This window comes from Persicobacter sp. CCB-QB2 (assembly GCF_001274635.1).
GTDB classification, from domain to species: Bacteria; Bacteroidota; Bacteroidia; order Cytophagales; family Cyclobacteriaceae; genus Persicobacter; species Persicobacter diffluens.
Map to the genome: position 1 here is coordinate 634,387 of NZ_LBGV01000001.1, position 57,671 is coordinate 692,057.

General features: G+C 42.6%; 45 protein-coding genes and 1 pseudogene (1 of these 46 running past the window's edge). 30 read left to right on the top strand and 16 right to left on the bottom strand.

Going from position 1 to position 57,671, the window contains the following annotated elements; all coding sequences use genetic code 11:
• Positions 1–62: 62 nt before the first annotated feature.
• The 6 genes from NG22_RS02980 (at position 63) to NG22_RS03005 (ending at position 8,926) form a co-directional block, all read left to right on the top strand.
• Entirely contained in the window at positions 63–1,679 is a 1,617-nt protein-coding gene (locus tag NG22_RS02980; protein ID WP_072159020.1) for an alpha-amylase family glycosyl hydrolase, read from the top strand.
• A 127-nt stretch (positions 1,680–1,806) separates the two neighbouring features.
• Complete coding sequence (locus tag NG22_RS02985; protein WP_253275644.1) at positions 1,807–3,096, top strand: MFS transporter; 1,290 nt, start codon at positions 1,807–1,809, stop codon at positions 3,094–3,096.
• A gap of 335 nt (positions 3,097–3,431) precedes the next feature.
• Entirely contained in the window at positions 3,432–4,079 is a 648-nt protein-coding gene (pgmB, locus tag NG22_RS02990) for a beta-phosphoglucomutase (RefSeq protein ID WP_053404342.1), read from the top strand.
• 119 nt (positions 4,080–4,198) lie between these two features.
• Positions 4,199–6,505 carry a family 65 glycosyl hydrolase domain-containing protein gene (locus tag NG22_RS02995; RefSeq protein WP_053404343.1) on the top strand — a complete coding sequence of 769 codons (2,307 nt, stop codon included), beginning with the start codon at positions 4,199–4,201 and terminating at the stop codon, positions 6,503–6,505.
• Between the two features lie 185 nt (positions 6,506–6,690).
• Positions 6,691–7,770 carry a LacI family DNA-binding transcriptional regulator gene (locus tag NG22_RS03000; RefSeq protein ID WP_053404344.1) on the top strand — a complete coding sequence of 360 codons (1,080 nt, stop codon included), beginning with the start codon at positions 6,691–6,693 and terminating at the stop codon, positions 7,768–7,770.
• A 241-nt stretch (positions 7,771–8,011) separates the two neighbouring features.
• Positions 8,012–8,926 carry an ROK family protein gene (locus NG22_RS03005; RefSeq protein WP_053404345.1) on the top strand — a complete coding sequence of 305 codons (915 nt, stop codon included), beginning with the start codon at positions 8,012–8,014 and terminating at the stop codon, positions 8,924–8,926.
• Positions 8,927–8,981: 55 nt separating this feature from the next.
• Here NG22_RS03005 and NG22_RS03010 read toward each other — a convergent pair whose 3' ends face one another.
• Positions 8,982–9,347: a hypothetical protein gene (locus NG22_RS03010; RefSeq protein ID WP_053404346.1), complete on the bottom strand. Its 366-nt coding sequence runs from the start codon at positions 9,345–9,347 to the stop codon at positions 8,982–8,984.
• Between the two features lie 198 nt (positions 9,348–9,545).
• On the opposite strand from NG22_RS03010, the gene NG22_RS03015 reads away from it, so the two are divergent.
• The 5 genes and pseudogenes from NG22_RS03015 (at position 9,546) to NG22_RS03035 (ending at position 17,222) form a co-directional block, all read left to right on the top strand.
• Complete coding sequence (locus NG22_RS03015) at positions 9,546–10,022, top strand: hypothetical protein (RefSeq protein WP_053404347.1); 477 nt, start codon at positions 9,546–9,548, stop codon at positions 10,020–10,022.
• Positions 10,023–10,171: 149 nt separating this feature from the next.
• Positions 10,172–12,039, top strand: a pseudogene (locus NG22_RS03020) (DNA topoisomerase IV subunit B).
• 43 nt (positions 12,040–12,082) lie between these two features.
• Complete coding sequence (locus tag NG22_RS03025; RefSeq protein WP_053404348.1) at positions 12,083–14,671, top strand: DNA gyrase/topoisomerase IV subunit A; 2,589 nt, start codon at positions 12,083–12,085, stop codon at positions 14,669–14,671.
• Between the two features lie 101 nt (positions 14,672–14,772).
• Positions 14,773–15,594 carry a hypothetical protein gene (locus tag NG22_RS03030; protein ID WP_157600835.1) on the top strand — a complete coding sequence of 274 codons (822 nt, stop codon included), beginning with the start codon at positions 14,773–14,775 and terminating at the stop codon, positions 15,592–15,594.
• A gap of 62 nt (positions 15,595–15,656) precedes the next feature.
• A complete protein-coding gene (locus tag NG22_RS03035) occupies positions 15,657–17,222 on the top strand; it encodes a glycosyltransferase family 39 protein (RefSeq protein WP_053404350.1) in 1,566 nt (521 codons plus the stop codon).
• A 519-nt stretch (positions 17,223–17,741) separates the two neighbouring features.
• Here NG22_RS03035 and NG22_RS03040 read toward each other — a convergent pair.
• A complete protein-coding gene (locus NG22_RS03040) occupies positions 17,742–18,272 on the bottom strand; it encodes a transposase (RefSeq protein ID WP_072159170.1) in 531 nt (176 codons plus the stop codon).
• Positions 18,273–18,601: 329 nt separating this feature from the next.
• On the opposite strand from NG22_RS03040, the gene NG22_RS03045 reads away from it, so the two are divergent.
• Positions 18,602–19,300, top strand: a complete 699-nt coding sequence (locus NG22_RS03045; RefSeq protein ID WP_053404352.1) for an RNA methyltransferase — start codon at positions 18,602–18,604, stop codon at positions 19,298–19,300.
• 62 nt (positions 19,301–19,362) lie between these two features.
• Here the strand turns inward: NG22_RS03045 and NG22_RS03050 are convergent, their stop codons facing one another.
• From NG22_RS03050 to NG22_RS03070, 5 genes are all read right to left on the bottom strand, one after another.
• Positions 19,363–20,208: a glucosaminidase domain-containing protein gene (locus NG22_RS03050; RefSeq protein ID WP_053404353.1), complete on the bottom strand. Its 846-nt coding sequence runs from the start codon at positions 20,206–20,208 to the stop codon at positions 19,363–19,365.
• Positions 20,209–20,929: 721 nt separating this feature from the next.
• Positions 20,930–21,472: a GNAT family N-acetyltransferase gene (locus NG22_RS03055; protein ID WP_053404354.1), complete on the bottom strand. Its 543-nt coding sequence runs from the start codon at positions 21,470–21,472 to the stop codon at positions 20,930–20,932.
• A gap of 364 nt (positions 21,473–21,836) precedes the next feature.
• A complete protein-coding gene (locus tag NG22_RS03060) occupies positions 21,837–22,934 on the bottom strand; it encodes an IS3 family transposase (protein WP_157600836.1) in 1,098 nt (365 codons plus the stop codon).
• Positions 22,907–23,218, bottom strand: a complete 312-nt coding sequence (locus NG22_RS03065; protein ID WP_053404356.1) for a transposase — start codon at positions 23,216–23,218, stop codon at positions 22,907–22,909. Before NG22_RS03065 ends, NG22_RS03060 begins: the two co-directional genes overlap by 28 nt.
• A gap of 61 nt (positions 23,219–23,279) precedes the next feature.
• Positions 23,280–24,173, bottom strand: a complete 894-nt coding sequence (locus NG22_RS03070; RefSeq protein WP_053404357.1) for an IS1595 family transposase — start codon at positions 24,171–24,173, stop codon at positions 23,280–23,282.
• 137 nt (positions 24,174–24,310) lie between these two features.
• Here NG22_RS03070 and NG22_RS03075 point away from each other — a divergent pair, with 137 nt between their 5' ends.
• The 7 genes from NG22_RS03075 (at position 24,311) to NG22_RS03100 (ending at position 31,985) form a co-directional block, all read left to right on the top strand.
• On the top strand, positions 24,311–25,288 hold the full coding sequence (locus tag NG22_RS03075; RefSeq protein WP_053404358.1) for a MoxR family ATPase: 978 nt from the start codon (positions 24,311–24,313) through the stop codon (positions 25,286–25,288).
• Positions 25,289–25,318: 30 nt separating this feature from the next.
• A complete protein-coding gene (locus tag NG22_RS03080) occupies positions 25,319–26,242 on the top strand; it encodes a DUF58 domain-containing protein (protein WP_053404359.1) in 924 nt (307 codons plus the stop codon).
• Positions 26,239–26,730, top strand: a complete 492-nt coding sequence (locus tag NG22_RS17325; RefSeq protein WP_082305121.1) for a DUF4381 domain-containing protein — start codon at positions 26,239–26,241, stop codon at positions 26,728–26,730. Before NG22_RS03080 ends, NG22_RS17325 begins: the two co-directional genes overlap by 4 nt.
• Complete coding sequence (locus tag NG22_RS03085) at positions 26,720–27,697, top strand: VWA domain-containing protein (RefSeq protein WP_253275645.1); 978 nt, start codon at positions 26,720–26,722, stop codon at positions 27,695–27,697. The genes NG22_RS17325 and NG22_RS03085 overlap by 11 nt, the downstream gene beginning before the upstream one ends.
• A 1-nt stretch (position 27,698) precedes the next feature.
• On the top strand, positions 27,699–29,453 hold the full coding sequence (locus NG22_RS03090) for a VWA domain-containing protein (RefSeq protein WP_053404361.1): 1,755 nt from the start codon (positions 27,699–27,701) through the stop codon (positions 29,451–29,453).
• A 5-nt stretch (positions 29,454–29,458) separates the two neighbouring features.
• Positions 29,459–30,772: a BatD family protein gene (locus NG22_RS03095; RefSeq protein ID WP_172674310.1), complete on the top strand. Its 1,314-nt coding sequence runs from the start codon at positions 29,459–29,461 to the stop codon at positions 30,770–30,772.
• Between the two features lie 247 nt (positions 30,773–31,019).
• A complete protein-coding gene (locus tag NG22_RS03100; RefSeq protein ID WP_053404363.1) occupies positions 31,020–31,985 on the top strand; it encodes a CPBP family intramembrane glutamic endopeptidase in 966 nt (321 codons plus the stop codon).
• 359 nt (positions 31,986–32,344) lie between these two features.
• Here NG22_RS03100 and NG22_RS03105 read toward each other — a convergent pair whose 3' ends face one another.
• From NG22_RS03105 to NG22_RS03115, 3 genes are all read right to left on the bottom strand, one after another.
• Positions 32,345–33,976, bottom strand: a complete 1,632-nt coding sequence (locus NG22_RS03105; protein ID WP_053404364.1) for an ABC transporter ATP-binding protein — start codon at positions 33,974–33,976, stop codon at positions 32,345–32,347.
• A gap of 268 nt (positions 33,977–34,244) precedes the next feature.
• Positions 34,245–34,922, bottom strand: a complete 678-nt coding sequence (locus NG22_RS03110; protein WP_157600837.1) for a hypothetical protein — start codon at positions 34,920–34,922, stop codon at positions 34,245–34,247.
• Positions 34,923–34,984: 62 nt separating this feature from the next.
• Positions 34,985–35,284: a hypothetical protein gene (locus NG22_RS03115; RefSeq protein WP_053404366.1), complete on the bottom strand. Its 300-nt coding sequence runs from the start codon at positions 35,282–35,284 to the stop codon at positions 34,985–34,987.
• A gap of 765 nt (positions 35,285–36,049) precedes the next feature.
• On the opposite strand from NG22_RS03115, the gene NG22_RS03125 reads away from it, so the two are divergent.
• Both NG22_RS03125 and NG22_RS03130 read left to right on the top strand, forming a co-directional pair.
• On the top strand, positions 36,050–37,396 hold the full coding sequence (locus tag NG22_RS03125; RefSeq protein WP_053404368.1) for a hypothetical protein: 1,347 nt from the start codon (positions 36,050–36,052) through the stop codon (positions 37,394–37,396).
• Positions 37,397–37,556: 160 nt separating this feature from the next.
• Positions 37,557–38,759, top strand: a complete 1,203-nt coding sequence (locus tag NG22_RS03130) for an NAD(P)/FAD-dependent oxidoreductase (RefSeq protein ID WP_053404369.1) — start codon at positions 37,557–37,559, stop codon at positions 38,757–38,759.
• Between the two features lie 319 nt (positions 38,760–39,078).
• Here NG22_RS03130 and NG22_RS03135 read toward each other — a convergent pair whose 3' ends face one another.
• Positions 39,079–40,377, bottom strand: a complete 1,299-nt coding sequence (locus tag NG22_RS03135; protein ID WP_053404370.1) for an NAD(P)/FAD-dependent oxidoreductase — start codon at positions 40,375–40,377, stop codon at positions 39,079–39,081.
• Between the two features lie 188 nt (positions 40,378–40,565).
• Entirely contained in the window at positions 40,566–41,309 is a 744-nt protein-coding gene (locus NG22_RS03140) for a hypothetical protein (RefSeq protein WP_157600838.1), read from the bottom strand.
• Positions 41,310–41,757: 448 nt separating this feature from the next.
• Here NG22_RS03140 and NG22_RS03145 point away from each other — a divergent pair, with 448 nt between their 5' ends.
• From NG22_RS03145 to NG22_RS03160, 4 genes are all read left to right on the top strand, one after another.
• Entirely contained in the window at positions 41,758–42,873 is a 1,116-nt protein-coding gene (locus tag NG22_RS03145; protein ID WP_053404372.1) for an NAD(P) transhydrogenase subunit alpha, read from the top strand.
• 10 nt (positions 42,874–42,883) lie between these two features.
• Complete coding sequence (locus NG22_RS03150) at positions 42,884–43,195, top strand: NAD(P) transhydrogenase subunit alpha (RefSeq protein ID WP_053404373.1); 312 nt, start codon at positions 42,884–42,886, stop codon at positions 43,193–43,195.
• A 36-nt stretch (positions 43,196–43,231) separates the two neighbouring features.
• A complete protein-coding gene (locus NG22_RS03155) occupies positions 43,232–44,662 on the top strand; it encodes an NAD(P)(+) transhydrogenase (Re/Si-specific) subunit beta (protein ID WP_053404374.1) in 1,431 nt (476 codons plus the stop codon).
• Positions 44,663–45,122: 460 nt separating this feature from the next.
• Positions 45,123–46,820, top strand: coding sequence for a PD40 domain-containing protein (locus NG22_RS03160; protein WP_053404375.1), 1,698 nt, complete (start codon positions 45,123–45,125; stop codon positions 46,818–46,820).
• 278 nt (positions 46,821–47,098) lie between these two features.
• Here the strand turns inward: NG22_RS03160 and smc are convergent, their stop codons facing one another.
• The 3 genes from smc to NG22_RS03175 all read right to left on the bottom strand — a co-directional run bounded on the left by smc (position 47,099) and on the right by NG22_RS03175 (position 52,300).
• Entirely contained in the window at positions 47,099–50,635 is a 3,537-nt protein-coding gene (gene smc, locus NG22_RS03165; RefSeq protein ID WP_053404376.1) for a chromosome segregation protein SMC, read from the bottom strand.
• Positions 50,636–50,661: 26 nt separating this feature from the next.
• Positions 50,662–51,396 carry a hypothetical protein gene (locus NG22_RS03170; RefSeq protein ID WP_053404377.1) on the bottom strand — a complete coding sequence of 245 codons (735 nt, stop codon included), beginning with the start codon at positions 51,394–51,396 and terminating at the stop codon, positions 50,662–50,664.
• Between the two features lie 94 nt (positions 51,397–51,490).
• The gene (locus NG22_RS03175; protein ID WP_053404378.1) at positions 51,491–52,300 is read right to left on the bottom strand and encodes a tetratricopeptide repeat protein; all 810 of its coding nucleotides are present in this window, start codon (positions 52,298–52,300) and stop codon (positions 51,491–51,493) included.
• Positions 52,301–52,484: 184 nt separating this feature from the next.
• On the opposite strand from NG22_RS03175, the gene NG22_RS03180 reads away from it, so the two are divergent.
• The 5 genes from NG22_RS03180 (at position 52,485) to NG22_RS03200 (ending at position 56,780) form a co-directional block, all read left to right on the top strand.
• Positions 52,485–54,068 (top strand): glycosyltransferase family 39 protein, encoded by a 1,584-nt coding sequence (locus NG22_RS03180; protein ID WP_082304969.1) that lies wholly within the window; start codon positions 52,485–52,487, stop codon positions 54,066–54,068.
• Positions 54,069–54,218: 150 nt separating this feature from the next.
• Positions 54,219–54,617: a hypothetical protein gene (locus NG22_RS03185; RefSeq protein ID WP_053404380.1), complete on the top strand. Its 399-nt coding sequence runs from the start codon at positions 54,219–54,221 to the stop codon at positions 54,615–54,617.
• Between the two features lie 69 nt (positions 54,618–54,686).
• Positions 54,687–55,259, top strand: coding sequence for a TetR/AcrR family transcriptional regulator (locus NG22_RS03190; RefSeq protein ID WP_053404381.1), 573 nt, complete (start codon positions 54,687–54,689; stop codon positions 55,257–55,259).
• A 56-nt stretch (positions 55,260–55,315) separates the two neighbouring features.
• Complete coding sequence (locus NG22_RS03195) at positions 55,316–56,413, top strand: MBL fold metallo-hydrolase (RefSeq protein ID WP_053404382.1); 1,098 nt, start codon at positions 55,316–55,318, stop codon at positions 56,411–56,413.
• 217 nt (positions 56,414–56,630) lie between these two features.
• Positions 56,631–56,780, top strand: a complete 150-nt coding sequence (locus NG22_RS03200; protein WP_157600839.1) for a hypothetical protein — start codon at positions 56,631–56,633, stop codon at positions 56,778–56,780.
• Here the strand turns inward: NG22_RS03200 and NG22_RS03205 are convergent.
• Positions 56,773–57,671, bottom strand: partial view of a DUF563 domain-containing protein gene (locus NG22_RS03205; protein ID WP_053404384.1) — the 3' portion only. 268 nt of this gene lie beyond the right edge of the window; the window shows 899 of its 1,167 coding nt (coding positions 269–1,167); the start codon falls outside the window, past its right edge; the stop codon is at positions 56,773–56,775. The two genes, NG22_RS03200 and NG22_RS03205, sit on opposite strands and share 8 nt — an antisense overlap.

The following is a 57,671-nucleotide window of genomic DNA, read 5'->3' on the forward strand; positions in this document are numbered from 1 at the left end:
ATAATTCAAGAGATTGATAATTTTTGGAGCTTATTCTGTAAATTACTTAAAACAGCCCCCCTATGTTGAAAAGAATCCGCAATATTTTTTCTGTCGCTTTGATGTCGTTATTGACAGTAGCCTGTGGTGGAAATCAAGTATCGGAACAGGCGGCGGCCACGCCTGAAAATTTACCCTCACATTGGCCAAAAGGTATAACCTACGAAATCTTTGTTCAGTCCTTCGCAGATTCTAATGGCGATGGCATCGGGGATTTTAATGGAATGACTTCTAAGTTGGACTATTTAGCTGACCTCGGTGTTGAGGCCATCTGGTTAATGCCGATTATGAAGTCACCCTCTTATCATAAGTATGATGTGGTGGATTATAAATCTGTTCACCCGGATTATGGTACAGAAGAGGAGTTTAAAAAATTCGTAGAGGAAGCGCACAAGCGAAATATTCGCGTGGTGATTGACTTCATCATTAACCATACCTCTCATGAGCATTGGTGGTTTAAGGAGTCTGCGAAGGGGGATTTTATCACCGATGAGAATGGCAAAAAGGTGAAAAACCCTTACCGTGACTATTTTGACTGGATGACAGAAAAAGAGGCAAAGGCTTCCATTCACTGGGCAAAAGAGGCACAGGGGGATTCGGATAATATTATTCAGTGGTATCAAAACCCTTATAATAAAGAAGATAAAGAGCTGTTCTACGGCTACTTTGGCGATCATATGCCAGATATCAATTATGATAATGCGGAAGTAAAAGAGGCCGTATTTGAAATTGGTAAATGGTGGTTGGCTGAAATGGGAATTGACGGCTTCCGTTTGGATGCAGCCAAGCACATTTTTGACCATGAGGAAGAGAAAAACCACGCTTTCTGGGTGGAATTCTACAATGAAATGAAGACGGTGAAGCCAGATGTTTATTTGGTCGGTGAGGTATGGGCGGATTCTGATATCGTAGCGCCATACTTGCAGGGGCTTCAGTCGTTGTTTAACTTTGATTCTAGTTATGCCATTACGGACGCTTGTAAAGATGCGGACGGAACAGGTCTGATTGATAATTACAATGCGATTAGCGCCAAATATCAGGCAGTACAGCCAAATTATGTAGATGCTACTTTCATTACCAATCACGATCAGAATCGTGCGATGTCGGTATTAGAAAACGATATGGATAAAGCCAAAATGGCCGCTTCCATTCTGATGACCTTCCCGGGATCTCCTTACCTGTACTATGGGGAAGAGATCGGAATGCGTGGATTGAAGCCAGATGAGTTGATTCGTGAGCCTTTCCTTTGGGCAAAAGATGCTAAAGAAAATACTACTTGGGGAAAAGCAGAATACACTACTTTTGAGACCGTGGCTACCGCAGCGGCTCAGCAGAAAGATCCGAATTCCATTTTGAATCACTATAAGAACCTGATGCATGTTCGCCGTGCGGAAGATGCTTTGAATATGGGTGAAATGACCACAATTCAGGTGGAAGGAGCTTCAAAAGCAATTTTGGCTTTCGAACGTGATTATCAAGGAGAAAAGGTACTGGTATTCCACAACCTGGGAGACCAGACAGAAAGCCTGAACTTCAAAGCCGGGGATTTCAGCAAAGTGGTATTGGATACGAAGAACAATAAGGTTAAAGACGATAGCATTGAATTGGCAGCTTATTCGACTTTGATTTTAAAGAAATAAGGAATCGGGGGGAGGCCCCCGGTTTTTTTGTATGCCAGGGAATTGTCCTGGCATAATTTAAAGAGAATCGATTTATATTTTTCAATTAAAACACATGAGACAACAACCAAAATTATCGTTTTGGCAAATGTGGAACGTCAGCTTCGGCTTCCTGGGCGTTCAGTTTGGTTTTGCGTTGCAGAATGGTAACGTGAGCCGTATTCTTCAGGCATTGGGTGCTGATGTGCATCATCTTGGTTTTTTCTGGCTGGCCGCTCCGATCGCAGGTATTATCATTCAACCGATTATTGGGGGTGCTTCTGATCGTAGCTGGATTCAGTATTTACCCGGACGCAGGGGTCGTCGTATTCCATTTATTTTGGCGGGAGCCATTGCTGCTACCGTAGCGATGTTCCTGATGCCGAATTCGGAGTTCTTTACTACTTTGATGCCGGCGATGTTTTTTGGTGCGACCATGTTGTTGATCATGGATGCTTCCTTTAATATTACCATGCAGCCCTTCCGTGCTTTGGTGGGGGATATGGTGCCTAAAAACCAACGAGACAAGGGCTATGCTATCCAGTCATTCCTGATTAATACGGGTGCGGTGGTGGGTTCCTTGTTGCCCTTTATTTTGACGGCCGTTGGTGTGGCGAATGAACCTCTTCCAGGTGAAAAAGTGGCTCCCTCTGTGACCTGGTCTTTCTATATCGGAGGATCTGCCCTGATCTTGTCGGTATTGTGGACTTCTCTGAGAACAAAGGAGTATACGCCGGAGGAATATTTCGAATATCACCCGATTGAGGAGAAACCAAAAGAAGCGAAAAAGGATTCTTTCATTGATCTACTGAAAAATATGCCAAAACCAATGATTCAGCTGGCTTTGGTACAGTTCTTTTCCTGGGTGGCCTTCTATATGATGTGGGTTTATTCTACGCCTGCAGTAGCAGAACATGTTTGGGGAGCTACGGATCCGCAATCTTTGGAATATAATGAAGCCGGTAACTGGGTTGGCGTATTGTTTGGTGCCTATTCCTTATTCGCTGCTTTATTCTCTATCGTGATGGCGCAGTTGGTGGAGAAATTTGGAAGAAAAACAGTATATGCATTTGCCTTGGTTTTGGGGGGTATAGGATTGGCTTCCTTTCCATATGTGACAGATAAGTATATGTTGATCGTTTCAATGGCTGGGGTAGGGATTGCCTGGGCGGCGATTTTGTCGATGCCATTCGCTATCCTGTCTGAGGTATTACCAGCCGATAAGATGGGGGTTTATATGGGTATTTTCAATTTCACCATTGCCGGCCCACAAATATTGGCAGGTTTAATGGGGGCAACCATCGCAAATGCCTTGGGTGCACCGATCTGGATTATCTTTGTAGCAGGTATTTGCTTATTATTAGGAGCGCTTTCAGTGGGATTAGTAAAACAAAAATAGCGATTCAATAAAAATTTAATAACATAACTATCTTATCTTTAGTTAAATAGTAATTAAGGGGTTAGCTTGTAGCTAATCCCTTATTTTTTTGTACTATTCTCATTGTGTCCAGTGCAAACGAGTGCAGGAGAATTTTAGGTGAAATTATCATATTACTATTGTTGTCCCTTATAATGGGATTAAATTTGATTTATAATCAAGGAAGGGATAGTCATTTTGTGGGATTAATAAAAGCCCTGAAATTATTAGAACTATTTTTACCGAGATCGATTTGTAATATAAGGTTACCATTAAAGCCTTATTGGAAATGAATTTACTTGTCAACTAATAATATTATGGATATCAAAGGATGTATTTTTGATTTGGACGGAGTAGTAGTCGATACCGCCAAATATCATTATCTGGCTTGGAAAAAATTGGGTGCTGAACTGGGCTTTGATTTTACTGAGCAGGACAACGAACGCCTGAAAGGTGTAAGCCGCATGCGCTCTTTGGACATCCTGTTGGAAATCGGTGGTTTGACGATTTCTCAAGAAGAGAAGGAAGCAGCTGCTACTAAGAAAAATGAGTGGTATTTGGAGTTTATTCACCAAATGCAACCGGATGAAATCCTGCCTGGAGTTTTGGATTTCTTCAATCAACTAAAGGAAAATAATATCAAAATTGCCTTGGGTTCTGCATCCAAAAACGCAGTTTTGATCTTAGATATTTTAAAAATCAAAGATTACTTCGATGTAATCGTGGATGGTAACTCGGTATCCAAAGCTAAGCCGGATCCTGAAGTGTTTACTCAGGGAGCGGAAAAAATGGGCTTGACTGCAGCAGAATGTGTGGTATTTGAAGATGCGGAAGCAGGGGTGGAAGCAGCGAAAAATGGTGGCATGCGTTGTGTTGGCATTGGGGAGCAGGATGTGCTTTCTCTAGCAGACGTAGTCGTGTCCGGTTTTACCGAATTTAATATTGAAAATCTAAAAGCTTTATAAAAAACAACCACTGCCTTTGGTAGTGTAGGAAAGTATAATGTGTGGGATTGTTGTCCTCACCCGGTTGGGGGATTGGGTGCAGGACAACCCTTTTTCTTTCTTGGAATTACAATAGCGTTATGAAGGAATATATCAAGCATCACGAGTGGAATATTGTTGAGGAGGGGTTCGACCCTGCTGACAATCGCGTTTCAGAATCTCTATTCTCATTGGGTAACGGCCGTATGGGTGGTCGTGGTAACTTCGAAGAGAAGTATTCTGGCGATAGCCTTTTAGGAAATTATGTGGCAGGTGTTTACTATCCGGACAAAACCCGTGTAGGTTGGTGGAAAAACGGTTACCCTGAGTATTTTGCTAAAGTTTTGAATGCGGCAAACTGGTTAGGAATCCATGTAGAAGTTGATGGCGAGGAGCTGGATTTAGCTACTGCTAAAGTAGAAAACTTCAAGCGTGACCTGAATATGAAAGAAGGTTACCTACAGCGTACCTTCGAAGCTACTTTGCCATCAGGCAAAAAAGTAGCAGTAGTATCTACTCGTTTGTTGTCCATTGTTGATGATGAGGGTGGAGCAATCCGTTACGAAGTAAAAGCGGTTAATTTCTCCGGAAATATCAAGTTTTCTCCATTCGTTGATGGTGACATCGAGAATGAAGATTCGAACTACGATGAAAAATTCTGGGTAGAGGTCGCTAAAGAAAACGAAGCGGGTCAGGCAATCTTGGTGAGTGAGACTTTGAAGACTCAATTCCAGGTGGCTACCGGTATGAAATGGAACTTGACTTTGAACGGTGCCGTTCAGTCTACTGCCATTGAAACCGAAAATAAAGAGAAATTTGTAGGTAACAGCACTACTGTAGCAGTAAGCGAAGGTGATGTTGCGACTATTTTCAAATATATCTGTAACATTTCTTCCGAGAATCATGACAAGGGAGATTTGATTGCAGTAGCTAAGGATTACTTAGCGCGTGTGGAAGCTAAAGGCTTTGACACGATGATGGAAGAGCAGGCGGCTGCCTGGGCGAAAAAATGGGAATTCTCTGATATCCTGATTGAGGGCGATGTGAAAGCGCAGCAGGGTATCCGCTTCAATATCTTCAACATGAACCAGACTTACACTGGTGAGGATGCACGTTTGAACATCGGTCCTAAGGGATTCACCGGTGAGAAATACGGGGGGGTGACTTACTGGGATACGGAGGCTTACTGTGTGCCATTCTACTTGATGACTGCAGAGCCTGAGGTAGTAAGAAATCTGTTGATCTACCGTTACAACCACTTGGAGCGTGCCATCGAGAACGCACAAAAGTTAGGCTTCACTGACGGAGCAGCACTTTACCCAATGGTAACCATGAATGGTGAGGAGTGCCACAATGAGTGGGAGATTACTTTCGAGGAAATCCACCGTAATGGTGCTATTGCATTCGCAATTTACAACTACATCCGCCACACAGGGGATGACAAATACCTGGCAGATTACGGTTTCGAGGTATTGTTGGGAATTACCCGTTTCTGGAAACAGCGTGTGAACTGGTCGGTAGGTTACAACAAATACGTAATGTTGGGGGTAACCGGTCCAAACGAGTTTGATAACAATGTGGACAATAACTGGTATACTTCTTACATCGCAATGTGGTGTATGGAATATACGACCAAGGCAGTCGAAATTCTAAAGGAGAAGTACAGCGAGCGCTATGCGGAATTGGTAGCGAAAACCAATTTCAACGAAGCAGAGGAAGTAGCGAAATGGACTGAGATCCGTGACAATATGTACCTTGGATATGACGAAGAGCGTAATATCTTCATCCAGGCGGACGGTTTCTTCAACAAAGAGCAAATCTTGGTGAAGGATATGGATCAGTCTCAGTTACCAATCGTACACCACTGGTCTTGGGATCGCATCCTACGTTCCAACTTCATTAAGCAGGCGGACGTATTGCAAGGAATTTACTTGTTCGAAGAGCGTTTCTCTGTAGAGGAAATCAAAGCGAACTACGATTTCTACGAGCCACGTACCGTGCATGAGTCTTCTCTTTCTCCGTGTATCCACTCTATCCTGGCAGGTAAAATTGGTGATCAGGCACGTGCTTACGAATTCTACTTGAGAACTTCTCGTTTGGATTTGGATGACTACAATGCCGATACACGCGACGGTCTTCATATTACTTCCATGGCAGGTACCTGGATGGCAGTAGTAGAAGGTTTTGCAGGTAAGCGTGTATTCGATGACGGTGTGTTGCGTTTAGCACCATTCATCCCAGCTGAGTGGGGTGCCTATACTTTCAACATCACCCATCAAGGAGCGATGTTGGCGGTGAGAGTTTCCGAAGGAAAAGTGGAAATTACCAACACTTCTGATGTAGCGATCAACGTATTCGTACATGACAAAGAGGTAGCAGTTCCGGCAAATGGAAATGTAGAGATCTGATAACGATATTCAATAATTGTAATATTCGAAGAGGGGAAGTTTAACTTTCCCTCTTTTTTTATGCAATTGTATTTTACTGAGGCCTTGGTATAGCAAAATAATCGCATATTTTTCATAATTTAGCCGATATATGATTCTATTTGGGAAGGCATATGCAGTAGTAATGGAGATTTAATTTTTAGATCATGAAAGCGCAAACGACAATTAAAGATATTGCCAAGGCTTTGAATATTTCCCCCTCTACGGTTTCTCGTGCTTTGAAGGATCATCCTGATATTAGCCAAAAAACAAAAGATGCGGTGAATCAGGTGGCAGAGGAGTTGGATTATCACCCGAATACCATTGCTCAGAGCTTGAGAAAAAGCCGTTCGAATACCATTGGGGTGGTTGTGCCGGAGTTGGTACATCATTTCTTTGCCAGTGTGATTTCGGGTATCGAGGATGTTGCCTATAAGGCGGGCTACCGAGTGGTGATTTGTCAAACGAATGAGGATGTGGAGCGGGAGAAGCAAAATGTGAGCGCACTGATTTCTTCCAGGGTGGATGGGATTTTATGTTCCATGACCAAGGAGACCCGGGATTTTAAGCATTTTAAGTCAGTACAGAAGCGTAATATTCCATTGATCTTTTTTGATCGAATTGCCAATGAAGTGAAAGCGGATTCTGTCGTGGTTCAGGATTATGAAGGAGCTTTTCAGGCGGTGGAGCATTTGATCAGTCAGGGTTGTAGAAGGATTGCCCACTTCAAGGGACCGGATTCGCTTTTGATCACCAAACAGCGAATCAATGGTTTTCACGATGCCATGCGTGAGCACAAGTTGCCGGTGGAGCAGGATTTGATTATTGAAGCCGATAACCGGGATTTGGCCAGAGCGACCATAAGACAGATGGTAGAAAGTGGAGCGCCACTTCCGGATGGGATTTTCTGTGTGAATGATAATGTAGCGGTGGGAGCCCTTTTGCAGTTGCGGGAAATGGGGGTAAAAGTACCGGAGCAGGTGAAAATTATTGGTTTTGAGGATGACGTCACCTTTACCCAATTAACGGATCCTCAGATCAGTTCCGTGGTGCAGCCATCCTTTGAAATGGGGCAGTTAGCCACCCATATGTTCCTGGATGAGCTGGCCAGAAAGGAAAGTCATCCGGATAAAATTTTGGAGATCAAAACGCCTCGAATTGAAGTGTTAAAAACCAAAGTGGTAGTCAGAGGATCGTCTTGTGAGAAAGTTTGGGAAGAGGAAAAGAATAGAAGGGTACAGGAATGATCTGTAGGGAAAATATAAAAATGAAAAGCTCCGTATGCGGAGCTTTTTTTATTTCATGAAAATTTGCCTTCAAATAATTTAGGACTTTTCGACTAAACCTTTAAATTATACTCTTCTTTTTATCATCCGGGAGACACATTAACTGGTAATCCTTTGTTTATCTTGATAATCAGTGCGCCTTTCGTGTAACGATGATTGCGTATAATGAGTTTCCATTTAATAAATAACCAAATTAAACACTATGAGTGAGACCTACTTAGGTATCGACATAGGCGGAACCAATACAAAGTTCGGGATTGTGAGCCGTCAGGGCGAGTTGCTGGAGAAAGTAAAGTATCCTACCGCTGAATTAAGCGCAGAGCCAGAGGGATATATAGAAGCCTTTCTGGGAAAATTAACTGCTTTTTTAGAAAGGCATCCGGAAATCAAAAAAGTGGGACTAGGCGTCCCGGGGACCTTGGGTCCACGTCGTCGCAAGACCATGGAATTCCCCAATATTCCGGGATTGAGTAATTATGATTTGATGGATCGCCTCGAGTCTGATTTTCCTGCCCATGTTTTCCGCCTGGAGAATGATGCAAATGCGGCGGCCTTAGGCGAGTTTTTCTTTGCCAAAGAAGTTATTCCGGACGATTATATATTTTTGACTCTGGGTACTGGGGTAGGCGGTGCGGTGATTTATGAAAAAGACATTTTTGGGGGTGAAGGCGGTAACGCCATGGAAGTCGGGCATATTCCGGTAGGCAATGGAAAGTCTTTAGAGGAAACCATCGGTAAGAAAGGGATAGTGGCCATGTGCCGGAAATACCTGGAGGAAGGAAAGTTGGATTCTAAATTGAAAAACAATGAGTCCCTGAATTCTAAAAAAATTCAAAAAGCCTGTCTGGAAGGTGATCCCGTAGCGGTAAAAGTTTTTACAAAAGTAGGAAAATACCTGGGGCAGGGGATCGTTTCCAATCTCCGCATTCTGGACATAGCTACCGTAATTTTAGGCGGAGGAGTGGCAGAAACCTATGACGTGCTTTATCCCGCCATGATGGAGGAGTTAGAAAAATGGCTGACGCCTTATTATCTGGAGAAATTGAACATCAAAACCGCCTCTTTAGCTAATGAGGCCGGTATCCTTGGGGCGGCCTCTCTAGTGATCGCTTCCTGAATAAAAAACAGCTGGTGAGCATGCTCTTCAGCTGTTTTTTTTGCCATTTCACAAATTATTTTTTCAACACCTCAATCTCAATCAGGTGATCTGTGGCTGTAAACCGAAGTCGATAAACGACCTGCTGCTGCTCTTCACAGCCTTTTCCTCCCGAGATCTGATAATGAAAAAATCGTTGGGATCGTCGGTATAGCTCTTCCTTATTGGGGCGACCTAATAATTTCACGATTTGCGTGGTACTAATTTTTTCCAAATCAGCCTCTTTGGCTTGAAGTAGGGGTAAAAGTGCAGCTCTTTTGCCCTGACAGCCCTCTCGATCGGCTTTCCAGCTTTCCTGATCAAATCCCGGAATTTCGGGTGTAGGTTTACAGGAGAAAAAACTTAAACAAGTGAATAGGAATAAAAAGGATAATCGATTCATAGGTCGTGCTTAGTCAAAAACGAAAATAGTCAAAATGTAGGTTTTATCCACTGTCGGTTGCTTTTGAAATCCGAGATTTGACTAAATTCTATATTTATTCGCATTGATATAATCAAAGCTTAATGAGTGGAAATGCATTGGCGTGTAAGGTAAATTCAAAAAATCACTTAAATTGCCGATAAATTTTTATAACACATCATGGAGTCTTTTTTAAAGTTTTTTAGAACCAGCTCGTTGGTCTTGGCCGTCGGGGTGTTCTTATACGTTTATGCCTGGATGCCAGAAGGAGTAACGGTTTCGGTGGATGCAGTAGGGAATTCGGAATTAATTGTGACCAAGGATTCCTTTTTCTTCGGGGGCTTGATTTTCTTATTGTCCATCAATGGGGTGTTTTTCATTTATCTGAATTTGTTGAAAAATATGAAAGTGGGGAAAATTTCCGGAGGCCTGACTTATCGGAATCCAATTTTTCGTCATGAGATGATTCAATGGTTTTTGGCGCTGAATGGCATCCTTAATTTGGGATTTATTTTATCTATGGCCTTTTTGGCTTCGTTCAATAATCAGCAGTTTGGAGATGGTGGCGTTTTGGGCAATACCATTTTCTTATTTCCGGTGGTAATGTTGGCTGCTATGGTCTGGTTGGTGGTGATATTGTCGAAAAACAGGCGCTAGTAACGACAATTTTCAGGAATACCAGTAAAATATTTGCAACCCACCCAAAAGGTTTAGTAAATTAACATGCCTTTTTCTTAAAAATTGTAAGATTTTGGAAAGGGTTGAGATTATATATTTTTTCAGCGCGCGATCTTAGGATTAAAACAATGGCGAAACAGCAAGAAGCAGTATATACCGAAGACAGTATTAAATCCCTGGACTGGAAGGAGCATATCCGGCTGCGTCCGGGTATGTATATCGGTAAGTTGGGGGATGGATCTTCAGCGGATGATGGGATTTATGTACTCGTCAAAGAGATTATAGATAACAGTATCGATGAACATATGATGGGCTACGGCAAGCAAATTGACGTGACCATTTCGGATCATCGTGTAAAAATCAGAGACTATGGTCGTGGGATTCCTTTGGGAAAAACCATCGACTGTGTTTCCAAAATAAATACCGGAGGAAAGTACGATTCCGGTGCCTTCCAAAAATCAGTAGGATTGAATGGGGTAGGTACTAAGGCGGTAAACGCCCTTTCCAATTATTTCAAGGTGCAGTCGCATCGCGAGGGGAAACCAAAATAGCGGAATTTAATCAGGGAGAATTGGTAACAGACCATCCGATAGGTAAAACGGATCAGCCCAATGGAACCAAAATCACCTTTGAGCCGGATGGTACGGTATTTAAGAACTACCATTTCATTCCGCAGTATCTGGAAAACCAGATTTGGAACTATGCCTTTTTGAACGCGGGTCTGACCATTAATTTCAATGGGCAGAAATACCATTCCGAGCATGGTTTGCGTGACCTGTTGGAAAGAAAAACCAATGCGGAGGAATTGCGCTATCCGATTATCCACCTGAGAGGGGAGGATATCGAAATTGCCTTTTCACACTCCAACCAGTACGGAGAGGAATATTACTCCTTCGTGAATGGTCAGTACACTACGCAAGGCGGTACACACCTTCAGGCTTTCCGTGAGGCTTTGGTGAAAACGGTTCGGGAGTTCTTCGGCAAGAATTTCGATGCGGCGGACGTTCGCGCCAGTATCGTAGGTTCTATCGCTGTACGTGTGCAGGAGCCGGTTTTTGAATCTCAAACCAAGACTAAGCTGGGCTCTTTGAATGTCGCTCCTGAAGGCGCCACGATGCGTTCTTTTGTGGGAGACTATGTGAAGAAAGTGTTGGATGATTATTTACATAAGCATCCGGATGCCGCAGAGGCTTTGCTGAAGCGAATCAACCAGTCCGAGCGTGAGCGTAAGGAGATTTCCGGTATTAAGAAGTTGGCCAATGAGCGCGCAAAAAAGGCCAATCTGCACAATAAGAAATTGCGTGACTGCCGCATTCACTTTAATGATGCTAAGGCAGGAGATAAGAAAGAAAATACGATGATCTTCATTACCGAGGGTGACTCTGCCTCCGGTTCCATCACCAAGTCCAGAGATGTAAGTTCTCAGGCGGTATTCTCTTTGAGAGGAAAGCCATTGAACTGCTTCGGACTGACCAAAAAGGTGGTGTATGAAAATGAAGAATTCAACTTATTACAACACGCCCTGAATATTGAAGATGGTCTGGAAGGTTTGCGTTATCGTAAGATCGTAATCGCGACGGATGCCGATGTCGATGGTATGCACATTCGCTTGCTGCTGTTGACCTTCTTCCTGCAGTTTTTCCCTGATTTGGTGAAACAAGGACACGTCTATATTTTGGAGACGCCACTTTTCCGCGTTCGAAATAAGAAAGCCACTCATTATTGTTATGATGAGGAAGAAAAACAGAAGGCGATGAAGAAATTGGGCGGTAAGCCTGAAATTACCCGATTTAAGGGTTTGGGGGAGATCTCTCCAGACGAATTCGGGAACTTTATCGGCGAAGATATCCGTCTGGATCCGGTAATTTTACAGAAAGAAACAAAAATCGAGGATTTGCTCAGCTTCTTCATGGGTAAAAACACGCCAAAACGTCAGTCTTTTATCATTGACAATTTGCGTGTGGAGAAAGATTTAGTGGAAGAAGAAGTGGTTTAATTTTTTTTAAGTATTCCTAAGGCAAGGCCTTTTTAAAAATATCATGAGCGACGAAAATACTTTTAATGACGCTGAAGATCAGGAAATGAATGGAGATATTCACGCGGCCACCATGGTCTCGGGAATGTATGAAAGCTGGTTTCTGGATTACGCCTCTTACGTAATTTTGGAGCGTGCTGTACCCGCCATTCAGGATGGTCTGAAACCGGTGCAACGCAGGATTTTACACTCCATGAAGGAGCTGGATGATGGACGCTTCAATAAGGTAGCCAATATCATCGGGGCGACGATGCAGTATCACCCACACGGAGATGCTTCTATCGGAGATGCGATCGTGACCATCGGGCAAAAAGATTTATTGATTGAAACTCAGGGGAACTGGGGAGATATCCGTACTGGTGATCGCTCCGCGGCCCCTCGTTATATCGAGGCAAGACTGTCCAAATTCGCTTTGGATGTGGTCTATAACCCTCAAACAACCGACTGGCAATTGTCTTATGATGGGCGGAAAAAAGAACCCATTACTTTGCCGGTTAAATTTCCACTTTTGTTGGCGCAAGGGGTGGAAGGTATTGCGGTGGGACTTTCCACCAAGATGATGCCCCATAACTTTGTGGAGCTGATTAAGGCTTCCATTGATATTCTGAAAGGAAAGCGGGCCAATATTCTGCCAGATTTCCCTACCGGGGGTACGGCGGATTTTACCAATTATAATGAAGGTAAAAAAGGTTCTAAAATTCGCGTGCGTGCTAAAATTGAAGCCGCGGATAAAAAGACCCTTCTCATAAAAGATATCCCTTATTCCACCACGACCAGCTCCGTGATCGATTCGATTTTGAAAGCGAACGATAAAGGGAAGCTGAAAGTGAAAAAGGTGATTGACAATACCGCCAAAGACGTAGAAATCGAGATCCAGTTAGGGCCTGGTCAATCTCCGGATGTGGTGATTGATGCGCTTTACGCTTTTACGGATTGTGAGGTATCCATTTCTCCGAATGCTTGTGTAATTATCGACGAGAAGCCGCACTTCATGTCGGTGAATGATATTCTGGCTTATTGCACCAAGCAGACGGTGGAGCTGCTGAAGCAGGAGCTGGAAATTCGTCGTGGCGAGTTGATGGAAAAAATCCTTTTCAGTTCATTGGAGAAAATCTTCATTGAGAACAGAATTTACCGTGACATTGAGGAATGCGAAACCTGGGAAGCGGTATTGCAAACCATAGACCAGGGACTGGATCCATTCAAGAAGGATTTCTATCGTGAAATTACGGAAGAGGATTTGGTACGCCTGACCGAAATCAAGATTAAGCGTATCTCCAAGTTTGACTCCTTTAAGGCAGATGAAGCCATGAAAAAGCTGACCGATGAGTTGGCTGAGGTAGAACATAATTTGGAGAACCTGATTGACTATGCCATTGCTTATTTCAAAGACTTATTGAAAAAGTATGGCAAAGGACGTGAGCGTAAAACCGAGATCCGCAATTTTGAAGACATTAATGCGACTGTAGTTGCGGCGAATAATACCAAGCTTTATGTCAACCGTACGGAAGGTTTTATCGGAACGTCGCTGAAAAAGGATGAGTTCGTGACTGACTGTTCGGATATTGACGACATCATTGTTTTCCGTAGGGATGGGGCCTGCATCGTGACTAAAATCTCCGACAAAGCCTTTGTTGGAAAAGATATCATCCATGTTGCGGTTTTCAAGAAAAATGATGACCGTATGGTCTACAATGTCGCTTATTTGGATGCCTCCAAGAAGCGTACTTTTGTGAAGCGTTTTCAGGTATTAGCCGTTACCCGTGACCGTGAGTACAATATCACCAAAGGGGGACCAAAATCTAAAATCCTTTACTTCTCTGCAAATCCGAATGGGGAAGCCGAGGTAGTGAAAGTAAAACTGACACCAGGTTGTCCGGCACGTCAGAAGATTTTTGAATATGATTTCGCCGACCTGGCCATTAAAGGCCGTGATGTAGTGGGGAATACCCTGACCGCTTACCCGATCAGTAAAAATGGTATCACTAAGATCTCTGATGGGGTATCTACTTTGGGTGGTATCGATGTATATTACGATGACCATGTCGGTCGCCTGAACACCGAAGGCCGTGGTAAATTGTTGGGGAACTTCCTGGATCAGTCCATTCTTTGTATTCTGAAAGATGGTTCCTACGAGTTGACCAACTATGAGCTGACCAACCGATACAATGTGGATGAGGTGGTTCATATCGAACAGTTTGATCCAGAGAAGCCAATCACGGCTATTTACTATGATGGGAATAATAAAACCCATTATGTGAAGCGGTTTATGATTGAAACCACCACTCTGGACAAGCGATTCAAATTTATCACCGATGCCCGTAGCTCTAAAATGTTGGCAGTGACTCTGGATAAATTGGCGCAAGTCGAAATCACCTACAAACGCAAAGTGGACGGCAAGACCGAAGGGATCTTTGATTTGGATGTCCTGGCTGAAGTGAAAGGCTGGAGAGCTTTAGGAAATAAATTGAGTGCCTATCCGGTGAAATCCGTGAAAGTGATTGAAAGTAAACCGGCACCTGTGGCCGCTAAATCCACTCAAGAAAATGTTGAAGTGGATGAAGACGATCAGGAACAATTAGGTTTGTTTTAAGAAATCAATAAGCCTCGCTCTTTTTGGGAGTGAGGTTTTTTTTATTTTTTATGCGATATTGTTTTTTTTATTTGCCGCTGTTAATCTTACCATTTACAGTCTTGGCTCAAATACCGGAGGTCAAAACCTTTAACGCCTATAACAGGGATTACGCCACTGATTGGATTGCTTTTTCTAATTCTTTGGACAAGGATGATATGATCTCCCAGTTTATTGACTATGCTCAGGGGCAGCCCGCCTGGGTGGATCGCTTTAGTCGGGAGGGCTTTTATTTAGGTAATTATATATCATTGGTTGATTTTGATGCTGATGAGGAGGACGAAATCGTCTACCAGGGGCCTCTGTTCGGGGAGTCCCAGGTTTTTGAGATTTATAAGAGGAAAGACGATAAAACATTTGATTTAATTTTTTCATCACAGCAGGGGGTGATAACTTCAGAATGGAATGGGGAACAATTAAGCCGATTATATGTGCGGGATTGGGGGTGCTGTATGGAAGAGCACATTACGAGTGTGGTTTTTGAAGTTCAAATGGAGCAAGGGCAGCTTAAATTTCAGAGGAGTTTTCAGTTTGTTTCGCACTTTCTGGAGACTAAACCCAAAGCTTATTTTAAATCACCAATAGCTTTCCAGACATTGAATGAAAGCTATACTTTGAGGGTAACACCAGAAATTGTAAAAGAGGGCCTTTTTGTTGATTTGGATCCTGAAAAGGGAAATGTATTAAGTCATTATCCAAAAGGAACCGAAGGAATTGCCCTGGCAGAGAAGGTAGATAAGACGGGGCGTATTTGGTGGTATGTATTAATTGATACTTCAAATCAGTATACGAAATCAAACACCTATTTAGGAGGTATTGAAGGAGATGGATATGTCTCTGGCTGGATGAGTAGTCGTTATCTGCAGATTTTGGTAAGGAATTGATTTCAATTGCAAATGAAATTTTATAGCTTGAAAAGAGTGCCGTTTCCACTTCATTTTTTGCTATGCTCACCTCCAGTCTTTCCAAAATTCAAAGCACGAAAACTTCGGCCTTGGCGGATCATCTGATTTTAGGTTTTATCATTCTCCTGAAATTCATCCTGCAGTATTTCGCTATCAACCCGGTTTATGAATTGCATCGGGATGAATATTTACATATTGATTTGGGCAATCATCTGGCCTGGGGATATGCCTCTGTCCCTCCCATTACCGGTTTAATTTCGAAGGTCATCCTTTCGTTGGGAGGCGCGGTCTTTTGGGTGAAATTTTTCCCAGCCCTCTTTGGTGCGGGGCTTTTATATTTCGTCTGGAAAATGGTGGAGGAGCTTGATGGAGGTTTGTTTGCGAAGGTGCTGGCGACTTCCTCTGTCATGTTTTCTGTACTGGTCCGAATCAATACCCTTTATCAGCCCAATTCCCTGGATTTTCTTTGCTGGACAGCCTTATTCTATTTTGTGATCAAGTATGTTAATCGGGGAGAGATACAGTGGTTATATGCGATAGGCTTAGTCTTTGGTATCGGTTTTCTGAATAAATACAATATTGTCTTTTTGGTCATTGGAATCATACCTGCCATAGCATTGTCTCCGCATCGAAAGCTTTTTAAAAACGCACACTTATATAAGGCAGTCGGGCTGGCAGTGATTTTAATCAGCCCCAATTTGTATTGGCAGTGGATCAATGATTTTCCGGTGATTAAACATATGACAGCCCTGACCGAAATTCAGTTGGTAAAGGTGAGCCGATGGGATTTTCTCAAGGAACAGCTTTACTTTTTCTTCGGCTCCTTGCCGGTATTGGTAACAGGTATAGGAGCATTGCTGGTAAATCGGAAGTATAAGCGATACCAGTTTCTTGCCTTTGCCTTGATTTTTATTTTGGTGCTTTTTACTTATTTAAGGGCAAAAGGATATTATGCCATTGGTCTTTATCCGGTATTTTTAGCCTTCGGGGCGGTAGTGTTAGAGCAGTATTTAAAGAATAGTTGGAAGAAGTTTATTGGGCTTGTGTTGTTGGTTTTTCCTATTGGATTTTTTGTCTTTATGATGCCGATTTTTTTACCTGTATGGTCACCTGAAAAGATGGAGGAGGAACAAGAAATGTTCAATGATCTGGGATTGAACCGTTGGGAAGACGGAAAACTTCATGCTATCCCTCAAGATTATGCCGATATGCTGGGCTGGAAAGAATTGGCAGGAATTGTGGATCAGGGCATTGGCCAATTAGCCTCCAAAGATCATTTGTTAATACATTGTGATAATTACGGACAGGCGGGTGCGATCAACTATTATTCTAATTCCGGGGTGCCGGCATTGTCCCTGAATGCAGATTATATCAATTGGTATGATCTGGAAAAAGAGCCGATCATTAATGTGGTTTTGGTAAACAATGCCGGTAATTTTGATCGAGACAGGGAAGAAAACCTGTTTTCCGAAGTCATTAAAATCGGTGAAATTCAGCATCCATTAGCAAGAGAAAAGGGAACGACCGTGTATTTGTTAAAAGGCGCCAAAAGGTCCATTAATGATATTTTGAAATCCGAAATTGCCCAACGAAAATCCATCGAATAATATTTCCACCGAATAATATTATTGGATATATAAAATAATGCCACCCAATACCACCCAATACCACAGAGACGCATCGCATGCGTCTCTTTTCACCAAACCCAACCCCAATTTTACCCCAAAATTCAATGAATAGAATCATCCGGTATTTTGATCCCCACGCCCGAATGGTTTGGGCCATTCGATAAAAAATTGAATTCCGGTAATTTTCAGTCATGAATTATTGATCGGTAAATATTTGATGGCGACAAATCATTGGTGTTGCATTTTCCCGGTATGGTAGCATCCTATGCATGAATATGGGGGATTGGTTTTTCGATTAAAATGCGTTTCTGAATGGTGTGGTTCATATGATGGAATGACCTTGAGACGCATGCGATGCGTCTTCCATCCATTTCCCCAAATCTGATTCCACGATTCCTATTGGCATCGCCATATTGTAAAAATGTCGGTATTAACCATAGAGACGCATGCGATGCGTCTCTATGGTCATCCGGCCATTCGGAATTAATTCCCAAACAATTACCCCTTTCGATTAAACCGGTCTGTCCACCATTTGGACGGGTTATTCAAAATATATTGGTAAATACGTTGAAATGCCTGTGGATCCCAGGCCACATTATCGTAATACCGGCTTTGCCATCTGAAATCTTCCCGAATTTTCCTTGCCCTGCTGGTGACAGCTCCCTTGAACCCCCGAATAATGGCAGGGAGGTTATTCGACTGTGAGCCGGGCTGGTTGCCCTCCCAATTGGGAAATTGATTGTGAATATTCTCTCCAATGGAGATCAATGCGTGGAAATGATTGGGCATCACGATGAAAATATCATTGCTAAGATTCATATCTGTTCGCATTTCAAAGGTTCGCAGCCATTCCTCCTGAGCAATCTGACCAATTGTTGATAGGTACATTTTTGAATCCCTGACTTCACCGAAGAAATGACGATGATGGTGACAACAAATGGTAATGAAATAAGCACCCGCCCGACCATAATCCCAGTTTTTCAATCGCGGAGAGGATATCCGATATTTATTTTGAAATTTATCATTCATAGTAGTGGTTAATGTTTCCACCCCCGATACCCTATTCCCCATCAATGGTTTTCATTTCTACCACATAAATGACAAAAAAAACCTCAGAGACGCATCGCATGCGTCTTGCAACGTATCAACCCCACAACGTATGATCCCGCATCCCATGCATCACGAATCGAATTCAACCCGCGAGATATACGCCCCGCATCAAATATAACCCGCGAACCCCAAACCAAAATCACGATCCATGCCATTCCCCATAAAAAGCCCATTAATCAACCCATATCACATTTCCCATCTGCCCGATTTTCCCTAAATTGCATTTCAAAAAATTACGATTCGCAATAATGAATATTGATCCAAAAAAACTGCAGCAGGCGAAAATTGAATATTTTCAGGAATATGTGACGGAGACCAAGAAAGCATTGCTGGAACAGGTGATGGATGAGAGAACCCGCCAAATCGCCATTGTTTTAGAGGATGTGTATAAGCCACACAATGCCTCAGCAGTTTTCCGTAATTGCGATTGTTTTGGGGTGCAGGATTTGCACATCATCAATAATTCCACCGAATATCATATTAATCCTAATGTATCAAAAGGTGCTTCGAATTGGGTGACCATGCACCGTTATGAACAAGAGGGTAAACCCAATACCGACCTTTGCTATAAGGAATTAAAAAGCCAGGGCTATAAAATCTATGCGACCTCCCCGAATGTGGAGGGCAAAACGCTGGATCAGGTGGATTTAAATGGGAAGGTGGCCATTGCCTTTGGAAATGAGGCCGATGGTTTATCCGATTTTGCTTTGGATCAGGCAGATGAATTGCTTCGCATTCCAATGTATGGCTTCACGGAATCTTTTAATATCTCGGTGACTACCGCCTTGTGTTTACACAGCCTTGTGGAACGCTTACGTAAAGAGCGGAATGACTGGCATTTGACCGAAGAGGATCGGCAATTTTTGCGATCGGTTTGGTATATGGGGCTTACTCGAAATGCCGACATGCATTTAAAGCGACTAATGGAAGAAATGACCGCCCTATAAAAGGGAAGGATAAAAAAAAGACAAGGTTTTCAGACCTTGTCTTCGTGTTTTATCAGAATGCATCAGGAGGCTGCCATCAGCACTTCCTTTTGCGGAACCGAATAATATGCATCGTATTGCTGCATTTTATATTTCCGAATAATGCTCTTCAGAAGGCTAATATAGTTTGAACCTTCCTCAGAATAAGCCGTCAGGTGATTCACGAGTTCTAATGAATTACTTTCCACCTGCATAGCATTTCTTAAATCCTCATAAGCATAAACCCGTCCGATAATGTCCAGATAGTGCTCCGTGGAAGAGAGGATGTCATCATAAGCCCGAACGTATACAGGACGGTTGTTACGTGTCCCCTTAGTCGCTCTTCTGGGTTCATTAGCGGAAAAGCTCCATACTCCAAAGGCATTGTTAGCCTCTAAAAATATAGAAGAAGTTCCCCATCCGGTTTCCATCACGCTCTGTGCCAGAATCATACTGATTGGAGGCGGAGTCATGCGTAATGGTAATTCCTCTACCGATTTAGCTTTATATTTGGCTAAATAGAGGCTCAGCAGCGCTTTCGTGGAGGGATCGTATTGGCGATTATTAATCATCATCTCCACTCTCTCCTTCTCTGCCAATTTGCGTTCCCTCGCCAAAATGATTGTTGGAAGCATCATATCGATGAATTTGGCGGTTTTTTCATGCACCGGCAGATTTCCCAAGCTTTTTAAATTTTGGTAAATCACGGGTGCTACCCCCGGTCCATCCACTGGAAGGATGTCATCGGTTTGCTCCATGAATACATAGTTGGCGCTAAATTCAGTTTCCTCATTGTCATCGTGTCCTTCTGTTAAGTTCACGTGGGTACTACAGGAATTTCCAAAAGGACCCAAAAGCAATAGGAAACCAAGGGTTTTCAAACGCTTCATACAGTAACTTGTTGGTACGGCACGAAATTTAGCAAGGATCTTGCCAAAAATTGTATTTTTAGGATAAGTGATTGTTGATTAGTAGGTTACTTCGTCTTCGCTGCCTTGTGACATAGAGGTGGTTCCCTGGTATTATCATGACTTTAGGTTGATGGGAACAAACACAAAGCAGCTTTCCGGAAGCCAGAACTGGAGAAAATATTAAAATTAGGTATGTCAGTCAGTCTAATGAACAGGTGTCAGTAAAATGTCAGGCTTATTTGAAGTCAGAGGGGAAAGGTTGCTTTGCTGGGGGGTATTAAGCCGAATTATGCAGGCTTAAATCCTCGTTTAGCTGTAAGGCGGAAAAAATGAAGGAATAGACATCTTTTTTAAGATTTTTCCAACGAGGCAGATGAAGGAGGAGAAAGCATGCATGCCCAAATTTGGGCTATTATAATTTAAAGAAAATAAGTTTTAAAAAGCTGAAGTTAAGATGCTTGGACTTGGTTAATGAATTTTGAGGTGAATAATTCGGGTTAAATCCTCGTTTAGCTGTAAGGCGGAAAAAATGAAGGAATAGACATCTTTTTTAAGATTTTTCCAACGAGGCAGATGAAGGAGGAGAAAGCATGCATGCCCTAATTGAGGCTATCAAAAATAAAGGAAAATCACATGCAATAATTTGAAAATAAGTATTTTGAGTTGTTGGTTTAGTGAAATTAGCGGTGTGTGATGCGGATTAAGATAGAGATTTTAAGTAGTAGACACAGTCTCTTAGCATGGGAAATCCCGTTAAAGTGGGATGCTTGAATCGGCCTTTATTGATCATGCCAATTTTTTCCATCACGCGAATAGAGGGTTCATTGATTTTTGGGGCGACAGCAAAAATCTCTTTCAGTCCTAGTTGATTTTTCCCATATTCAAAACAAGCTTCCGCGCCTTCCGGAGCCAGCCCCATTCCCCAAAACTCTTTTTTTAGTCGCCAGCCAATATCAATGCAGGGAGTAAATGGGGCTTTATAGTGCTGATCGCTCAAGCCGATGAAACCAATAAATTCATTGCTTTCCAATAATTCCACTGCCCAGTAGCAGTATCCTTTTTCTTCCTGCTGCAAGTTCATTTTTTCCATGAATTGCCGACAATCCTTTTCATCAGGCAAGGTGGGAAAGTGTCGCATCACCTGTTCGTCCTGGTTCATTTGTAATAAAGAGGGGAGGTCATTGTCCTGCCAGGTTCTGAAACCTAATCTTTGGGTAGTGAAAATATAGGAGGCTTGTTTCAAAAGGTGATACGTTTTGGATCGAAAATATTCTTTTGGACGGAAAAAGGGATAGAAGCGATGTTATATAGATTTAATGTTTATGGCTGACTTCAGAAGCGCTGCCCAGAAATGCTTCATCTGTAAGGATTGCGTTTGACTAAATGGGACGAATTGTTGACTGAATACGACAAAAAGTCCTCATCTGCATAACTACCTTTGTAATCTTCCGTTTTGATCTTCATATTCGAATTTCGAACTACCCCAAAATATTAATAGAGGTCGGTAGTGGTTTAGCCCCCATATTTTCGGACTTTTTTGATTTTGCCTCTTGTGAGGTCTATTTTTCCATTATAAGTTTGTGTTAGCAAAGAACGATCGACGGCGATTAATTTACCGAAGGTTGTAATGAATTTGGAGTGTTGGGCCCATTCACATCCTCATTCAAATATCCCTCCCCATTTAGGGTCGGCATATTTGAGCAAAGAACTTCTCTCTGACTCATAATCCCCGAAAGTTGACTATGGGGTACTGTAAGTCTAAATTTCACCTTTCGCTCGTTTATTACTGTGCGTTCAATCAAATCATATTCCCACGCTTTCCAAAACAAATTGGGACTAAGATGAGCTATTGACCCATGTAATCTAACATTGTTATATTTTTCATAAAACACTTCTAACCTTTCTCTTAATTCCTCTAAGTTCCAAAATGGCTCTTGTCCCAAGCCCTTCTTAAGAATGCTATGAAAACTTTCAATATGGCCATTCTCCTGAGGCGTATAAGGATGTGTAAAGGTTTGATGAACACTATTTTCCCTTAAAAATTCTTGAACGCTTTTAGCGCTAAACTGAGATCCATTATCATTCCTTAATTCAACATGAAGATCCTGTTTCAATAAGTCATTTGGTTGCAAATAGTTCTCTATTACCCTCTCCCAGGCTTTAATAACCATTTTTTGATCCATTTGATAGCCAACCGACCAATCTAAAATTACTCTTGTAAATGTATCAATAATACTTAATATATAAGCATGACGCCTATGCTCTGTTACCCAAACCATTTTAATATCCATTTCTAAAACCTGCAATGGGCGTTCTGGGCATACACAGCGATATTTGACGTAATTTTTATCACTAACCTTTCTTTTTTCCTGCAGTAAATCTGCTTCCTTCATCAAACGGAAAACCTTTTTATGATTAATATTATATCCTTCAAGCTTCAATTGACTGGTCATCATACGATAACCATAATCAGTGATTGGATCTTCTTTTAAGCACTTAATTTGCCCTATTACATCCTCATTGGGCACTACCGAATGCCCCCTTTGGGTTGTAGTAGTGGCTTTTCTGCCTATATGTTTACGTTCTTTAGTAGGCTGGTAATAGTATTTGTGTTTTGTTATTTGGGCAATCAAAATAGCTTTATCTCGTTTTAGCCCCAGACCAGTGTATTTTCGTGCTATTTCCGCCCTTTCGTCTGAGGATATTTCTTTTTTAGCAGCTCATCCTTCATTTTGGATTCAAGCTCCTTTTCAGCGATGATTTCCTTTAATAGAGCATTCTCTTTCTCAAGACGCTTTATCTCCTTTAATTGAGGTATAGTCATCCCGCGAGTGAAACCTGCCTCTCCCATGGTTTCATATTTTTTCACCCAATTTTTATAGGTGGCTGGATAAACTCCATACTTACTTAGAGTTTCTTCTACTCCTCTTTCCTCGCATTCTTTTAGAATAGCTAGCTTCTCTTCCTTGGTTCGTGTTACTCTTTTCATCGGATTTCAAATATTGTAAAAAAAAATTTAAGTCCGACTATTTACGGGGCGGAATCAGTAGTTAAATGCATAAAATTTGGGTCTGGTAAATTTTTTCTGACCTAACCATTCTCGAAATCAGATTATGGAAGATCGTTTCTTTTGTTTGTGAGCGATTTAATCGGTAATTGAATTCACTTAAATACCGATCTACGTGCTTTTTGCTCACCCATGAAAAGGTTGTTCGAACCCAAGATTTTACCTGATGAATCATCGTGTGTAATGCTTTGAAATTCATCCCATTTTCACTTTTAATCTGGGTCAATGAATAATCTTCAGCAATTGGATCATACCCTCTCCATTCATCTGCTGTAACCTTTGCATTTGGTGATATATGACGATCAAAAATCTGCCTCAACTCCTTACTGGAATAGTCTTTTATTCTCATCGAATACATCCGTTTCACTTTTAAATCTTCCGTTAATTCAAGGGCACAAACAATCTTTTTCTTCTTTGTATGATAGCTGCGGCCTATTTTCCCATTTTCCTTTCCTCCAATCACAAATTCGTCAACGTGGACAGTACCCTGCATCGGATGTTGTTCACTTGATTTCATTGCCTCCCGAACTTTGTGCATAAACATTCTCGCCGTTTTTTCGGTGATTGAATACCTTTTAGCCATATATCTGGCAGAAAAACTCTTAGTCGATGTAGACATTTCGAAACAAATAAAAAATGCCTTTCTAATACCAAATTTAACTTTGTGAAAAAGTGTATTTGCCGTTGGTGATTCTGTATGGCTACATTTATTGCAGGTACGAGAGTGATTCTTCCGAACCTGACTTGCTCCATGGCCACATTTTCTACAAGTATAACCATGGTCCCATTTTTGTGCCGCTAAATATTCCTGGCACTCTAAGGCTGATTGGAATTTCGTTGTAAAGGCAATAAGATCCTGTCCCTTGAAAATTTTCATGATTGTATGGCTTTTACAGTTATAACAACCTATTTTAATATGTGTTTACCTACCGGCCTCTAAATATTAATATTGCCAGACTTCCGAACGAATTGCACTTTGCCTATATTAAACATGCAACTGCTAAATGTCTATATATGAGCAATATCGAAAATAATACGCTTTCCCAAATCAATCTGTTAGCCGAACGGATGAACGGTACTATCATCGGTCAGGGGCTAGTGGTTCGGAGGATCATCGCCTGTTTGCTGGCGGATGGTAATATGCTGTTGGAGGGGCTTCCAGGCTTGGCCAAAACCCGTGCAATTAACTCCTTGGCCCACTTCATGGATTTAGGATTGAGTAGGGTGCAGTTCACACCAGATTTGTTGCCTTCGGATGTTACCGGTACCGAAATTTATCAACCGGATGGAGAGGAAGCTTTTGTTTTCCAGCAAGGTCCTATTTTCAATAATCTGATTTTGGCGGATGAGATCAACAGGGCTCCGGCAAAAGTACAAGCCGCCTTATTGGAAGCCATGCAGGAGCGTCAGGTGACGGTAGCGGGTACAACGCATCAGTTACCAGCCCCTTTTTTCGTGATGGCCACTCAAAACCCGATTGAGCAGGAAGGGACTTATCCGCTACCGGAAGCACAGATGGACCGTTTTCTTTTACATGTGAATGTGGAATATCCAAGTCCGGAGGATGAGTTGAAAGTATTGCGCTTGGTGCGGTCGGAGTCTGCCCCGAAGAACAAGGTGAAAGTTGAAAAAATAGATCCTCAGGTGATTGCGGAAGCCCGAGCACAAATCAATGAAGTGCAGGTCGCTGAGAATATCGAAAAATATATTGTGGATATCATCATGGCTACACGTCAGCCTGAAAAGTACGATGAGGATCTGGCCCGTTGGATTGAAGTAGGTGCTTCACCACGGGCAACGATCGGCCTAGAAATTATGGGGCGTGTGAATGCCTGGATGGAAGGCCGTGATTTTGTAACCGTGGAGGACATTCGTGCTATAGCGCATGATGTCCTGAGACATCGCATCAGTCTTTCCTATGAGGCGAATGCGGATCGAAAGACCGGGAATGAAATTGTGGATTTACTGCTGCGAAAAGTAGCGGTTGCCTAATGGCTTTTTTAGGAACTTAAATCATTTCATATGAATTATCCGGAAGAGGTAGCCATAGGGGCAAATGCCCTTTTGAGAATGGAATATGCGGTGAATCAGGGAGACTTTCTACCTCCGAAACCGGTATTTTCATTGTTAGCAGGAAAGCATGCCTCCAAATTAAGGGGAAGAGGACTGGACTTTGAGGAAGTGCGTCGGTATGTGCCTGGAGATGATATCCGCCATATTGACTGGAAAGTTACCGCCCGCACAAAAGTGACGCACAGCAAGGTTTTTAATGAGGAAAAGGAACGTCCTGCCTTTGTGATTTGTGACCAGAGCAGTGCCATGTTTTTTGGTTCTGTTCGGTATACCAAATCCGTTATTGCTGCGCAGCTGGCGGCCATATCCGCTTTTAAAATATTAAAGCAGGGCGACAGAATCGGAGGAATTGTCTTTGATGATGACCAGATCGCTTATGTGCAACCCAAGCGAAACCGCAAATCACTGATGTATTTTTTGGATCAGATTGCAGCAAAGAATTTAGCTCTTCCAAAAAAAACGAGCCTTCAAAAAAATACGGCCATTCTGAACCAGGCTTTGTATCAGGCAGAGACCTCCGTAAGTAAGGATTTTGTAATCACCCTCATCACGGATATGAATTATGCCAATGAGGAGACTTACGCTCGATTGATTCGTTTGTCGCGTCATAATGATGTCATCATCGTCCATATTTCAGACCCTATGGATGAGGCGCTGAATGCTTCGGATATGGTAATTACCGATGGTAAAAAGCAATTACTTTGGGATGGGAACCGAAAAAATGCGGGTAAAAAATATGCATCAAAACAATCCGTATTGTCCGAGAGCCTGGAAAAAATGGAACGTTATGGCATGCCGGTATTGACCCTTAATACTATTGATAGCCTGGAAAAGCAGTTGAATGAAATATTGACGGAAAGGAGAGGGCGATGAGTGTCAGTCAGACTGAAATAGAAATCGGACATCTGATTAAACCTGAGGCTGTACAACAGGATTTTTCTACTCCTGGCTGGCTGGTACTTTTTGGGGCAATGGGTTTATTAGCCCTGTGGCTGATAATAAGGATGGTGCGCCGATATTGGAAAAATCGGTATCGCCGGGAGGCCTTACAAGCTCTTGGCCACATAGAAAGCCGGTTTCGGCAGGGAGGTAATGGTCCTGAGGCCATTCAAAATACCAATCGGTTATTAAAACAGGTGGCCATTACGGCATATGGCCGGGGCTTGGTGGCCCCATTATTTGGACCGGAATGGTTAAGTTTTTTAAACCAGAAAATGAGCAATCAAGTGTTCCCGGAGCAGGAAACCTTATCCCTTTTCAATTTTCATATTTACCAAAAGGAGGTTTCAAGCCAGACAAAGCCTTTAGTGGCTGCCTTTATTCAACAATCAAAAAAGTGGATTCATGGACATGAACTTTGAAATAGCATACCCCTGGCTCTTCTTTTTATTGCCCTTACCGCTGTTGGTTTATGCGCTACTGCCCCCCTTAAAGAAGAGAAAGACGGCATTGAAAGGCGCCTTCTTTTTTCGTTCCGCAGAGGCGATGGGCGTAAAACCACAAGACAGTGCCTGGATTTCGAAAAGAAATATGGTACAATGGTTTGGACTGGCGGTTTCCTGGGTGGGCATTTTGATCGCCGCTAGTAATCCAAAATTGGTTGGGCAGCCGGACATGAAAGTGAAAACTTCCCGGAGCTTTCTGGTAGTGGCAGATATTTCTTTCAGTATGGATACCCGCGATTGGGCCGGAACGGATGGGAAAATGTACACGCGTTGGGAGGGGGTAAAGCAGGTATTGGGAGACTTTATTGAAAAGCGAAAAGGGGATCGTTTGGGACTAGTTTTCTTCGGATCCAATGCCTATTTGCAGGCACCATTGACGACTGATACCGAGATTATTAATTGGTTACTGTCACAGGCAGAAGTGAGCATGGCCGGGCAGATGACAGCCATAGGCAAAGCGATTGGCTTCTCTCATGAATTACTACAAGCCGATTCTCTGGAGCATAAAGTGATGTTATTATTAACCGATGGTGCCGATAGTGGGGGCGGAATTTCTCCCTTGGATGTGGCCACAGCTGCGGCCAAAGACAGTGTTACAATTTACACTTTGGGTATTGGTGATCCGAACGCGCCGAGTGCTGATCTGGATGAGGCGACGCTTAAAGCAATCGCAGAACAAACAGGTGGTCAATATTTCCTGGCGATGGATGAACAGCAATTGGCACAAGTATATGAAACACTGAATGAGTTGGAGCCTATGGAGTATGAGCAGGAGGAATACCGACCGGAGCAGTTGCTATTCATTTACCCATTGGCCTTTAGTTTAATCTCTGCTTTGGTATTAACAATGATCGTTACCCTTTTTAAATTTATTCGAAGATAAGATGGAGCAGATCAAAAACTGGATCATAACATTTCCCTGGGAGCAATTCCACCTGCTTCGTCCACAATGGCTGTGGCTTTTCCTACCTGCTTTTTTGGTGTTTTTGGCCTTATTGTTTTTGAACCGTGAAAGCGATAAGTGGAAGCAAGTAGTGGCGCCGCATTTGCAGCATTTCATGTTTTCTAAAGGGAAAAAATGGGCGTCCCTATTACCGATTTTGGGATTCTTACTTACCATGATGCTTGGCATATTTGCCCTGGCCGGTCCGGCTTGGGAGAAAGTAGAGGTGCCCGGCAGTAAGACCAAGGCCGTGACCTTAATCGCCCTGGACATGTCCCGATCCATGTTGGTGGAGGACCTGTCGCCTAACCGTTTGGAAAGGGCCAAGCTGAAAATTCATGATTATCTGGAATCCTCTCCGGGTGCCAATACCGGCATGTTGGTGTATGCCGGAACACCCCACATCATTCTACCTCCCTGCTCGGATTATAAAATTCTGGAAAAGCAGATTGAGAACTTGAGTGTTGATGTGATGCCTGTGCCCGGGACGAATATAGAATTGATGTTGGCCCTGGCCGATACGGTTTTTAAAAATGTGCAGGCGCCTTCCACCCTGATGATCGTCACCGATGAACTCGAGGAGAACGAAGGGGAATTATTAAAAAAATGGGTCAATGGAAACATTCATAAGATCGAAATATTGCCGGTTGCCACCTCTAAAGGTGGAGCCGTTCCGGGTTATCGGAAGGGAACGATTTTAAAAGATAAACAAAGAAAAGAAGTTTTTTCGGCCAGCTCAGTGTCGCTGTTTAATCAGTTGGGCATGCATGAAGGGATCACCGTAAATGCCTTAACTTTGGATCCTTCTGATGTGGAAGCCATGGCCAAAAGACAGCGGGAAAGCTTAGAGTTTCAACTGGATGATACCGAGAGTGAAGACGAATGGATCGATCAGGGCTATTGGTTATGTTTGCCTTTGCTGCTATTGCTTTTGTTTTGGTTTCGCAGAGGTTGGGTGTTACAATGGTGCTGGGTTTTCGTATTCTTATTTTCCTCCTGTAGTCCGGATAGCCAATATGCTGATTGGTGGTACAGTCAAGATTATCAGGCACAATATAAAGAGCAGCAGGGAGCACTGGAAGAGGCTGTTGAACAATATGAGGAAATGGCACATAAGGCAGCAGTCTATTTTCAAATGGGCGATTATGAATCTGCAGCCACGCTTTATGCCATGGACAGTACCGTCACAGGAAAATACAATCTGGCTTTGACTTATTCTAAAATGGGGCGCTATCAGCAGGCGCGTGATGCTTTTCAACAAGCCTTGGAACTCAATCCGGATTTGGCCGGGGCAGAAGAGGCATTGGCCCGCACGCAGCAGGTGATGTACCAGATTGACTCCCTGAATGCGGCCTTGGAAAAACAGGGAATCGTTCCGCAGGTCGATGGTTTGGGAGAGCTTCAGGAAAGAGCGCCGCAGACGGAGGATGAGGAGTTGACTTCCGATACGGAAGTAGACGAGTTGCCCGGGGAAGGAGATCGGATTACGGATGAGGTCGAGACGGAAATGCGGAAAGCCGAGGAAGCGGATAATCCGGAGGATTTGCCTCAGGATGGGGAAGAAATTCAGCTGGATCCTTCACAGATATTATTAAAAGAGGTGTCAGACGATCCCTCGGAGTTTTTGAAAAGGCGTTTTGAATATCAAAAAATTCATGATTATCCTCATGTAAAAGCAGGAGAAAAGGTATGGTAGGAAAGATGAAGAAATTTAGCGTGTTCGTCCTTTTGTTCCTCTGGACATTAGTGCCTTCTTATGCACAACAAATTGATGCCTTTGCGACTTTGACGCTGAGCAGGAAAACTACCTATGCACAGCAACCGGTTCGGGCAAAGGTGACCGTTTATACCGCCACCTGGTTTACCGATCCATTGGATATTCAGCCCATACAAATTGAAAATGGTTTTGCCGTTCCCTTTTTTAGGGCTGTTCCGGGTATTTTCCATATCAATGGTAAGCAATATTCCGGTTTGGAATTTTATTATCAGATTTTTCCTTTAGCGGAAGGAGCATTGCAAATTCCGGATATTCAAATTAAAACTGCCAGTCCGCCTGTGGGTGATTATAAAGGCAAGCCGATCACAATTACAGCCAAAGGGAAGGTGATTAAAATTAAGGAAACACCGGCTGGCCTGGGAGAGAATTGGTTTGTCGCTAATCGGGTGCAGCTTTCGGAGCAATATGATCAGCCCTTGCTTAAATTGAAGCAGGGAGATGTGGTGGAGCGCAAAGTGAAAGTCTATGCGCAGGGCACGCTTCCGATTTTTATTCCGGAGACGAAATTTCCCAAGGAGGATTTTGCCACGGTATATCCAAAATCAGGGACCACCAAGGATGAAAGAGATGATGAATCCGTGAATGGTTCCCGCACGGATCGGGCATTATATCTTTTTGATCGCCAAGGGGAATTTCTGATTCATGGCATAGAAATTTCCTATTGGAATCCTTTGCTTCAGCGGGTGCAGCATTATAAAACCAAAGATCAGAAGGTAGTGGTGGCAGCAAATCCGGATTTGGGGATGGTGGCCAGCATCAAAGACTCTCTGCAGGCGGCGAATGCAACTTTTGTTGATGCGGCGCCAAAGGAACATTTATGGTTTGGTTATCAGCCCTGGAAGGTCTTGGTGGCTGGTCTGTTGTTGGTAGTATTACTCTCAAAGGCAATCAAAATTCTCCGAAAATGGAGGGAGAAAATAAGGGCTCATTGGCTTCAATATAAGCGTTCGGAACCTTATTTACTCCGACAAATCAAGGCAGGGCATTCGGTCAAAGCTTTTCAGTCAGAAGTATATGAATGGCTGAATGTTTTTGGGCAGGGAGCGTATTGTGGCTTGAGGGACTTCTTTGGGCAGACGGATGCTGATCAGGAAATATTGAGAGAATTTGAAAAGAATAAGGCTTCTAAAAGTCAACGAAAACGATTACTTCAAGCGATAAAAAGAAGACGGAAGGCATTGCTCGTACACCAAAAACAAAGAGGGCGATTGGGGGTTTTAAAGCCTTTCAATCCATAAAGTTGACCGTAAATCACTTATTATATTTGCATCGTGTAATTTCCTATATCTAATGGTGAATCATCCGGGTTAACACGCCTTGGTGAAAAAATCAGAATAATGAGGGAAAATAGGGTTGCCCTCCTACCTTATTACCCTATAATTTTTGATTAAAAGCGTAATTCAGCGCGTTAAAATTAGGGGCTCAAAAGATTTTTTGCCAACTTCCAAAAAGTTTAAATTTTTATAGTTCCTTTTGCCTTTATTAATGATGAAGTTTTTTGAAAATAGCTTTAATCGACCTAATGAATGGTTCCGATATTTATTGACCTGCCTGTTGAGTTTTGTGGTTTTTGCCCAGATTCTTGGGGGAATTCCTCTAATGATTCTTATTGGAGTGAAGTCCGCAAATCAGGGTGGAGTGATGACGGATCCTTTGAATTTTGAAGCTTATGGCGTTTCAAGTACCCTGGGCTTGGGCATTATGCTATTTTCTTTTGTGATGGGTTTGTTTGGTTTATGGTTATTTTTCAAAGTTTTTCATAAAAAGCCCTTTAACGACCTATTCAATGGACAGGGCACTTTCCGATGGAAAAGGTTTTTTTATGCTGTAGGGATTTGGGGAGGCCTCATGTTAGTCTATTTAGTTGGACAATTGCTCATCACGCCGGAAGCTTTCCATTGGCAATTTGACTGGCGCCAGTTTTATCCATTACTGATCGTTTCGGTCATCTTAATTCCACTCCAAACGTCCTATGAAGAATTGTTATTTCGCGGATATTTAGCTCAGGGTGTAGGGGTTTGGACCAGGAACAGATGGCTGGTGGTGATCATCCCGGCTGCCATATTTGCTTTGATGCATATTATGAATCCGGAAGTAGAAGCTTACGGCTTTTGGCTGACGATGCCACAATATTTGTTTTTCGGACTTTTATTCGGAATCTGTACCGTTCTGGACGATGGCCTGGAAGTTTGTCTCGGTGCTCATGCTATTAATAATGTTTTCTTGTCCTTATTCGTGACTTCTGAGGAGTCGGTGTTTAAGACCCATTCTGTCCTCAAGCAGGTGGAAATTGATCCAGTGATGGAATTAATCAGTCTGTTGGTTTTGGGTACGCTTTTCTTTTTTATCATGTACAAACTATTGGGCTGGAAATGGAAGGTGATGAATGATAAAATCGCCCCGACCACTTTGTCTAATCAACCTTTTATGGAAATTAATCAGGATCATTAAGCCGGATGGTTTAGGCCTGAGGAGGATGCGCATCGCTTTCTCATAAAACTACGAATGGTTAAATACAGGAAGACCCAGTTCCAATTGATGTTCTTTTTGATTTGAGTGCTTTCTCTTACCAGGGCGACTATCTTTACCTAAATTATTCATCGTTAAACTCATTAATCTGACTCCAATAGCCGATTTCAATCTTTTATAGTTGTTTTTGTTTGGTGCTAATTAGCCCGAATTTGGGTGAGCTTGCTTCCCCCTCATGGATCTGCTTCGTAGGGAAAACTTGAAACAGGAAAATTCGTACATTTTTCCCAAGCTTTCAGCTAACCGAGGGTTTAAGTATGAATAATCCTGCTTAGCCCAACCTATTTCTTCAAACTATGAATAATGTCTTTTTCCTCCTGGGAGAGGAATGCCTCGCCAATGGAAAACCAAATCCCTGTTTTAAAATGGATGCTTAAGATATCGTTCAATAAGGGAGGAGATATGGTCTGAAAACCATACACCAGGGTGATGGCTTTTTCCTGTAGAATCGCACGGCATAGGGCCAAAACTTCCCTTTGTCTTTGATTGACTTTCGTACCATTTTCACCGGTATTGGTGGAGAGCGTCATCCATTCCTCCGGAGGTAAACAAAGCGTTTGAATGTTTTCCAATACCTCTCTGGTGTGGGATTTTATGGAATCCAAACGAGAATAGGTGATGGCTTCATAGACCGTTCTTCCGAGTAATGGGAAATCTGAAGAGGCGACGCCAATATTTTGACGAAGACCTTGGGCAGCATAGTCCGCTATGGCCTTTTCATTCAGACGTAATTTCAGATCATTTATCATTTGAATTTTCAGCAAATGCTTGGTGAACAGGAAGGGAGAAAGTCCGTTGGACAGACTTATCTGATTAATACCATTCTCCAGTTTAAGGTGCTGTCCTTGCGCTTTAAAATGCCATTCCAGTTGAATTGGATGGCTGGGGAAAGCAGCACCTTCAAGTCGTTTTTCTTCGGGGATATTTAAGATATCCTGAAGTTTTCTAAGTGAAATATGACCTAATTTGTAGACTGTTTCTAAGGCAAATAGTCTCCTGAATACGGGTAAAAGGGTAATGTAGAGTAGAATGAAGGAGATCAATGGACCGCCTCCGGTAGCCGCATCGGAGTCCGTGTTAATATAAAAAAGATAAAGGACCACCGTTAGGGCCGTATATTGAAAAAAGTGAATGTACCCTTTGTTTAACATCAGCCAGCTGTTGTAAGAGACGGCAGCTTTTTTGATTTGTCCGGATCGATTAGCATACTTTTCCTGTTCCACTTCCTGCTTGTTCATCATAATCACCGAAAGCATTCCATGAAGGGTTCTACTGACAAATGACAACTGTCCGGAAGTCTTATTCCTTTTGTCCAGAGAGTGGGATTCTACCTGTTTATTCAGGTAGCGAATAACAATTAAAGATAAGGCCGACATGATGAGAATCGCCAGCCCTCCTTCAAATTGTAACTGTAAAAGCCAATACATCCCTACCGTAAGGATGGAAAAGTCGATAGTGACCTCCAGGCTCCCCTTGAGGTATAAATTTTTCAGGCTTTGAATATCTCCCGAATAGCGAAGCAAATATTTTCCCACTCCCTTTTGATGGTAAATTTCCAGGGGCAAGGCCAACTGATGAGTAAAGAGTTGATCTTTGATACTTTTGATAAATAATTCCCCTTCTGCGCGCAGTAATTTTTGGTACCACCATTGGAATAGAAAACGAGCGCTCACCAGGATAAAAAAGAATAGGATAAACTTAGGTACGGTGTCCCACCAGATTTTGGGCAGGAAATCCAGAAAGCGAACGCGGTGCCCTTTGAAGTGAAACACCAATTGGTAATACTTTCCCACACTCACCGGAATAATGATGGTGAGTAAATTTGCAATAATCCCAAGGCCTACAATTTTGGCTGAAGTCCACTTTCGACTTAGCAAAAACTGTAGGCAGGGGTGTTTGAATAAAGATTTCATGATCAGGAATGAAAGAATGTGCCTGAACCTAGGCCGAATTATTCATAAATAAATCGTTTTTTAGCTGCCAGAGAGCAATATAGAGTTTGAGGCCTGATTTGCGTCTTTTCAAACAAGCAGTTTGATCAGGGGTACCAACAATGACTAAGGCTAACCTTTGGTAGTTTGCAATTGTGCTCCCTAAATTGCTCCCTTAATCGGGCCGTACTCCTTTTTGAATCATAGCAAGCGTAGTGGGTGAAGCAGTGAATTGTCCTTACAATAGACTTTAGAGTACAGAAATCCTTTGGGGAAGAATATGTGCCAATTTGTCCGGAGCCAGAAAATGATTAAGCTTCAGCACTGGAATATTGATGATTTCTTTCACTTCCTCAATTAATAACGGGCTGGAGGTGAATATCCCACTCAAAACAAAAGGAGGTAGTCCAACCGATTTCAATATTTCTACTCCGCTAAGAATGGCCAGGGAGTCATAACAAGACAGCATCACCCCATCTACTATATTCATGAATTCTTTACAGTTGATTAAGTTTTTGGTTTCTCTTTGGAGTAATCCGTCTGCGATTTCAATAACTACTGTATTGGGTTGCACCTCTTCTACCTGATTGAGCAGCGTTTCCAGGATGTTCAATATTTCTATGGTCTCGCACATATAAGTCGAAGGGTAGCCTAAATGAGAGAAATCCAAAGCCAAATCTGCGCCGGCATCTTCTACCAGCTTACGGTCTTTGTCGTAGGCAGTGCCGGTTAATTTGATGAAACCAATTCGCTGCCCCATATTTTTTAGACCTTTGGTTAAATAGGCAGCGGTGGTGGTTTTTCCGGAATCCATACTGGAGCCCAGGGAAAGGATCACTTTATAGGAGCGATGCTTTCTGGAATTGAATAAATAGGGTTGAGATTTGAAATAGCGCGTGTTAAGCACCTGGTCGGACGCTGGGTTCATCGCATAGCCAATCATTCTGACATCAGTACTTCCTACTTTACTAAATCTGGAATGTGCGGACTTTAAACTGCCAACCACTCCTCCTTGACCGAGAATTTGGTAAACCTCTTGCGGCTGGTCAGGAACATAGCCTTCAAACTGAGAAGTTGCATATCGATTCCCAAAGGTGGCCAGGATGTAATCCCCACAAACAGGCTTTCATTGACCCCATATTCATTTTGTAAAGCCGTATGTTTACCGATTTTAAGGATCTCAAAAAGCGCAACATCGCCCATTTCTGGCTGATACTCCTTGTTCAGGCCTTCATTTATATAATAATCTCCAATATGTCTGGTAATCAGACTTTTCTTCACTGGATTCATAAGTCAAGATTTTTGTACCGGGCGTACTCCCGATTGAGTTTAGAAATTCATATGCCCCTATGTTTAAGCACCCATATGTGAAAGGCACTTTGCTCCTGAAAGTTGACCTTCACCGGATGTACCTTTGGTTTTTTCTTTGAGATGTAAGTTTTGAATTATGTAGTGCAAAAATATACGGGCAAGAAGGGTGATCATTGGCCGAATAAAACTGAGGTGGACTCAGTCATTGGTTTTTGGGATGGCTCATGGAGTTCGTAGTATTTGGTTAAAATTCAACACCTGGTTTAGATTATATTTAGATTTAAATATAAATTTTTCACATATCGCCATTTGAATTATTTCTTTCAACAAACTGACTCCCTTGAGTTTATGTTTAGAGGTGGGCGGTTAAAATCCATTTTAAGTCATTTGATGGACAATTTTAGTAATACTTTTTTGGGAGGAAACAGGTGGAAAATTGGCTTTATTATAAGGGTTGTGCATCAGAATAGAATTTATCTAATTGTGATTTTCCTTTTTAAATGAAAGTCGAGGGGAGCCGGGAGTTTTTTGGGGGATTGGAGTTTTTTGTTTTTAAGGACGAAATGGAAAAGAACTCTCCAGTTGTAAGGGGTTGAGTATGAGTGGTAAGGTTTGTGTTCTTTCAGCAAAATTGCGTCTGATTTGTTTCGTTTAAAGGACAGCCCAAAGGTGATATTTTCTTCTTTTTTGAGGGATCAATCCTCCGCTTTAATACCTTTCATTGTTTGAAAAAAAAGACTAGATATGAACTTCAAGATGATCGTTTTTCTGTTTTGCTTACCCCTGATCTTATCCTGCTCTGTGGAGCAGCCAAAGCAGGAAGACCAGCTCAAAACACTTTTTCATAATACTTATAAGGTGTATCAGCTCATGCGTCATGAAAATGGACTGTATTATGATTACGTCCATACAGAGGGAGGGAAAGGTGCTGGCTCCTCCGCCAGTATTGGTATGGGGCTGGTGGCGATGTGTGTGGGCCATGAAATGGGCTGGGAGCCCAAAGCGGAGGAGCTCATTATTCAGACGCTTAAAAGTGTTTTGGGAGAGGGAGCCGAGGGGGTGGCTTTGGATCGGAATGCCGAAAACTGTTTTATTCATTTTTTTGATATTGAAACGGGTGCACCGGTAGGATCAAATTATAGTCCTATCGATACGGACATCATGATTGGAGGAGCCCTGTTTGCGAAGCAATATTTTTCTGATAATCCCACCATTGCTTACTATGCGGATAAAATGTACAGCATGGTGAATCATGATATTTTCATTGGGGATCCGGCCAAAGGAGAAATTGTATTAAACCTGACCAAGGAGGGAGTACCTTCTCCGGGAAGAACACTTCCTTATAATGAATATATGATGGTGGCCTGGCTGGCGATGAATCAGGAAGGAAATAATGGTCAGGCAGCGAAACTGTGGGAGCAATATTATGCCAAAACCAGCCAAATGCCGGCTACCACTTACACTTCAAAAAAAGGGGAGCAATTTCAGGTGTTAACGGATGTTCCAAATCATTTTACTTCGAATTTTACCTTCATGTTCAATTATCTTTTTGTGCATGATTTTTCAAATCAGGAACAGTATCAGGAAGCCATGCGGCAGGCAGCCCTGGCAGACCGAGCATGGTGGCACGATCGGACAGAATTGGAGGAAAAAGGAAAGCAAGACTACGAATGGGGGACCACTGCCGGAATGGGGCTAAAGTTGCGAAATGGGGAAATTCAGGAAGGTTATACAGTGGATCGTATTTGCCCAACCGAAAATATCAACACTCAATGGGATCAAAATATGGGAAGAAATGTAGCACCTTCTGCTTTGGCAGGCTATGCGCCGGTTCTACCGGATTTAGTACGAGCTGATTTATTGAAAATGCTGCAGGATGAACGTAAAATTGGTCAGATTACTTTGCCTAAAAAAGAGGGGATTTCCACCGGTGATGAAATGGTTTTATGGAAATACAGTTATTCAGACCTAAATTGGAAACCTAAAAAAATAGAAGGGGTTGATTATGCTTGTATGCTGATGGGGCTGGCTTCTTTACCGGAGTTTTTAGGGCCGGAATTTTTTAATCAACATAACAACTTTTTCGAATAATTATAATTCGAACAAGAAACCAAAACACCCCTCTCAGTGCGATTTCAGGGGTGTTTTTTTATTTAGAAAAACCGTTAGGTTTTATTTCATTAAGTGACATTTGTTACTGAAAATCAGTGGGTAATTTAGTATTTTCATGATACACCAAAGGGACTTTATCATGAAAACCATAGTGATAATTGGTGGGAATTTTTCAGGCTTTACCACCGCGCTGGAATTAAAGCGTAAATTAAAAAATCAAGCCCGGGTGATTGTCGTGGATAAGAGGGATTATTTTTTATTCATTCCTTCTTTAATATGGGTGCCATTTGGCCGTCGGAAAGTAGCCGATATCAAGGTAGACAGTGTTCAGGTTTTTAAAAAGTACGGGGTTGAGTTCGTGCATCAGGAGGTACTAAGTGTCGATCTTCAACAGCAACAGGTTCGACTCAAAGAAGGCTTTTTAGGATTTGACGAGCTCGTGATTGCTTCCGGACCAAAGGTGGACTTTGAGGTGGCCGATGGGCTGAGAGAATACGCGCATTATATCGGGACGCCAAAGGGGGCGGAAAAAATGGGCGAGGCTTTGGAGGCCTTTAAAGCGAATCCGGGTCCCATAGTAATTGGGGCAACACAATCTGCCGGATGTATGGGAGCAGCCTATGAGTTTTTATTCAATGTAGAAGAGTGGCTTCGTGCTCAGAAGATTCGGAAAAAAGTGGAGCTGTACTGGATTACCCCCGAGCATTATTTAGGACATTTTGGTATTGATGGCATTCCTTTGGGAGAATCTATGTTGAAAGGTTTTATGAAGATGTTCAATATCCATTATATCACCGAGGTAGGGGTAGAAAAAATGGAGCAGGAGAAGATCTATTTAACCAATGGACAGCAGTTGGATTATAAATTGGCCATGCTGATGCCTCCTTTTATCGGGGCAGATTATGTAAGGCAAAGCCCTGACCTAAAGGCCGCGCCGAATGGATTCATTCCCGTAAAGGAAAACTACCAGCATGAGGATTATGATTTTGTCTGGGCAGCCGGACTGGCCGTAAATGTCAAACCTCCTTTTAAGGCGGGAAAAGTGCCATTTAGTGTTCCAAAGACCGGTTATCCATCGGATGAAACGGGCAAAATTGTAGCAGAGAATATTTATAGAAAATTGTCAGGGAAGGGTAGTTTTATCAAAAAGCCCTGGGGTAAGATTCCTGCCCTCTGTGTGATGGATGCCGGTAAAAAAGAGGTGATCATTGTGGCCAACCATCTTTTTAAACCCAGGACATTTGCGGTCATGATCCCCAATGTGTTCTATGATGTGTTTAAGGTGTTGTTTGAGAAATATTTTTTGTGGAAAACCAAAAATGGATACGCCCACCTACCCTGATCCATTTTCAATGTTGTGAGGGTTATATTCATCCAATCCAAAGCCCTCAAAAAAAGTCCCCAATCATTGGGGACTTTACTTATTTCTTAAACTCGAATTATTTTAACCGGAATATTCATGCTTAAATCCTCGTTTAGCTGCCAGTTGGAAAAAATGAAGGAATTTTTGCTATTTCGAGTTTTTTCCAACGAAACAGATGAATAAGGAGAAAGCAAGCCTGCCCATATTTGGGCTATCAGAAATTCAGCAGACCCAATCGTAATGAATGGGCAGACAACTCCTTGTGGTAGGTTCTAAAGCTAGCGGTGAATAATCCGGCTTAAAAGTGCACTTTGTCCAGTACTTCTCCTTTTTTTCTTCTAAAGTTCCGAACGATCAATCGGTTAGATCGGTCATAGTTCAAATATCCCCATGCCCAGTTAATAAAGGTAACTACCCGGTTACGGAAGCCTACCAATAGCATCAGGTGAACAAACATCCAGGCAAACCAGGCCATGGTGCCGGAAAATTTCCAAAAGGGCAAATCAACCACGGCGCGGTTCCGGCCAATGGTGGCCATCGTGCCCTTGTCTTTATATTTGAAGGGCTTCAAGCTTTTACCCTTGGCCAATCGGTTAAAGTTCTTGGCCAAATAGGAACCTTGTTGCATGGCCACGGATCCTAGCATAGGCAGTCCGCGGTTATATTTTTCCGTTTGCATCAAAGCGACATCTCCCATCGCCCAAATATCCTGGCTATCTTTTACCTGACAGTTTTCATCGACGATAATGCGGTTTCCGGCTCCTATTTTTTCGGCTTGAATGCCCTCTACCGGAGCGCCCATTACCCCGGCGGCCCATATTAGGGTTTCAGCAGGAATTTCCCGGTCAGCAGTGGTGACGGTTTTGCCATCATAATCTTTCACCAGAGTGTCCACCCAAAGGTTAACCCCCATACCTTCTAAGAATTTCAGGGCTTTTTGAGAGGCTTGCTTGCTCATGGCAGCCAGTAAGCTTGGGGCAGCCTCTATCAGGTGAATCTCCATATCCCGAAGGTCCAGGTCCGGATAGTCCGTGGGCAAAACGTGCAATTTTAGCTCAGCCAACGCACCGGCTAATTCAACACCTGTCGGGCCTCCGCCCACAATCACAAATGTCATCAATCGCTTTTGCTCGGCAACATCCTGGGCGTATAATGCCTTTTCGAAATTCTGGAGAATCATGCTGCGTAAATCCAGCGATTGCGTCAGGCTCTTCATCGGCATGGCATTGGCTTCTACATTTTTCATTCCAAAATAATTGGAACGGGCGCCGGTAGCCATCACCAAATGGTCATATCTCAAATCTCCAATAGAGGTGCGGACAATTTTTTGCTCTTCATTTACCTCCTGAATTTCTGCCATTCTGAAATGGAATCGTTTCTTATTGGCGAAAGTTTTTCGAAGTGGGTAGGCAATGGAGTCGGGCTCTAACCCAGCGGTGGCCACTTGATAAAGAAGGGGTTGAAAGGTGTGGTAGTTGTGGCGGTCAAGCATAACGACCTGATAATGTTCAGTGTCGATGTTTTTGGCTAGGTTAAGTCCGGCAAATCCTCCGCCAAGAATCACGACTCGGGGCAGAGATATCTCTGGGATATTCATATTGATTGTTCTTAAAAAGGGTGTTTGTTTTGTCCCGCAATTTCTTTCTTTATTTGTTAATTAACAATACGACAGAAATAAATCCCCTTTTTAGCGCATTATAAATAATAGAATGGAGTCTTTTAGGACCTAGGGTTGTGCCTGTACTTCCAGAGCAGCCATAAATTGCTTAAAGTTCTGAACGTAACTTAGAATACCCGTCCAAATGCTTTCCTCCAGCATACTACTTCCGCCCATAAAATTGGGGGAATGTTATAAATGAAATTCAAACTGAAATTTTGTACCAAGGTTTCCTCATTACCTATGGGCTGGTAAAGTGTAATGATATAGGACTTCTCTGAAGTTTTATGTAATAGCACGCGCCCAAAATCATAATTCTCCTGCAAATAAACCTTGTTTGCCTTTTGGTTGAGCAATTGTAGAAATTTAAGCAATGTTTCGTCCTCTTTTGGGGTTTCCGGAAAGTTCAAACGGAACTTAAACTCAGGTTCCATGATCCCGCCATATAATTGAAAGTTTAAAGAGTCAATCTGGAGGATGGTATTGTTGGGCAATAAAGCCTGAATGGTGCCGGGGTCCGCCAGTAAATCCGGATTGATCTGCGCTATATTGGTGGGAATTTCAAATGCCACCCGGCTCAGTAAAATGTAATATTTCCCAGTATCTTTTTGAATTATCTGATCCCGATCCATTAACTGGATCAGTTGGCGGCTCAGGCTCTCTTCTTTAAAATTTTTCGGAAATATTACCTCTCCGTTCTTGTTGAACAATAACATTTTTCCCTGAACCCCATTGTTCAGCAGCCAATCGGTATCTGTAGCGAATTGGATAGAGTTTTCTTTTCTGAGTTTCGGGAAGTTTTCAGCATGACCCATTTCAACTATCAAAAGGCCAAGACTGATCAGGAATATAAGTCTGTTGAAAAAATTCATGAAAATCGCTTAGTTTCCAAACTGGATTATTTTTTGAAAAAACAACGCAAATTAGAGGCCTAATGCGCATCCGCCAATCAAATGATAAAAAAAAATCAAAAAAAAATCGGTCGGAATTTTACTTATAATGGGAGGTGGTAAAGGCTTGGGATTGAGTGTTATGCAAAAATCACCTCATTATCTTGCTGTTTTTTGCTAATAAGTCAGAAAATTAGCCGAATAACGGTAGTTGTTCTAAAAAGTTTCAATTTTAAAGGAATGATTCACATTATTTACTATTGTTTCAAAAAGTTAACAAGTCTGTTGTTTTCATAACAACCGTTTGTACCTGTGGCTATGAATGCCGTAATTCGCTTAAGTTTTCTACATAAATTACTCATGTAGGGAATAGGGGAGTTTCCCCATCAACAGTGCTTTTATTATTAGAAACATATCATCCAGCAATTCTATGCGTTTTGGAATTTTGAAGGAATTGACAGAGAAACGAGTGGCCATCACTCCTGACTTTGTCAAGAAATTAGTAGCTCAGAAACATGAAGTTGTTTTTGAGAAGGGCTGCGGAGCAAATTCAGCCCTGGCGGATGTACTTTTTGAGGAAGCAGGTGCTCAGGCATCTGATCGTACGGAAGTTCTTTCCTCTTCTGATGTCATTACCACTATTTTGCCATTGGCCACAGAGGAGATTTCCAATGTGAAAAAAGGAGCGGTATTGATCTCTCAATTTCAGCCATTTGCACAAGCAGAAGTTTGTGAAACTTTGGCGAATCATGGTCTTACAGGTTTCAGCCTGGATATGATCCCTCGCTCTACCATTGCACAGTCTATGGACGTATTGTCTTCCATGGCTTCGATTTCAGGCTATAAGGCGGTGCTGACCGCCGCTAATTATTTGCCACGTTATATGCCGATGTTATCCACTGCCGCTGGTACTATTCGCCCAGCCAAGATGTTGGTGTTGGGTGCCGGAGTAGCAGGTCTTCAGGCTATTGCTACTGGTCGTCGTTTGGGCGCAGTAGTGGAGGCTTTCGATACGCGCGCAGCAGCTAAGGAAGAGGTATTGTCTTTGGGAGCGAAGTTCGTGGAGGTTGAAGGTGCTACTGATGACAGAGGTGCCGGAGGTTATGCCGTAGAGCAAACCGAAGAGTACAAAAAACGTCAATCAGAATTGATTTTCGATAAAGTATCTAAAGCGGATATCGTGATCACCACTGCTCAGCTTCGTGGTCGTCCGGCTCCTCTTTTGGTTAACGAAGACATGTTGAAAGCCATGCCTGATGGGGCGGTTTGTGTGGATTTGGCCGCTACTACCGGAGGTAATGTGGCTTTCTCTAAGCATCGTGAGATTGTTAAGCAGCATGGAGTGACCATTATTGGTAATTCAGAGCTTTCTGATGATGTGGCAGAGCATGCTTCTCAGCTATTCAGCCGAAATGTAGAGAACTTCCTGAACGTATTCTTGTCAGAAGAAGGCCTTACCTATGATTTCGAAAATGAAATTATCGGGGATTCTTGTATTGTATACCAGGGCGAAGTGCGTTATGGCGCTCCTGCTTTGACTAAATAATTGAAACAGTATGGACGTAATATTAAACTTCATCGCTGAAAACTTGCCAATGATCACTATCCTGACTTTGGCAACTTTTGTAGGAATAGAGATTATCGCTAAGGTTCCTACTGTTTTGCACACTCCATTGATGTCCGGATCCAATGCGATTTCCGGGGTCGTGGTGATTGGTGCTATATTATTGATCCGGGATGCAAAACCGGATGAGTATTTGACTTTGATTATTGGCTTTTTGGGTATTGCATTAGCCATGATTAACGTGGTTGGTGGTTTTGCGGTGACCAACCGTATGTTGGAAATGTTCAAAAAGAAAAAGAAATAAGCGGACATTTTCATTACGCTTTTAAGAAATACAATAATGGAAAGACATATCACAGACTTTTTATACTTAATCAGTATTGTCGTTTTCATCTTCGGGATGAAAGGACTTTCCAGTCCGGCCACTGCACGTAAAGGAAACTTGACCGCTGCAGCAGGTATGGGATTGGCTATTTTAATCGCCTTGTTTTCCCCTGCAGAGGGAAGCTTTGATAACCATATTTGGATTATCGCAGGTATGGTTGTCGGTTCAGCTATCGGTTTGGTTTCTGCCAAGCGTGTAGCGATGACCAAAATGCCGGAGATGGTATCCCTTTTCAACGGTTTGGGTGGTGCTACCGCGATGTTGATCGGTTTTATCGAACTGAAGAATTACCAGCCAGCGGTAATCTCTACCGTTAAATCGTTATTGTCTAATGGTGAAGCAGCAAACTTGATGAACGGAGAGGTTTTCTCCTCCATTTTCGCTTTGATTATCGGTGCGGTTTCTTTCTCCGGTTCTTTGATCGCCTGGGGTAAATTGAATGGTTCTCTTCGCGACAATATCAAATTGCCAGCCCCTCAGATTGTGAACTTAGTGACTTTGACGGCTATCATTGCGCTATCGGTAATGATCATGAATGGGGAGGAAATGAACTTCGCCTTACTATTGATCCTGACTGTTCTAGGTTTATTCTATGGGGTAGCATTCGTTTCTCCAATTGGTGGTGGTGACATGCCGGTAGTGATTTCTCTTTTGAACTCTTTCACCGGAGTAGGTGCCGCAGTAGCCGGTTTGATTTACGGTAACAATATTATGATCATCGGTGGTATCCTGGTAGGTGCATCCGGTACCATTTTGACCGTATTGATGTGCGAGGCCATGAACCGTTCTTTGATTTCCGTGATCATTGGAGGTTTGGGTTCTTCGGGAAGCTCTTCCGGATCAGATCGCGAGGAAGTAGTAAAAGAAGCTACTCCTGCCGATTTGGCGATTCAATTGAAATATTCTGAGCGTGTAGTAATCGTTCCTGGTTACGGTTTGGCCGTAGCACAGGCGCAGCACGTTTGTCATGAATTGGAGCAGTCTTTGGAGGCTGAAGGTGTTGATGTAAAATATGCGATTCACCCGGTGGCTGGTCGTATGCCAGGTCACATGAACGTATTGTTGGCAGAGTCTGATGTAGACTATGACAAGTTGATGGAGCTGGAGCCTGCGAATGACGCCTTTAACAATACCGATGTTGTATTGGTAATTGGTGCGAATGACGTAGTAAACCCTGCAGCCAAAACGGATACGGGCTCTCCTATTTATGGAATGCCTATTTTGGACGTTGAACAAGCCAAAAACGTAATTGTATTTAAGCGTTCGATGAGCACAGGTTATGCCGGTATTCAGAACCCATTGTTCTTTGGTGAGCGTACCAAAATGCTTTTCGGTGATGCAAAAGCTTCTCTGGGCAAATTGAAAGAAGAATTAAACAATGCATAATTCGGGCAGCATCCGATAAAAATATAGAAAGCCGGAGGATTTCCCTTCGGCTTTTTTTATAATCGAAATTTGAGGGTCAGACGCCATAATTTCACATTGCAGCCTTTTTTAAGCCCGAAATATTCACTAAGTCAATTCAAAACACTCACAGCAAGCTATTACTATTTTTTGTTTTTAATAGCACGAATTTGGGTGGGCTTGCTTTCTCCTCCTTCAACTGCTTCGTTTGAAAAAACGCTAAATGTGGGACTATTTCTTCATTTTCCCGGCTTGCAGCTAATCGATCATAAAGGCTTGCATAATTCGTATAAAAGGCAAAAAAAATAGAAAAGAAACGATTTTACGCCATTATATGCCTTACGTAAGATTTATTTAAATAATTCTTATATATTTTTGTGGTCAGACGATAATAATTGAAGAAATTTCGTTCTTAAATAAGATCCAAAAATCACTTTTGTATATGTACGGAAAATTTGTCTTTCCAACGCTCCTGAGCATTTTATTGATTACTTCCTCTCTTTTTGCACAAACCAAGTCGGTTGATTCCTTTTTAAATGGGAAGCAAAAGGTTTATGGGGCCACCGTTTCTGCAGGAGGAAATGTGATGGTCTATGTAAGTAATTATAAGAAAAAGAAGACTATTGAGCTCTTCGAAGTCACTAAAAATGAAAATGACAAGTGGGGAGAGCCAATTCGCCTGACCAACCTAAGTAATAAATTTGAAATTATTACTGATCCTTTTATTTCTTATGATGCTAATTTTTTACTGTTTTCCGCCATCGAAAAAGGGGGAGCCAGTTATGATATTTACTTTAGTGAAAGAAGAGGTTCGGTTTGGCAGACGCCGCGTCCGGTAGGAGGTGAAGTGAATACCTGGAAGGTGGAAGGATCTCCTTCCCTTAGCCTGGATGGTAAGCAATTATATTTCCTGAGAGATGAATTTGGTGACCCCGAAAAAGGGAGGACACAGCTTTATGTGGCCGACTGGGCCGGAGATGCCAGTTATAACAACGTTCGACTGCTAAAAGGAAGCTTTAATGAGCAAAATGTTAAACGGCCTATTTTATATCGTGGGGGAAATGTGATCCTGATGTCATTGCAAAAGGACAATAAGATAGGGGGCTATGATGTGAATTACACTTATCAACTCGAGGACGGGACTTGGTCGGATCCATTGCCCCTGGCCTTTATGAATACACCCAAGGATGATTTTTTGGCAGGACTACCCGTTACGGGTGAGGCGGTTTATACCACTGTCGACCAGGAGTTATTTCAAATTGAAATTCCGGAATCTATACCCGCGACCCCTTTAGTTTTGATGAAGGGTTATTTGAGGGATCGAAAAGTAGGGATGCATGTGGATGCGGTGGTTCGCCTGATAGAGGTGGGGTCTAATAAAGAAGTTTTGGTAGGTAGGAATAATCCTACTGATGGATTTTACTCCATTATTGCACCAGTGGGGAAAAAGTACAAATTGAATTTCTTTTCAAAAAATCATGTGGAGTTTGATACTTTGCTGGATTTTAGCGGCATTCAAACTTTTGTACAGTATGATCAAAATATTGAAATGACTTCAGAGGTTTTGGTCCAATATGCTTTACAAGATTTGAGTAGTTTACGTCCTACCAGTGGGGAGATTCGTATTTTTACCGGTAATCAGTTGATTCATTCCTCTTATTTTGAGGCGGGTCAGCAACCTCAGCAGATCCCCTTGCCATTGGGGTATAAATATCAGTTTGAAATCATTTCCAATACCTGTCAACCCTATCGGGGGATTATCAATTTTCAGGATAGCAAGCGATATCCCGCCATTTTTGAGAAAAAGATTCGGATGAGAAGGAAGCTTCAGGAGATTTATTTTGAAATCCTGACCCCGGAGGGAGAGAAGCCGAAGGATACCACCATACAGGTGAAAAATTTGGAAACGGAAAAAGGCAGAACCTATTCTGCGGTGAGTCTGGCCTATTTGGAATATGGTTCCCGTTATCAGGTAGAGGTGATGCGACAAGATGAAGTTTTGGAAACGATGAATCTGGTAGTGGATCCGGAAGGGAAAATTTACAGGGTGAGTCAGGACTGGCAGTGGGGGCAGCCCTTAAAACAGCAGGTTACTGCTCCGGAAGGTCCGAAAATTGAAATGAAATTGGAGCAGATTTAACCCGGATTATTCATGCCTTAATCCTTGTTTTACTGCTAGGTGGGAAAAATGAAGGAATAGTTCCCTGTTTCGAGTTATTTCCATGGAAGCAGTTGAATGAGGAGAAGGCAGGTTTACTCTAATTTGGTTATTAAAAATCAAAGAATATAATTGTAATCGATAGATTGTTAGGGGTTTGGGTGGTTTGAGGGATTCAGCGGTGAATACTTCGGGTTAGGGGAATTGGTTTTATACAGGAACAGGTCATCCATTTAGGGTGACCTGTTTTTTTATGCCAATCAGGCGGTTACTTTTTCCTCTATACCTCTGAGATCAACAGGGACCACGCGGGACACCCCCTGCTCCAGCATCGTCACGCCATACATGATGTCTGTGGAGGCCATGGTGCGCTTGTTGTGGGTGACAATGATAAACTGCGACTCATTGGAGAAGGTGCGGATGATATTGTTGAATTTGTCAATATTGGCATCATCCAAAGGTGCGTCCACCTCATCAAAAATACAGAAGGGTGCTGGCTTGAGCAGATAAATGGCAAATAGCAGAGAGGTGGCTGTCAGGGTTTTTTCCCCTCCGGAAAGCTGGCTAATGGATAATGGTCGCTTCCCTTTCGGTTTGGCGATAATATCGATTTTTGATTCCAGTGGGTTTTCAGGATCTGATAGCGTTAGATCGCAGTCATCCTCTTCGGTGAACAGCGAGCGGAAAACACGGATGAAATTAGTCTTGATTTTCCCAAAAGCCTCCATAAAGTTCTCCCGGGCGGTCTCATCAATCTGACTGATGGTGTCCATCAAATCATTTTTGGCTTCATATAAATCTTCCTTCTGTTGATTGATGAAAGTATAGCGCTCCTGAATTTCATTATAGGCTTCCACCGCCAGTGGATTAATCGGTCCAATGCGGTCCAGCTTGCTTTTAGTTTCCTTCACCCATTGTTTCAGCTGCTCCACAGCGTGGGGGATCTGCTCCGGATCGGTGTTTTCCAGCAATTCTTCCAGATCCACCTCAAATTCTACCTTCAACCGCTCCTGAGTAGATTGCATGCCCAGTTTGGCTTCATTGAGGGCCTGTGAATATTTCATCACCAATTCATCGGTCACCTCTTTTTCCCGAAGATATTGCTTAGCTTCTTTCTCTGCGCTGTCAATCGCGGTGCGGTGAAGGCCGTATTTCTTTTCCGTATCTTCCACTACGCGTTCCAATTGTTCCCGCTCCGCATACAGGCGCATCAGTTCTTCATCCTTTTCCACCTGGTGGTTTTGCAGGTTGGCCTGTTCCTCCTGTAATTCTGCTAATTCATCTTCGGCCTGCTGGCTTTGATCCTGAATGAGCTTTTGGTGTTTTTGCTGCAGATCATATTGCTGTTCCGCGGATTGCAGGGCATTTTCCTGTCGGTGAAAATTCAGGTTGACTTCATTGAATTGTGCTAAAACCAGCTCGAATTCTTCCTTTTGAACATCCACCTGTTCTTTGAGTATTTCTCCCTGTTCCACCAATCCTTCAATCTCTGCAGAAAGCCGCTCTTTTTGAGGGCTGAGAGACTGAATTTCTTCTTCCAGTGTACTGAGTTGATCCCCCAGCGCTTCCTGGTTATATTCACTTTGCTGAATGACCTGATGTACCTGTTCGAATTTGGTTCGGGCAACGGCTTGTTCCTGTTTTAAAATAGCGACTTCTGCTTTTAATCGATCTATTTGTTCCTTTTCAGACTCCGCCTTTAGGGAGGCGATTTTCTTCAGGCATTCCTCCAGCGCTATTTCTTCTCCTTTTAATTTTTCCTCTAGCTGAAGCACCACAGATTTTAGCTTTTCTACTTGTCGGGCAGTGCCTAGGCCATGTTGGTCCGCATTGACCGATCCTCCGCCAATGGAAAACTTTTTCTGAATAATACTGCCATCATTGTTGACAAATATGCCATTGGCATTTGGTGGGATAGCCTTTTCATGCTCCACAAAATATACCCGATGGAGTAATAAGCTTAGAAGAGGGTGGTATTCCGCCGCACTTTCCATTACTTCCATGGCGGCTGTAAGTCCGCTGATATGGGGTGTCTCCGAGATTTTATTAATCTGGTCCAATAAGAAAAAATGCGCTTTCCCTTTTTGATCTTCCTTCAACCTGCGAATAGCCGCTTTGGCTTCCTGAACCGTAGGAACAATGAAATAGTTCATAAAGGGTTCCAGGAAGGTGGTTAATGCCGCACGAAATCGATCGGGGGCATCCACAATTTCAGAAAGCAGGGGCGCCGCTTTGCCTTCCCATTCCTGATGGTTTCGAATATGTTGCAGGGCCTCAGGATAGCCCTCCAGATTCTCCATCAGTGATTTTTTCAGCTGAAACTCATTTTCTTTGGCATCCAGAATTCGGGAAGATTTTCGGATTTGTTCTTTGAGTTCATCAGCAAGATGTTCCTGTTCCTGAATGTTTTCCTGAAGCTCCAGTTCCGACCTTTCCAATCCTTCCAGGACGCCTGCCTTATCGGCAAACTCTTCATTCAGATCATTCAGTTTATCCTCAAAAATGCTGAGGTCTCGTTGCTGATTTTGCTTTTCTGCCAGCCCTTTTTCCATTTCCATTTTTAGCGCAGAACGCTGAACGCTGGCGATTTCCAGGTCTTTCTGGCTTTGGAAAAGGGACTGCTGGGCGCTTTTTTCACGGCTGATCACAGACTCCAGCTGGTTTTGCGATAAATCCAGTTGCTGGCGGGCCTGTTCTTTTTGGCTTTCCAGCTGATTTTTTTGCGCTTCTACTTCCAGCAACATGCGCTCAGCTGAGGTCATGGTTTGCGTGGCGGCCTGCATTTGCTGCTCCACATTGCGCAGGTTCTGTTGCTGTTCTTCCAGCTGTATTTTGAGTTGGTTGATACGCTCACTCAAAAAGCGTTTACGTTCCGTTTTTACCTGCTTATCGCTTTCGTAATCGCGGATTTTTCCTACATGCTGATTGAGGTTTTGCTGATTGCTGCGTAATAATTGCTCCACATTCAGCAGATCCGCTTTTAGTTTTTCAACCTCTGCCTCTTTCAGCGCAATTTGGCTACTGATATGGGCGCGCTGATCATTTTCCTTATTTAATTGTTCTTCCACACGGAAAAACTGATCCCGGAAAGTTTTTACTTCCTGACAGGCCAGTTGAAGGCTGAAATTTTTGTAGTCTTCTTTTAGTTTAAAGTAGCGCTTGGCGGTTTTTGCCTGTCGCTCCAAAGACTTCATGTTTTTCTCAATTTCCGCCAATAAGTCTTCCACCCGCTCCAAATCGGCATCTGTATCTTTAAGTTTCTTGAGGGTCTCCTTTTTACGGGCCTTAAACTTAGAGATGCCGGCAGCCTCTTCAAACAATCCCCGGCGGGAATTATCCTTATCATTCAGGATTTCTTCCACCATTCTCAGCTCAATAATCGCATAAGAATTGGACGTAATTCCCGTATCCATGAAGAGTCCCGTAATGTCTTTAAGGCGGCAGGTAACGCCATTTAAAAGGTATTCGCTGTCACCGCTGCGGTAATATCTTCTGGAAATGGTGACGGTATGGTATTCCGTCGGGAGTAGGTTTTTCGTGTTTTTGAAGGTCAGGGAAACTTCTGCCAGGTTGGTGGCTTTGCGGTTTCGGGTACCATTAAAGATGATGTTCTCCATCTTTTCTGATCGCAAAGCACTGGTTTTTTGCTCGCCCAATACCCATCGGATGGCATCTACTACATTGGACTTTCCACAACCATTGGGGCCGACAATACCGGTAATTCCCTCATTAAAATTGATTTCAACGCGGTCTCCAAAACTTTTGAAGCCCTTAATCTCTAAAGACGTTAATTGCATGCAAACAGAAGGCTAAAAAATGATGCTTAATGGGCGTGATGATCACAAATTTGGTTGGTAGGTACTTTTGCAGAACCGAGGCACACCGGACAATCGCCGTTCAGATGTTTATCTCCCTCACACATGCTACAGGTGGCAAAGCCGGAGTTGGAGCATTTGGTACAAGACTGATAATCATTCAATCCAAACTGATTCACGGAAATTTGTACCCCCTGCCCATTGCAGGCATTACAACGCTCTTTACCGATTCCATGGCAACGTGGGCAGGATTGTTCCAATGTCCCCAGGCCATCACAATCCTGACAGGGCTTTAGTCGATAGCCCAAAGCGTTGCAGAAATTACAATCCAGGATCACTTTAAGCTTGTTATCAATTTTTGTCTTCAATGCTGCGGCCTGCCGAAAATAATCGCCACTGTTTCCGGTCATATTTAAGTAGCGTTCGGTGAAATTTTCCGCATTTTTATATTGGCCAATTTCATACAGGGTTTCCGCAAATAGGTAAGCCATATTATAAGGCAATACCTCTTTGGTGGCCAATGCGCGTCTGAACGCAATATTGGCATTCTGGAAATCACCATTATCCATATATTGTTTACCCAGGCTCACCCATTGGATCACTTCCCGTGAAAACTGATAGTCGTCACCCTGATAATATTGGGCATTTGCTTGTTGCTGACTTCCAAAAATCAGCAAGCCACACAGCAATATCAAAGCCTTAAGGTAGGAAGGGGAAATTTTCGATTCGAATTGTATGCGCATAAAGGTATGGAATAAAAAAATGTAGCCTCTAAAATAGATCTTTTCGGCCTGAAAGTCGATTTTTTAACACTTTTTGACTTTTGCCTATAAGGTCTTATTTCTTTTTGACAAACAAGGACTTAACGAAAAGCGTAAATTCAGTGCGTATTTCCGGATCGGTCACAATACTTTTTAAAGTAGAAAATAAATAGCCCATGGTGACCGTCTCCGCTTTTGTTGCTTCCTCTGCCGGAACCATAAGCTGATGTTCCTGCTTATTGGGCTTGGGAGCTTTGGCTGTTTTTTTCTGTTCCTTTTTCTTTTTGGGAGCAATCGCCACTTTGCCATCTTTGGACTTAACGCTGATTTCCTCTGCCCCTTTTAGCTCCGCCTCATGGTCTGCAGAGCGTTGAGGCTGATGCAATTCATCGGCTTCTTTGAAGCTTTTCTGCGCATCTTCCATTTTGCCCAGGCGCTCCAGAATCATGCCCCGGTTGTTGTGAGATATCGCATCTTTTGGATCCAGTTCAATGGCTTTGTCGTAGTCTGCTACCGCTCCTTTATGATCTTTCATGCGTTCACGGATGAAAGCGCGCGAAGCATAACGGTACCCATTGTTAGGCTCCAGAGAAATGGCTTTATCAAAGTCGGCCATGGCCTTCTCATTTTGTCCCAACAGGTGATAGCATACGCCACGATCACCAAAATGCTGGGCGTGGAAAGGTTCCATGGAAATAAGGAATGAATAATCTTTAGCGGCCTCTTCAAACTGCTGATTTTTACCCAAAGCGATGGCACGGTTGACCCTACTGGATTTATGCGATGGATCCAATAGCAGTACCTGATTGAACTTTTTTATGGCCTCCGGAATATTATTGGCTTGTGCTTTGGCTAACCCCTCGTTGAAAAGTTGATCTAAATTCATGCTCCTATTTTTCGATGCTTTTTCTTAACCGACCGCAAATATAAGATTATTTGGGCGGAAATCTTACAAAATAAGCTTTACGCAAATTCTGTGCTCAAATAACCCCCTGTCTAAGGGGGAATGCTGCTGCCTATTTTTTTGATTAAAAATTTGTGTTCTTTTCATTTCCCTTAATTTTGCAGCCATGTCAAATTCAACCCTTACCTCATCATCGTCAATGGAAATCCGAAAGAAAGTCGGACTGTTGATGGTTATTTCTTTCTTAGCGCGTTGGGCCGTGGCGCAGTTTACCGAATTGGGAAACGATGAAGTGTATTACTGGACCTATGCACTCATGCCAGATATTAGTCATTTTGATCATCCGCCTTTGGTGGGCTGGTTAATTCGAATGACGACCCTGAATTTGACCTGGACTTCTGAAATTTTCGTGCGCTTGTCTGCGGTGCTTATTGGTACCGGAAATATCTGGATTTTTTATCGGATAGGGACTTATCTTAAGGATGAGCTCACTGGTTGGTATGCGGCTTTGCTTTATACTGCTTCGGTTTATTGTTCTATTATTGCAGGTGCTTTCATTTTGCCGGATACACCACAGTCTGTATTTTGGCTATTAGGTTTGTTCGCTTTTATTAAGGCATTTAATCCGGAGAGCAGAGTGGAATTAGCAGGGAAGCAATTGCTTTTGGCCGGATTGTGGTCCGGTTTGGCCATGTACAGCAAGTACCATGGCGTGTTTCTTTGGATGGGTGCTTTGCTATATATTACTCTTTATGACCGCAAGTGGTGGTTACGTTGGGAATTGTGGGCTGCAGGGATACTGTCTTTGTTGATTTTCTCTCCGGTCTTTGTGTGGAATTTCCAAAATGACTTCATTTCTTTCACTTTTCATGGAGAACGGGTGGATCCGGGTAGTGGATTTAAACCTCATTATTTACTTCAGGCACTTATCGGGCAGATCGCCTATAATAATCCAATCAATTCCGTACTGTGCATGATCGCTTTAGGGGCATTTTTTAAGGGGAAAATTCCTAAAACACCTTCTAACCGCTTATTGGTGTGGATGGGATTGCCATTGATATTACTTTTTACCGGGGTCGCTTTTTTCCGTCAGATTTTGCCCCATTGGACCAGTCCGGCATTTTTTTCTTTAATGCTTCTGGCTGCCATTTGGTTTCGTCAAAAGGAAAATCCAGTCTTTTGGCCAAAAGCATTGGTATGGGCGAATGGACTGGTATTATTTACCATTGTTCTGGGACTGATACAGATTAATAGTGGTTTTATTCCCCTGAGCCATGAGACCGAAGAAAATCGGGTGGGTAGAGGTGATATCACCCTGGATATGCAAAGCTGGTCGGATCTGAAAGCGCCTTTTGCGGCATTTCTGGAGGAAGAAAAGGCTAAAGGTCAATACCTGGGGGATAAAATGCTAAGTCCGAAATGGTTTCCGGCGGCGCATTTAGATTATTATGTAGCCACTCCGCTTCAGTTGAAAATGATGGGAGGGGGCAGCCTGCTCGATACCCATCAATATGCCTGGTTAACGGAGAAAAGGGGAGGTTTAGTCAAAGGGGAAAGTGCCTATTATATTACGCCTTCTTCTATGTTTAAAGATCCTATTCCCTATTACGGATCCCATTTTGAAAAGGTGGAATTAGCCACTGTGATTCCGGTCTTTCGTGGTGGAAAATTAGCACGTAATTTCTTTGTATATCGTTTGGTGAATGCCAAGGAAAGTTTGCATCCATTTGATCGGGATTATTGGCAATAAGTCGGGAGAATGACCTCCGTTTTTTTGTATGTTTTGATAGCTAATGGAGGTTTAATGCGCTTGAGGTTAGTTTTCGTCGGCAAGTGGACTTTTGGAGGATTTTGTTGCCGAGAACAGATCCTTATTGGCAATATTGCTGTAAATTGAGGTATGTTTAGTAAAGAAAATAAGCCTAAAATTGTGTTGCCCAGTCCCCTTAAAGCCCCTGATTTGATGGGCTGCGGAATGGAGCATTCAAATGTTACCCTGACAGACCTGGTAGAGGAATACAATGGCTTACTGAGCCTTTTGAAAGTAGCGGTGAATCATATCGCCCAAGCTAATGATTTGGAGATTGTTCAGCTGCATCAGATTGATCTATCCGGTTCCAATTATTGGTTGATCAATGGTAATCAGCTATCCAAAATTATTCCTAAGTTCGCCTATCTTGAGTATGCCTTTGACGATTTATATTTACTAAAAACACCCAGTAAAGAAATTATTAAGCTCCTTCGTGGCGTAGATTATGCAGAAGCACTTAAGGCTTTACAAGCGATGAAAGTGATGTAAGTCCAATAAAATGAGGTAATTAGAGGTGTGGGGTTTTGATGGTGAAAAAAAATTCATTTTATTTGTTTTATGCGAACAAAAGATGAAGGAAAAATTAATCGGATCTATCAGGCTACAGTAGACTTAGTGATGCAAGTGGGCATTGCAGGGGCGACCATTCCTAAAATAGCCAAGAAAGCCGGAATGGCTTCGGGTACTCTTTATATTTATTTTGAGAACAAAGAGGATTTACTTCGCCAACTTTACCTTCATCTAAAAAGTGAAATGGTTTCCGTTACTTTTGGTGCTTTAGATAAGTCCGCTCCTTTTAAGTTGCAAATGTTCCAATTGTGGAAGGAATTACTTGCTATGGCGGTAGAGAAGTATCCTGAACGAATTTTTTTAGAACAATATAAAATTTCACCCTTTTATGACGAACAGGTGATGGAGGCTTCCATTGGTTGGGTGAAGCAGGCGGAGGATTTTTTGGAAGAAGGTAAAAACCAGCTGCTTGTCAAGGATATCCAAAAAGATTTAGTGTATTCCATGATGTATGGCTTTTTAAATGAACTCGCGGTCCAGCACCGGAGGGGTTTATTTCACCTGAATGATCATCGCATAGGAGATTCTTTTGGTTTATTATGGGATGCCATAAAAGCGTAATAAATGAAAACTTTTTCATTTGATCTTCGTTTGTTAGGTCTGTTAATGTAATTTATATGGACTTAATAAAAATAGGAGCCTTGCTTTTGATTTTTACAATCAGTGGCGTGGGCTATCACCGGATGACAGCGGTGGAGAATGAAATAGCATCAATTCATTTTAATGGAGATCAGTTTGTTAATCTCAGCCCAACAAAGGCATATTCCGATTATGAATATTGGCCCATGCTCAAAGCTTACTGGGATGCCGATGCGCAGGATCGATTGCCCAAAATAGAAATTCCGGTGCATGAACTAAAAGCGGGAGATTTTGATAGCATACCAGCGGACTTTTCTTATACTTGGTTGGGGCATTCTTCTTTTTTGCTGGAGATAGAAGGGAACCGTTTGTTGTTCGATCCTGTGTTGGGGGATCGGGCTTCGATGCTTTCGTTTGCGGGTCCAAAACGGATGCATGAATCGCCTATTTCGGTGACGGATCTGCCCGCTTTAAATGGGGTTGTGATTTCTCATGACCATTATGACCACCTGGATAAACCTACCATTCAGGCCCTGGCTCAAGGAAGTCAGGTTCATTTTTATATGCCACTGGAAGTTGGGAAGCATTTCAGGGCCTGGGGCGTTCCTGAGGAGCGTATTCATGAGTATGACTGGTGGGATGCTGTGCAATTTGGATCTGTGAAAATGGTTTGTACGCCGGCTCGTCACTCCTCAGGACGTGGGCTTTTTGATCAAAACAGTACATTGTGGTCCTCTTGGTCATTAATCGGGGAAAAGTATAAAGTTTTCTATAGTGGAGATACGGCCGATATGCCTGAGTTTGCGGATATAGTAGCACAATTTGGCGCTTTTGATATCAGTATTTTCCAGGTTGGAGCCTATAATACATTATGGGAAGATGCGCACATTTTGCCTGCTCAGGCTTTGGAGGCTAATGCGGTCCTTGGTGTGAAAACGATGATTCCTGTGCACTGGGCAACATTTGATCTGGCTTTGCATCCCTGGGATGCGCCCATTAAAGCTTTGTATTCTGCGGCAGATCAGTATTCCTTTTTTATCCGGGTACCGGAAATAGGGGAATCGGTAGATGTGGCTGGTCTCAGAAATAATTCTGATTGGTGGAACAACGAACTGGTGAAAAAGGCTGCATCCTGAAATTGCTAGGGGGGACTTGGTGTAAGAATAGTGTTAATTTATCCGTTTTTTGTCATCATATTACCTGATATTTTCTAATTCTTGTCCGGTTTTTTTTTAATTCATCCTGTTATTTTGTAAATACACTTAATCATATTACCAGGGTATATTCTTTGTACATAGATAAGAAATTGAAAAGAATATGAGGGAATTAAAAGACACACCTAAATTGAATCTCTTGATCCAAGAAGATGTAGAACAGCAACTTAATGAGTTGAAGAAATTGAAGAAACCGGTAAAGGAAGACCTGTTAGAGGATGTGTTGGAGGGCTTTAAGGAGTTAGCAAAGCAAATTGAATCCGGCCAAAAGGATCCTGATGTTAAGTAAAAAAGCTTGCGGTAATTTTTTTAAACTCATCCAGGTTGATTTTGATATGCGCCTTTTTGGCGGAAGATAGTTTTCCGTCACGGTGGCTGTTATTTACACTTGGGCATATCAGCATCCGATAGTTCATTTCTTTTCTCAGGCATAATTCATAATACAACGGGCTTGTGTATTCCTTCGGGAATATCTCTAGGACCCTTGTGCCTTTTTTACAGTAAAACAGGTTGGTCAAGGCTGCGCCATGTGGTGCAATGATGGATTTGGCATTTCTGAAAAGATTGATTTGTTCACCAAGCGTGTAATTTCCTAAATCCAAAATGGCAAACCCCATATCTTCTAAAATGGGTATGATTTCGTCTTCATTTATGACTTTTCTTTGAGTGGTATCCCTTCTGCTGATATAAATTTTTTCGGGGCTGTGCGTAATTGGAGCCTTAATGTTATTGAAAAATTCCTGAGTCCATGGTTTGTACCACCCATTATGACGACTGCTGGAAGCGCACCAAAGCTCGTCAAAGGAAAGAAAAGTGTTTTCTTTCATGACCTTAATTTTTGAAGGTGGAATGCCTATTAGCGCTAAGGATTGTTTTTGAAAGGGGAGTTCATGAGCCGAGACTAAAAACCAATCTATTGTTTCGAAATCTCCGCTTTTGATGAGCAGGGCTGTTTTTGCCAGTGCATCGACCATCCAGTGAAAGTAATTGTTTTTGCCTCCTCCTGCTAACAAATTGAATACTCTGCCTGCAAGGTGGGTGCTTGATGCTATCCTGGGTAGAAAGTATTGCTCCGGGTCATGGTTGGCCTGAGGGCCAATTTGATGGATCATGGAGAGTGGTTGGATGATTTTACCCTCTTTAATTAATATGTTTTCGAATAAATTATCGGAGAACAGAA

Coding starts and splice junctions, on each gene's coding strand:
- NG22_RS02980 (WP_072159020.1), top strand. CDS start 63: ATGTTGAAAAGAATCCGCAATATTTTTTCTGTCGCTTTGATGTCGTTA.
- NG22_RS02985 (WP_253275644.1), top strand. CDS start 1,807: ATGTGGAACGTCAGCTTCGGCTTCCTGGGCGTTCAGTTTGGTTTTGCG.
- pgmB (WP_053404342.1), top strand. CDS start 3,432: ATGGATATCAAAGGATGTATTTTTGATTTGGACGGAGTAGTAGTCGAT.
- NG22_RS02995 (WP_053404343.1), top strand. CDS start 4,199: ATGAAGGAATATATCAAGCATCACGAGTGGAATATTGTTGAGGAGGGG.
- NG22_RS03000 (WP_053404344.1), top strand. CDS start 6,691: ATGAAAGCGCAAACGACAATTAAAGATATTGCCAAGGCTTTGAATATT.
- NG22_RS03005 (WP_053404345.1), top strand. CDS start 8,012: ATGAGTGAGACCTACTTAGGTATCGACATAGGCGGAACCAATACAAAG.
- NG22_RS03010 (WP_053404346.1), bottom strand. CDS start 9,347: ATGAATCGATTATCCTTTTTATTCCTATTCACTTGTTTAAGTTTTTTC.
- NG22_RS03015 (WP_053404347.1), top strand. CDS start 9,546: ATGGAGTCTTTTTTAAAGTTTTTTAGAACCAGCTCGTTGGTCTTGGCC.
- NG22_RS03025 (WP_053404348.1), top strand. CDS start 12,083: ATGAGCGACGAAAATACTTTTAATGACGCTGAAGATCAGGAAATGAAT.
- NG22_RS03035 (WP_053404350.1), top strand. CDS start 15,657: ATGCTCACCTCCAGTCTTTCCAAAATTCAAAGCACGAAAACTTCGGCC.
- NG22_RS03040 (WP_072159170.1), bottom strand. CDS start 18,272: ATGAATGATAAATTTCAAAATAAATATCGGATATCCTCTCCGCGATTG.
- NG22_RS03045 (WP_053404352.1), top strand. CDS start 18,602: ATGAATATTGATCCAAAAAAACTGCAGCAGGCGAAAATTGAATATTTT.
- NG22_RS03050 (WP_053404353.1), bottom strand. CDS start 20,208: ATGAAGCGTTTGAAAACCCTTGGTTTCCTATTGCTTTTGGGTCCTTTT.
- NG22_RS03065 (WP_053404356.1), bottom strand. CDS start 23,218: ATGAAAAGAGTAACACGAACCAAGGAAGAGAAGCTAGCTATTCTAAAA.
- NG22_RS03070 (WP_053404357.1), bottom strand. CDS start 24,173: ATGAAAATTTTCAAGGGACAGGATCTTATTGCCTTTACAACGAAATTC.
- NG22_RS03075 (WP_053404358.1), top strand. CDS start 24,311: ATGAGCAATATCGAAAATAATACGCTTTCCCAAATCAATCTGTTAGCC.
- NG22_RS03080 (WP_053404359.1), top strand. CDS start 25,319: ATGAATTATCCGGAAGAGGTAGCCATAGGGGCAAATGCCCTTTTGAGA.
- NG22_RS17325 (WP_082305121.1), top strand. CDS start 26,239: ATGAGTGTCAGTCAGACTGAAATAGAAATCGGACATCTGATTAAACCT.
- NG22_RS03085 (WP_253275645.1), top strand. CDS start 26,720: ATGAACTTTGAAATAGCATACCCCTGGCTCTTCTTTTTATTGCCCTTA.
- NG22_RS03090 (WP_053404361.1), top strand. CDS start 27,699: ATGGAGCAGATCAAAAACTGGATCATAACATTTCCCTGGGAGCAATTC.
- NG22_RS03095 (WP_172674310.1), top strand. CDS start 29,459: ATGAAGAAATTTAGCGTGTTCGTCCTTTTGTTCCTCTGGACATTAGTG.
- NG22_RS03100 (WP_053404363.1), top strand. CDS start 31,020: ATGATGAAGTTTTTTGAAAATAGCTTTAATCGACCTAATGAATGGTTC.
- NG22_RS03105 (WP_053404364.1), bottom strand. CDS start 33,976: ATGAAATCTTTATTCAAACACCCCTGCCTACAGTTTTTGCTAAGTCGA.
- NG22_RS03110 (WP_157600837.1), bottom strand. CDS start 34,922: ATGAACCCAGCGTCCGACCAGGTGCTTAACACGCGCTATTTCAAATCT.
- NG22_RS03115 (WP_053404366.1), bottom strand. CDS start 35,284: ATGAATCCAGTGAAGAAAAGTCTGATTACCAGACATATTGGAGATTAT.
- NG22_RS03125 (WP_053404368.1), top strand. CDS start 36,050: ATGAACTTCAAGATGATCGTTTTTCTGTTTTGCTTACCCCTGATCTTA.
- NG22_RS03130 (WP_053404369.1), top strand. CDS start 37,557: ATGAAAACCATAGTGATAATTGGTGGGAATTTTTCAGGCTTTACCACC.
- NG22_RS03135 (WP_053404370.1), bottom strand. CDS start 40,377: ATGAATATCCCAGAGATATCTCTGCCCCGAGTCGTGATTCTTGGCGGA.
- NG22_RS03140 (WP_157600838.1), bottom strand. CDS start 41,309: ATGAATTTTTTCAACAGACTTATATTCCTGATCAGTCTTGGCCTTTTG.
- NG22_RS03145 (WP_053404372.1), top strand. CDS start 41,758: ATGCGTTTTGGAATTTTGAAGGAATTGACAGAGAAACGAGTGGCCATC.
- NG22_RS03150 (WP_053404373.1), top strand. CDS start 42,884: ATGGACGTAATATTAAACTTCATCGCTGAAAACTTGCCAATGATCACT.
- NG22_RS03155 (WP_053404374.1), top strand. CDS start 43,232: ATGGAAAGACATATCACAGACTTTTTATACTTAATCAGTATTGTCGTT.
- NG22_RS03160 (WP_053404375.1), top strand. CDS start 45,123: ATGTACGGAAAATTTGTCTTTCCAACGCTCCTGAGCATTTTATTGATT.
- smc (WP_053404376.1), bottom strand. CDS start 50,635: ATGCAATTAACGTCTTTAGAGATTAAGGGCTTCAAAAGTTTTGGAGAC.
- NG22_RS03170 (WP_053404377.1), bottom strand. CDS start 51,396: ATGCGCATACAATTCGAATCGAAAATTTCCCCTTCCTACCTTAAGGCT.
- NG22_RS03175 (WP_053404378.1), bottom strand. CDS start 52,300: ATGAATTTAGATCAACTTTTCAACGAGGGGTTAGCCAAAGCACAAGCC.
- NG22_RS03180 (WP_082304969.1), top strand. CDS start 52,485: ATGTCAAATTCAACCCTTACCTCATCATCGTCAATGGAAATCCGAAAG.
- NG22_RS03185 (WP_053404380.1), top strand. CDS start 54,219: ATGTTTAGTAAAGAAAATAAGCCTAAAATTGTGTTGCCCAGTCCCCTT.
- NG22_RS03190 (WP_053404381.1), top strand. CDS start 54,687: ATGCGAACAAAAGATGAAGGAAAAATTAATCGGATCTATCAGGCTACA.
- NG22_RS03195 (WP_053404382.1), top strand. CDS start 55,316: ATGGACTTAATAAAAATAGGAGCCTTGCTTTTGATTTTTACAATCAGT.